This window comes from Vibrio sp. 1180_3 (assembly GCF_029478545.1).
GTDB classification, from domain to species: Bacteria; Pseudomonadota; Gammaproteobacteria; order Enterobacterales; family Vibrionaceae; genus Vibrio; species Vibrio aestuarianus.
Window position 1 is genome coordinate 1 of sequence record NZ_SJFM01000007.1, and the last position, 57671, is coordinate 57671.

A 57671-nucleotide genomic window follows, 5' to 3' on the forward strand; every position below is an offset into this window, starting at 1 on the left:
AGAATTTGCTTGGCGACCATAGCGTTGCGGACCCACCTGATTCCATGCCGAACTCAGAAGTGAAACGCAATAGCGCCAATGGTAGTGTGGGGCTTCCCCATGTGAGAGTAGGACATCGCCAGGCTTTGAATATTGTCTAACCAGACACGCAGCGGAGCGGTAGTTCAGTTGGTTAGAATACCGGCCTGTCACGCCGGGGGTCGCGGGTTCGAGTCCCGTCCGCTCCGCCACTTTATTAGAAACCTCAGCAGCAATGCTGGGGTTTTTTGCGTTTAGGGCATTAAGCTATACTCGTCACTTATTTTCCTTCCACCAGCCTCTCTTTTCTTCCCATGTATTATTGCTATCGTTGCAGATACCGTCTCTCAGAAGTGACCACAAAATTAATTTAAGGTTAACTCAGACTTAGTAAACAATTGGTCATCCTAGCTTGTTAAAATACTCGATACCGACATTAGAATTGTTAATTGTAGAGTAACTACTTATCGAAAAATTCCGCCTTGCCATTAAGCATTTTTCCTACGCTATTTCTGATTACTTACTTACTTACTTACTTACTTACTTACTTACTTACTTACTGTGATTAGTGCGATTTTAGCTTCACCTATCTGCACGTTAATATTGAGTGTATGTAGCCTTATTTCTTATATAGTTGCCGAATGATTGACTTTATGGTGGTATACGGTTTTAAAAAGCAAGTTGATACAGGTTGATATGACATCATCGAAAAGTGGGTTGAAAGTTGTCGCGACATTAGAGGCTTTCAAGGGGCTATGTTCTCTTTTGGTGGCTTTTGGTCTTCATACGCTGGCTGGCCGCAACTTACAACAAGTTGCTGAGTCCATTGTTAGTCATGCACATTTAAATCCTGCAAGTCATTTGCCTAGTGTTTTTATTCATGCGGCGAGTACATTCTCAGATAGTAGTGTGGGCTTAGCTGCGATAGGAGCTTTTGCTTACTCATTGATCCGCTTCGTTGAGGCGTATGGTTTGTGGAAAGGATTGGTTTGGGTTGAATGGTTTGCGTTGGTTAGCGGAGCAATCTATATACCGTTTGAAATATATGAAATAATTATCCATACCAGTATGTTAGGTATCAGTATTTTTATCTTAAATATCATTGTTGTTTGGTATATGGCGGGAATCCTTCTGAGTAAGCGCAAGGAGTTTACTTATTTAAACTAGTTAAACCAAACTTGGCTTATATCCATCTTCACAAAAGCTAAAAGAGTCAAACACAGCTAACCACATTTGACTCTTTGTTTTGCATACTAGTTGTCAGTTAACTAACGGCGGAATTGGCGTCCACGAGAAGAACGCTCTTTATGAGCCGATGCCGCTTTGGCTTGCGACTTCAAAATTGAATCAACAGTGAGTTCCATTGGCTCTTTTGGCTTAAGCCCATGTGCAAAGGTGCGAGCTCGAGGTGGTAAATCATACTCTTCGCTAGATGCACGAGGCATACGCTTAAAACGGTATAGGTAAAAATTCTCTAATTTTTCTCTTGCCCAATCTGTTTTATTTAAATACTTAACACTGCTCGCAACCGATGGGTTAGTGTGAAAACAGTTAAAACGCATCGCGGTATCTAGAATATCCCAACCGTAAAAATCGACTAGCTCTTGTATTAACGTTTCTAACTTAAGACCGTGTAATGGGTTGTTCTTTTGTAATTCAATTCTTTCTTCATCAGTCATCATAACGAGTTCCTAAGTATCTAACTAAGCAAAGCTGGCTGGATTTGCGTACAAATCTTCAATTACACCTTGATACGTTTATTAAGCCGTTGTATCAAGGTTTGAGGGCGGGCAATTCTAACAGAGTTAGCTTAGCATCCCTATTATTATCGTTATGAATAACTGCTTGCTTGAGACAACCTCGCCCACCATCTATCTTCCTGCTATGATAGTTTCACTTAACGATAAGGGAAACTCACTATGCCGCATTTTAGATTTCGAGCTGTTGAACCTCAAACTGTCCAAGCTTTATCAAAGCCCTTAATTGATGAGTTGGAGTCAGTGATGGGATCACCACGTGAAGATTTTACGTTTGAATATATTTACACCACGTTTTTTCATGAAGGTGAAGTGAGTCCAGCTTATCCTTTTGTTGAGGTATTTTGGTTTGAACGTGGCCAAGAGGTTAGAGATACGGTTGCTCAAGTGGTCACGAAACAAGTAAAAGAAATTGTTGGTGAAGACAATAATGTAGCGGTTATTTTTACGGCTTTGGAGCCGAGCGCTTACTACGACAATGCGAAACACTATTGAGAGGGAAATCTGAATGAATTCTGTTGTTGAAACTATTCTTTCTCATCGTTCTATTCGCTCATTTACCGAACAGCCGATTTCTCAAGAACAAATGGATGCGATTATTTCATCTGGCATTGCCGCGTCTTCATCGAGCTTGTTGCAAGTGAATTCTGTTATTCGAGTGACGGATAAGTCGAAGCGTGAGCAATTAGCTAAGCTGGCTGGTAATCAAGCCTATGTGGCTACCGCAGCAGAATTTTTAGTTTTTTGTATTGATTATCAACGTCACTATGCAATGAATCCGGAAGTTAAACCTGAGTTTATGGAGTTGACACTTATCGGAGCTGTTGATGCAGGGATCATGGCGCAAAATTGTTTACTCGCCGCAGAATCGATGGGGTTGGGTGGTGTTTATATTGGTGGATTAAGAAACTCACCTAAAGAAGTTGATGAGTTGTTAGAACTTCCTAAGTATTGTGCCGTTCTGTTTGGTATGTGCTTAGGTCATCCAGCTCAAGATCCTCAGCTAAAACCTCGCTTAAGTCCTACTGTGATTGTCCACCAAGATGGTTACCAAAAACTCGATCAGAATGCGATTAAACAATACGATCAAACCATGCTTGAGTATTATCAATCACGTGTAACCAATGCTAAGCAAGAAATGTGGTCACAACAAATCACGGCTAAATTATCTCAAGAGTCTCGCCCTTTTATGTTGGATTATTTAAAAAGCAAAGGACTGGCTAGTAAATAAAAAAAGCCCAATCGTTCGATTGGGCTTTTTTATCAGGCTAAACCTTGAATGATGACAAACTTTTCGAGTAGTTCACTCTCAGTTTCGATGTGCTTAGGATCGGTGATGATGCAGTTAGTGATAGGACATACAGATTGACAAGTTGGTTTGTCGTAATGTCCCTTACATTCTGTGCATAAATTTGGATCAATTTCGTAGATACTGCTACCCATTGAGATGGCACCATTCGGGCACTCAGGATCACACATATCACAATTAATGCATTTCTTTGTGATCAGTAATGCCATGTTACTTACCTACAGGGTTACGGGTATCCTGACCAGCATTTAAGTTACGCATTAACAAGCCAAAGTTTAAATCCAATTCTTCAGGAACAGGAATATAAACAAAGTGCCCATTTCCTTTTGCATCGTCTACGGTTTCACCTTTACGATTTTCCATTGCTTCTAACGTGAACACCACGTTACCTTTTGGTGTCATCAGCTCTAAACTATCGCCTAAGATAAACTTGTTCTTTACTTCAACTTCAGCCATTTCACCGCGGCGTTTGCCTGTAAATTCACCGACAAATTGCTGTGAATCAGATACGGAATAACCGTAATCGTAGTTTTGGTAAGTATCATGAGTATGACGACGTAGGAAGCCTTCGGTGTAACCACGGTGAGCTAGGCTTTCTAAAGTACCCATTAAATTTTCATCAAACGGCTTACCTGCAACCGCATCGTCAATGGCTTTGCGGTAAACTTGAGCAGTACGAGCACAGTAATAGAAAGACTTGGTACGACCTTCGATTTTGAGAGAGTGGACACCCATTTGAGTGAGGCGCTCTACGTGTTGTACCGCACGCAAATCTTTTGAGTTCATGATGTAAGTACCATGCTCATCTTCGAACGCAGCCATTTTTTCTTCTGGACGATGGCTTTCTGACAGCAATACCACATCATCAATCGGTTTACCTAAGCCAAGCGTATTATCAGGGCGCTCTTCTTGTACTTCGATTGTTTGAATCGCTGCTGGATCAAATTTTTCAACAATTTGGCCAGATTCATCTTCTTTAGCTGTCTCGACTTTATATTCCCAACGGCAAGCATTAGTGCAAGTGCCTTGGTTTGGATCGCGCTTATTGATATAACCAGACAATAGACAACGGCCTGAATACGCCATGCAAAGCGCGCCATGCACGAAAATCTCTAGCTCAGTATCAGGGCATTGTTGGCGAATTTCTTCAATTTCTTCTAGCGAAAGCTCACGGGAAAGAATGACACGTTCCACCCCTTGAGATGCCCAAAACTTAACGGTTGCCCAGTTAACAGCATTAGCCTGTACTGAAAGGTGAATCGGCATTTCTGGAAATGCTTCACGAACCATCATGATAAGACCAGGGTCTGACATGATCAGTGCATCTGGACCCATATCAACAACCGGTTTTAGATCGCGAATGAACGTTTTTAGTTTCGAGTTATGAGGTTGGATATTACAAACCACATACAGTTTCTTGCCTAAAGCGTGTGCTTCATCGATACCAATTTGCAGATTTTCATGATTGAATTCGTTGTTACGTACACGAAGACTGTAGCGCGGCTGTCCAGCGTAAACCGCATCAGCACCATAGGCGAATGCATAACGCATATTTTTTAAACTGCCTGCTGGTGATAGTAGTTCAGGTACGAAAGGTTTATTTGTGCTCATTGCTATTCTCTAATTCTGATCTCAAGTCAGGCCAATACCACCTAATGGTATTGGAGGGGCGCAAATTTTACGCCAAAAAAAGAGATGTGCCTAGGGCGATAGTTAGGGATAGGAAAAAAAGCCTGATTTACTGTATGGATATCAGGCTTTAACTCTTTGATTCTTGCAAATGGATGAGGAAACTATGCCTCTGGGTGAGGTAAACCACCCAGAGCTTCAAACAGGTTAGGTAAGAAGGCTGATATTTCGCCACACATCAGAGAAAAGTCTGCATCAAAGCGTGCAGTAGGATCTTCGCGTGGAATGTCATCATTCTGATCTTTAAGATCATCACTAAATGCTAAACGTTTTATGCTGCAATCTTCAGCCAAAATGAAGCTGATGCGATCTTGCCAATTTAAAGAGAGTTTTGTGACGACTTTATTGGCTTCGATATGACTTAAAATCTCATCACTGGTCAATTCTTGCTTCTTACAACGAATAACAGCACCGTCTTCTAATAGCGATTTGAGTTCTGCTTCTTCAAGTAAAGTAAAGCCTTGAGGTAAATCACCACTTTTCACCCATGCCGTCAACGTGGTTTCAACCGCTTGTTCTGGAATCGCTGGTACAACGGGTAAGCTGCCCATGGTTTTACGCAGAAGTGCTAATACGTCTTCTGCTTTTTTATAGCTTGCTGCATCAACAAGAATAAGCCCTTGCTTTGGTAGGATCAGAACGAAAGTGAGATTACTACGGCTGAAAGCTCGTGGTAGAAGATCAATCACAATGTCTTCTTTCAGGTTGTCTTTTTCTTTCTTTTTGAGAGGACGACCTTCTTCAGCTTCTATCGCTTCTACTTTGGCATTTAAAGATTCTTTAATAACCGATGCAGGAAGCATTTTTTCTTCTTTTTTCGCGCAGATCAGAATACGGTCTTCAGAGACATGAGTCATCATGTCACCGTGTCTTCCCATCGCATGAACCCAGCCAAATTTCTGCTTATCTTGACTCCCGCATGGCGTAAAACGAAATTCAGCCAGTTGTTCTTCAAGTTTGTCAGCATTAAATTCAACATCGCGATTAACACGATAAACCATACAGTTTTTAAACCACATATTCTTTCTCTTACCTTATTAGAAGACGCAACATGATAGGGGATTTAAGTGTTAAAGTCTTAAACCAATTTCAAAATATAAACATGAACTTGATAAGAAAGTTATATGAAAAATTGTTTTCAAAGGTCACAAAAGTGTCATAATTGTTTCTCATAATGCATAGCGTTGATTACATAGAAAGGTTGTTCAATTATGTCTAGAAGGATTCTGGTTGTTGAAGACGAAGCCCCAATTCGTGAAATGCTATGCTTCGTACTTGAGCAAAAAGGTTACCAAGCGGTAGAGGCCGAAGACTACGATACTGCGGTAAACAAACTCGCTGAACCCTTCCCTGATCTCGTGTTATTAGATTGGATGTTACCTGGTGGCAGTGGTATTAACTTTATCAAACACATGAAACGTGAAGAACTGACCCGCAATATTCCAGTGGTAATGCTCACTGCTCGTGGTGAAGAAGAAGATAAGGTACGTGGCCTCGAAGTTGGGGCTGATGACTATATAACAAAGCCTTTTTCTCCCAAAGAGCTGGTGGCTCGCCTTAAAGCCGTTATTCGTCGCGTTACTCCTACCGCTCTTGAAGATGTGATTGATGTACAAGGTCTAAAGTTAGACCCAGTCTCTCACCGCGTTACCGCCAACGAGCAGCCATTAGATATGGGGCCGACTGAATTCAAAATGCTCCACTTCTTCATGACGCACCAAGAGCGAGTATATAGCCGCGAACAGCTGCTCAATAATGTATGGGGCACTAATGTTTATGTAGAAGATCGTACGGTTGATGTTCATATTCGTCGCTTAAGAAAAGCTTTAGAGGAAGCGGGGCATGACAAGCTGATTCAAACCGTACGTGGTGCCGGTTATCGCTTCTCGATCAAAGCTTAAAGACGGAATTGAGGAACTGAATGGTTGAACGACTTACGTGGAAAAGGCTAGCTTGGGAGCTGGCTTTTTTTTACTCCCCTTGGATCGTGATCGGGTGGATCTTCGGCTACATGCCCTGGCTGCTGCTTGCGGCAACAGTGTTGCAATTGGTGTGGCATTTGCACAACCAAATGCGCCTTTCTGCCTGGTTGTGGGATGAAAAACGTTTAACACCGCCTTCTGGTTCTGGCAACTGGGAATCCTTGTTTAATGGGATTTATCGTCTTCAACAGCGGCAGCGAAAAAAGCGCAAAGAGCTGACCAATTTAATCCGCCGTTTTCGTAATGGTGCAGAATCACTTCCTGATGCGGTGGTGGTATTTCGCGACGAAGGCAACATTGTTTGGTGTAACCGTCTTGCGCAGCATTTACTCGGTTTTCGCTGGCCAGATGACGCAGGACAACCTATCTCGAATTTGTTACGCGCTCCAGATTTTATCAAATATCTGCAAAAAAATGATTTCAGCGAGCCACTTGAAATGCGCTCACCGCTCAATGTAGAACGTATGCTTGAACTGCGTATTGTGCCGTATACAGACGGTGAGCATTTGATGGTAGTGCGTGATGTGACTCAGTTAAAACAGCTTGAAGGTATGCGCCGTAACTTTTTTGCTAACGTCTCTCATGAGCTTCGAACACCAATGACTGTACTACAAGGTTATCTTGAGATGACCGAAGATCCTGACATGCTTGTGGGGCCGATGTGGCCAAAAGCGCATGGAGTCATGACAGAGCAGCTGAACCGAATGAACAGTTTAGTTAATCAGCTCTTAACGCTCTCCAAAATTGAAGCAGCGCCAATGCATGAATTGGAAGATGTAGTTAATGTACCAGCCATGCTCGAAATTCTTGAAAAAGAAGCACTGAGTCTGAGTGGAGATCATCATCACAAACTGTATTTTAGTGTCGATAAGCAGTTAAAGGTGCTAGCGGATGAAGATCAACTACGTAGTGCGATTTCAAATCTTGTCTATAACGCGGTGAAATATACCCCGCCCGGTGCGGAAATTAATGTGCGTTGGTATCAAAATACGCAAGGTGCTTGTCTTGAGGTTACTGATAAGGGCGATGGTATTGAACCGCAACATTTACATCGTTTAACCGAACGTTTTTACCGGGTGGATAAAGCACGCTCTCGTGATACAGGCGGCAGTGGTTTAGGTTTAGCGATTGTAAAACATGCACTTTCTCACCACGATTCACATTTAGAGATACGCAGTGAAGTTGGCGTCGGTAGTCAGTTTTCATTTGTACTGCCAAAGCGTTTGGTTGTGAGATCATGATGAAAAAGGTATTGAAACCATTCGTGATATTTTCTTGCTTGATGTTTTCGCATCTTGTTACTGCGTCTCTACCTGATTATAAAAAAACGTCGGGTGTGGCGGGGAGTTTGTTGTCGGTTGGTTCAGATACGCTCGCGGGGATGACTACCTTGTGGGTGGAAGAGTTTAAAAACGTTTATCCGAATATTGATGCGCAAGTCCAAGCTTCTGGTTCATCAACCGCGCCACCGGCATTAACGGAGGGAACGGCACAATTTGGACCGATGAGCCGCCCGATGCGTAGCCGAGAAATTGAAGCTTTTGAGCGGATGCATGGCTATAAGCCTACAGCTCTGCGAGTGGCGATTGACGCTATTGGTATTTTTGTTCACAAAGATAACCCTGTTCAAGGGTTGAACTTTGTGCAGCTCGACAGCGTTTTCTCATCCACATTGCGTTGTGGGGCTAATCAGCCGATCAATACTTGGTCTGAGCTAGGTGTGGATTACGCTTGGGCCAAACGGGGTATTCAGCTGTTTGGTCGTAATTCTGTATCAGGAACTTATGGTTACTTTAAATTGAATGCGCTGTGTGGTGGTGATTTCAAAAAAAACGTCAATGAGCAGCCAGGTTCAGCTTCGGTAGTGCAGTCGGTTGCTTCATCAATCAATACCATTGGTTATTCCGGTGTTGGCTATCAAGTTTCCGGTGTTAAGTTAATTCCAATAGCTAAGCAAGGCCGTGAGTATGTTGAAGCTAGTCAAGAGAACATTTTGTCGGGGAAATATCCGTTATCTCGTTATCTTTACGTCTATGTGAATAAACACCCAACACGAGACTTTTCACCTATTCAGCGCGAGTTTATCCGCTTTATTTTTTCTCGTCAGGGACAAGCGTTAGTTGAAAAGGACGGGTATGTTCCCATTAGTGCTGAATTTGCAAAACAAGAGCTCGCTAAGGTCGGTATTGAATAGCGAACATTAATACTCGCTTTGTTTAATACCGACTGATCTATCTTGGGAGTGATTCTATTGAACTCATAGGTACAATTTAGAACTCTACTACTTGAATTCAACCAATTATCTGTTTTTTCTTTGATGTGGCATCTTTGTTTCAAGGGAGCAAGCCTAATATAGTTGTTTTCTTTTCAGTTATTTATTGCGAGCTGTAATATAATTGTCATGCAAATTACATATTGTATGCTCAGAAAAGTATAGGTAGAGACAGCGATGGCACCAGCCGAATTTTCATTGAAGGAACGAGACCAAAAACGACTGATTAAAGATCGTTTGTTTCGACTTGCAGTGAACATCGGCGGCATTAGTGTATTAGGCGCGCTAGTGCTGATTTTTGTCTATCTGGCTATGGTAGTTTTCCCGTTGTTTGGTAGCCCCAAAATTGAGAGTAATGTTGCACAATCTGCTGTGACGGCTGTTGATCCTCAGTTATTGTCGATTGATGAGTATGGTGAAAATGCCTTTATTTTTGACCATGATGGGCGAATGACGTTTTGGTCTCTCGATTCGAGTGATAACCGCGCTAAGTGGTCGCAGAGATTAGCGATTAAACCCGCTCTATTTTCTTCATCAACGGTCAATGATGGTTGGTTTGCAGTCGCTGATGCTAGCAATCGGGTTGTGGTAGCCCGTCCTCAATTTAACTCCCTACCAAGTAAGCAAGGCCGGCAGTTGACTCCTGATGTGGAATACTTGCCTTTGCCTGCCGAGCTGCTTCTCGCGAGTGACGATCAAGTCCTTGAGCGGTTTACGTTTGCCGTCGGAAGTGATGATGTATTTTTTGCTGCGTATACTGATACTGGACAAGTCACCATTCAATGGGGGGCAAGGCATTCAGCTCAGCTTTGGCAGCGTTTTACGTTCCCGGCTCAGTTTTCTAAGGTTGATCAGATGCTCTTTACGCCGGATGGAAAAACGCTTTATCTGCGTATGGGGTCAGACCTAGTAGTGGTGACTCAGTCCGAGGGGAGTTATTTCGTACGAGAGATTGTCGATTTAAGTCAAGGCAATGAACAACATCAGGTTGTTCAACTAAACTTACTCTCAGGAGCCTATTCTCTTTTGGCTACTCACCATGATGGCCGAGTATCACAGTGGTTTGATGTGTTACAAAATGGCGAGCGTAAGTTAACCCATATTAGGGAGTTTAAACTGGCTCCTCAGGTGCAATTTTTATTACCAGATAGTTATCGTAAAGGTTTTTATAGTTTTTACCCCAATGGCACCGTACAAAGCCACTATACGACGAGCGAAAAATTGGTGCTATTTGAGCGAGTGTATAACAAAGCGCCCCAATTAGCGGCGATGTCGAATAACGAGCTGTATTTGGTTACATTGAATGACCAACAGCTAAATGTGGCAAAAATTGACAACGATTATCCAGAAATATCGTTTTCTTCGTTATGGCAAAAAGTCTGGTACGAGGGTTACCCACAACCTGAATACGTATGGCAATCGACATCAGCAAATGATGAGTTTGAGGCCAAGTTTAGCCTAGTGCCGATTGCTTTTGGCACACTTAAAGCCGCAGCTTATGCGATGTTGTTTGCCGTTCCTATCGCGGTACTGGGCGCGATCTATACTGCCTATTTTATGGCACCAAAAATGCGCCGCGTCGTTAAACCATCAATTGAATTGATGGAAGCGTTGCCAACGGTGATTATTGGCTTTTTAGCGGGTCTTTGGTTTGCACCGCTTGTTGAGAGCCATTTAGCTGCGGTAGGGGCGTTAATGTTGGGTTTACCAATAGTTATGTTGCTCGTTGGTATCATCTGGTACTTGTTACCCAAAAGGTGGATTCGTCATTTCGCCAATGGTTGGCATGCGCTGATTTTAATTCCGGTGCTGGTGCTCAGTGCTGCACTTATTTTTTCTCACAGTAGTCAAATAGAAATGTGGTTGTTCGATGGCGACATTCGAATTTACTTAGCGCAACATGGAATAGACTTTGATCAACGTAATGCTTTGGTTGTCGGATTCGCTATGGGCTTTGCGGTTATTCCTACGATTTTCACCATTGCAGAAGACGCTATTTTTTCTGTTCCCAAACATCTTTCTGATGGTTCATTGGCGTTAGGGGCGACCTCTTGGCAGACTTTAATCCATGTGGTGTTGCTAACGGCCAGCCCTGGCATTTTTTCTGCGATTATGATGGGACTAGGGCGTGCCGTGGGTGAAACAATGATTGTCTTAATGGCAACAGGAAATACACCTATTTTAGATTGGAATATCTTGGAAGGAATGAGAACACTTTCAGCAACGATAGCGGTTGAATTGCCAGAATCTGAAGTGGGTAATAGCCACTATCGCTTACTATTTTTGGCGGCCTTATTATTATTTATCTTCACCTTTTTTGTGAATTCAGTAGCTGAATGGGTTAGACAGCGGTTGCGAGAAAAATATCGTGCCTTGTAATCAATTAGGAATAACAATCCCGAATGTTTAAGTGGATTAAATCAGGAGCACCTTGGATATGGTTAACGGGCGGAGCTGTCAGTCTCAGCCTGATTTCTGTTTTAGGGTTACTACTATTGATTGGTTGGAAAGGGTTGACCTATTTCTGGCCTACACCACTTTATCAGTGGCAAACCAGTGACGGCAAGAAACTTGTTGGGCAACTCTATTCTCAAGAACAGGTGCCGTTGACTCACCTGCGAGAGGTTAACATTGATTGGCCGCCAGAGGCATTAGTGTCTGGTGAGGTTAATCGTCTTAGTATTAAAGTGGCAAACCGAGAGTTAACTCATGCTGATTTTGTCTCTATTTTGGATGTCAAATTATCGGATAAGCAAAAGCCTAGCGGCTGGGCTGTGATCGAGCGTGTGCGTGATGGCCAGTTTTACGGCAAACCGATCGCCTATTTGCAAGCGAATGGCCAAGAAAGTTTAGATGCTCAAGCGCAGCTCGAGCAAGGAATGCGTGATGCGTCTTTGTTGCGAGAAAAAATCGATAATGTGATTACCGAGGAAATCCGTGTCATTGGTAATGCTGCTGAAAAATTGCGTTTAGAGAAGCGTCGTAAAGAGTTGAATGGGCAGTTAGATGAAACTTATCTTGCGCAATATAGGCAAAGAAAAGAGGATTTAGATAGCCAGTTGGTGCTCTCTGAGCAAAAGCTTGATGCATTGCGTGCTCAATTAAATCAACAATCATTGATTGTCGAAGATATGACCGGTAGCCGAGTCTATATTCCGTTGAGTCAGATCCTCGATATTTGGTATCCCAACGACATGAACTTGGGGCAAAAAGTCACTCAATGGGGAAAACAAGTTTGGGTGTTTTTATCGCAAAGTCCGCGTGAATCTAACTCGGAAGGTGGTGTATTTCCTGCCATATTTGGTACGGTGTTTTTAGTGTTGATTATGTCAATCATTGTGATGCCACTCGGAGTAGTAGCTGCCATTTATCTGCATGAATACGCCAAAGATAATGCGTTCACTCGAGTTATTCGAGTAGCTGTCATAAACTTGGCTGGGGTTCCGTCCATTGTGTATGGGGTGTTTGGTCTTGGTTTTTTTGTCTACACGATAGGTTCATCGATTGATGCACTGTTTTATGCCGAGCGTCTGCCCGCCCCAACTTTTGGCACGCCGGGTTTATTGTGGTCGGCGTTAACCTTAGCCGTACTGACTTTACCGGTCGTGATAGTGACCACTGAAGAAGGTTTAACAAGAATTCCAAGCTCTGTAAGACATGGTTCCTTAGCTTTGGGCGCAACACAATTTGAAACCATTTGGCGGATTGTTTTACCGATGGCAAGTCCAGCCATCATTACCGGCTTGATCCTTGCTATTGCAAGGGCTGCGGGTGAAGTGGCTCCATTGATGTTGGTTGGTGTGGTTAAATTGGCTTCTAGCTTACCCGTTGATGGCGAATTTCCATTTGTTCATCTAGAACGCAAGTTCATGCATTTAGGCTTTCATATTTATGATGTCGGTTTTCAAACTACCAATATTGAGACTGCGCGGCCATTGGTTTACGCGACCTCCTTTTTACTCGTCACTGTTATTGTCGCGTTGAATTTAACTGCCATTAGTATTCGCAATAATTTGCGTGAGAAATACCGAACGTTGGGGCAAGATTAAGCATGTTTTCCATCAATCAAACTTTGGGTTATCACCCCCCGTTAGATGTAAACAATTTGAGCGATAAGCAAACCGCGATAGCGATAGAAGGGCTCAACCTGTTTTACAAACAAACTCAAGCGTTGAGCAATATTTCAATGCGAATTCCTAAGGGGCAGGTGACTGCTTTCATTGGACCTTCTGGCTGTGGAAAGTCGACACTATTGCGTTGCATTAATCGTATGAACGATTTAGTCGAAGGGTGCCGAGTGGAAGGGCAAGTCAAGCTGCATGGTAAAAATGTGTATCATCCAGAAGTGGATGTGGCAACTTTACGTCGTCGTGTTGGGATGGTGTTCCAAAGACCTAACCCATTTCCTAAGTCGATTTATGAAAATGTGGTTTATGGGTTGCGCCTGCAAGGGGTTAAAAATAGCCGCACCTTAGACGACGCGGTTGAACGAGCCTTACGTTCAGCTGCGTTATGGGATGAAGTAAAACATCGATTGCATGAAAATGCCTTTGGGTTATCGGGTGGACAGCAGCAGCGTTTGGTCATTGCACGAGCGATAGCTATTGAACCAGAAGTGCTATTATTAGATGAACCAACATCGGCACTTGATCCTATCTCAACCTTGACTATCGAAGAGCTGATTAACGATCTGAAAACCAAATACACGGTCGTCATTGTTACCCACAACATGCAACAAGCGGCAAGGGTGAGCGATCATACGGCTTTTATCCATATGGGAAAATTGATTGAGTATGCGGATACGGACTCGATTTTTACATCACCATTGAAAAAACAGACCGAAGACTATATTACTGGTAGGTATGGTTAATATTTTAATCAATAACGTATTTTAAAAGGAAGCATAATGCAGCTAGGTCGCCACATTTCAGGAAAATTTAATGTTGAACTTGAGTCAATCCGTACTCATGTTTTAACCATGGGCGGGCTGGTGGAGCAACAACTTTCTTTTGCGATGCAGGCATTACATAAAGATGATGCTGACCTAGCTCGCAAGGTGGTTCGGGATGATCATAAAGTCAATGCATTAGAAGTTTCTATCGATGAAGCCTGCACGCGGATTATAGCTAAACGTCAACCGACAGCGAAAGATTTACGTTTAATTATGGCGATCATCAAAACCATTACTGATCTTGAGCGAATTGGTGATGTTGCGACTAAAATCGCCTACGTTGCGATTGAAAGCCCTTCAGTAAAAGAGAGCAAATTTCACGTTTCCCTGGAACCTTTATGTCGTCAAGCTATTGCGATGTTACATCAAGTGTTAGATGCATTTGCTCGAATGGATATTGAGTCAGCGGCAGAAGTGTACAAACTGGATGATAAATTAGACGCTGAATATGAAGCGGTCATTCGACAATTGATGACCTACATGATGGAAGACCCGAAAAATATCCCACATATTTTGCAAGTGATGTGGTCGGCTCGCGCTATTGAGCGGGTTGGAGACCGTTGTCAAAATATCTGCGAATACATTATTTACTTTGTGAAAGGTAAAGATGTGCGGCATTTAGACAAGCAATCTATTGATGACTTACTTAAACCTTAAAAGGTGAAGACTTTTCCTTCACCTTTTATGTAAGACTTTACTCTGTTGCTAGTTGCTAGTTGCTAGTTGCTAACTGAGCTGACGTACGACTTCTTGGAGTAACTCTACATCGGTGACTGGAATCAAGGTCTCATCGATAGAATCGTGTCCCATTTTTATCGCATTGGCGATCATGTCCATTTTACTGGCTCGGGTTGATTTACTCGATAGGTGAATTTCAGTAATGCCTGTTTCTTTGATCACCTCGCCAATATTACTCGCATTTAGCCCTGCGCCCGCCATGATAGAAAAGCGATCACCTGCAAGCTTCACCATTTCTGCAATTACAGATCTTCCACTATAAGCATTGGGTGCTAAACCTGAAGTAAGTATTCGCTCACATCCGAGAGAAGCAACATCTTCAATTGCTTGTTTATAGCTATGGCATTGGTCAATAGCGCGGTGAAAAGTACTACCTAAACCTTGCGCTGCTTTCATCATTTGTTGGCTAGCGTCAATATTAATGGTTCGATTTGGGTTCAAAATTCCAAAGACAATACCATTCAGCCCTGCTTGTTTCGCCATTTCAATATCGATTAACATTGAGTCGATATCGTCTTGATCGTAAAGGAAATCACCTTGGCGTGGGCGGATCATCGCATAAACGGGAATAGTTGAAATCTCAGCGGCCTTTTTCATCAAACCAAAACTCGGTGTTAAGCCGCCTAAGGCCAGTGATGAACAGAGCTCAATACGGGTTGCACCACCTGCAATGGCATTGTGCAGTGATTCAATATTATCAATGCAGACTTCAATTTGAGTATTCATAGCAAAGCTCTATTTGTAAAATTTATCCAATATTAGCAAGTAATTATACTGGAGTCTGTGTGAAGCAAGTGGGAAATAGGGGTAAAGTTTGCCAAGTAAACATACCTCATTTCGTATAACAATTTCCGTGCAGCATTACTCTACACATGAAAAAAGCCCAAAGCAGTGCTTTGGGCTTGGATAAGGACTTTACTTCTTAACTGATTGGCGATGCGTTTTACGCTTTATTATATGTCCAACCATTGACCCGAGTTGAGCGCGGGCTAAGGAGTAATTATTTCTTGCCTAGGTCGTCTGAGTGCTCAGATAGGAATGCTGCAACACCTTTTGGAGATGCATCCATACCTGCTTTACCTTCTTCCCATTGTGCTGGGCACACTTCACCGTTCTTTTGGTGGAAGTTTAGCGCGTCAACCATACGTAGCATTTCGTCGATGTTACGGCCTAGTGGTAGGTCATTAACAACTTGGTGGCGTACTAGGCCATCTTCGTCGATTAGGAAAGAACCACGGAAAGCAACGCCTGCTTCTGGGTGCTCTACATCGTATGCTTTACAAACTTCATGCTTAACGTCAGCAACTAGAGGGTATTTAACTTGACCAATACCGCCGTTCTCAACAGCAGTGTTACGCCATGCGTTGTGAGAGAACTGAGAATCGATAGAAACGCCGATTACTTCAACGCCTTTAGCTTGGAAGTCTTCGAAACGCTTGTCAAAAGCGATTAGCTCTGATGGGCAAACGAAAGTGAAGTCTAGTGGGTAGAAGAAAACTACCGCTTTCTTACCTTTAGTAAATTCTGCGAAGTTGAAGCTATCAACGATTTCACCGTTACCAAGAACAGCTGCTGCAGTAAAATCAGGGGCTTTACGACCAACTAGTACCATTTTTTTGCTCCTAAGAATTATGTTTAGTTCCGAACCGATAAGTTTGTTTCGGTTCAGTCCGTGTTTGAACGAGACAAACTATAGTACAGATTGTAGTATTGAAAAAAGCGAAATAAATAGATTAAGTTAATCGAAAAAAGCGATAAGCCTAGAATCGTTATCTATTAGACAGTAATGATATAAGATACTAATACAATTATGAATAAATGGCCGAGTTTAAAGCAATTACATTATTTAGTGACACTTCATGAAACCCGACACTTTAGTGATGCGGCTGATAGATGCTTTGTTAGCCAATCGACCCTTAGTAAAGGTATTCAAAACTTAGAAGAGCTAATTGGTTGTCCTTTATATGAAAAGAAAGACAAAAAAAGCCCTTTAGTATTTACTCATGCGGGTGAATTGGTGGTGAGCCAAGGGCGTGAGTTATTGGCCAAAGGCCAGGACTTGGTTGAGCTTGGTAAACTATGCCAAGGTGATGATATGCAAGGACAGCTTAAGTTGGGGTGTATTCCGACGATTGCTCCTTTTCTATTGTGCGATTTAGTGCAAGAGATAAACACGCATTTTCCAAAACTCAACTTATTGTTGCGAGAAGATACCACGGCTAATTTATTAACCGCATTGCGCCATGGGGAATTGGATGTGTTGATTTTGGCGCTGCCGATTGAGATAGGCAACATGGCCAGTCGAGTCGTTGGAAAAGATCCATTTCGAATGGTTATCAGTCGTCATCAGGCTGACCGTATTCGGGTACCTATCAAATACGATGATCTACCTGATGAGTCAGTATTTTTACTTGAGAATGAACACTGTCTTACCGAGCATGCCGTTTCAGCTTGTAAGCTAACAGACAAAGAGAAAATTAACCCTTTTACCGCAACCAGCTTGCATACCTTGGTACAGATGGTCGCCAATGGCTTAGGCACTACCTTTATTCCGCAAATGGCCATCGACCATGGGTTGTTAGACAACCAAAACTTAGTGGTCGTTGATCCTCCTGGCCAGCAGGCATACCGTGAAATTGGCTTAGTATGGCGGCCAAGTTCATCTCGAACTACGACTTTTAATCAATTAGCGGATGTGGTTTCAGCTCTGCTCTAGCACTTAGTCTTAGCCCATGAAATGCGATAAATGACTTTAAGCTCACTGTTTTTAGTGGGCTTTTTAGTTTTTTATTCTGTTGGTGTTTTTTGACTTGTAAAATTTTACAAGTAATTCTTGTTGAAGATTTCATAAATTAAGAAAACTTCACAACCTCAATTTCACAGCTTTTGTCCGACGTGTTGTTTAAATAAACGTCGAGTTAGGTTCTCCACTATTAATTAACACAACTGCTTATCCGCTTATCATTAATTCGAACGCCTGTTTAAAACGAATTCCATTTAAAAATTATCTTGTAATTAAATAACGTAATTAATTACAAAAATGCAGCCAAAATCAATCAGTTGTTTCAAACGGAATAAAACTTCAAATTTAACCATTTGTTAACTTTTGATCTTTTACTCTAATTGCTGTTGGTGTAAGGTTTATTAAGGCTTTGTAAGACTTATGTCTAGTTTGGTTAGCCTTGAAATGTAACGTCATCTAAGACAAGGTATAAACAAAGAAAAGTTAAAGATGAACCCAAGAAAGCATTTGAATTTGTGGTTTTAAAGTTACAAATGTGGTCGACTAATTTTTAAGGAAGAAAGTTATGCTTGCACAGACCCCAGAGACAGATTTAGCACAGAATGAAGAACACAATAGCGAAGCCAAGATTGAGCTTCGTGGTTCAATTGACCCACAACATCAAGCCATTTTCCCTGTTGAAGCCCAAACCTTCTTATCGAGCTTGTGTGCTAAATTTGCTGGCCGAGTTGATGAACTGCTTGCCACTCGAGAAGAGCGACAGGCTCAGATCGATGCTGGTGTACTTCCTGACTTCCTAAAAGATACCCAAGATATTCGAGAGGGAAGCTGGAAAATTCTGGGGATCCCACAAGACTTACAAGATCGCCGTGTTGAAATCACCGGACCAACAGACCGCAAAATGGTGATTAACGCACTGAACGCTAATGTCAAAGTTTTCATGGCTGATTTTGAAGACTCAATGTCACCGGCATGGGGGAAAGTATTGGATGGGCAAGTTAACCTTCGCGATGCGGTGAACGGAACTATTAGTTATACCAACCCCGACAATGGCAAGTGTTATCAGTTAGCAGAAAATCCAGCGGTACTGATTTGTCGTGTTAGAGGTTTGCACCTCAAAGAAAAACATGTTCAGTTTGAGGGACAGAGTATCCCAGGTTCACTGCTTGATTTTGCTCTGTATTTTTACAATAACTACAAAACGTTATTGAAAAAAGGCAGTGGTCCATATTTTTATTTGCCTAAATTACAAGCGCATCAAGAAGCGAAGTGGTGGAGTGATGTTTTCCACTTTACGGAAGAGTATTTCGGTCTAGAAACGGGAACCATAAAAGCCACGGTATTGATTGAAACGCTACCTGCTGTATTTGAAATGGATGAAATATTGTTCTCTCTCAAAGAGCATATTGTTGGTTTGAACTGCGGACGTTGGGATTACATCTTTAGCTACATTAAAACATTGAAAAACCACCCTGACCGAGTGTTGCCTGATCGCCAAGTGGTGACAATGGAAAAACCATTCCTCAATGCCTATTCAAGATTGCTGGTTTACACCTGCCATAAACGTGGCGCGTTCGCGATGGGAGGTATGGCTGCCTTTATTCCGGCCAAAGATCCACAAGTGAATCAGCAAGTCCTAGATAAAATTCATCACGACAAATTACTAGAAGCAAACAATGGTCATGACGGCACATGGGTGGCTCATCCAGGGCTTGCGGATACGGCAAAAGCGGTTTTCGACCAAGTGCTTGGCGAACGCAGTAATCAACTTGATGTGACGCGACTTTCTGATTCGCCTATCCACGCTCATGATCTTCTCGAGCCTTGTGAAGGGGAGCGTACAGAGCAAGGTATGAGACACAATATTCGTGTTGCGCTGCAATATATTGAAGCTTGGATCTCCGGTAACGGCTGTGTGCCAATTTACGGATTGATGGAAGATGCCGCTACGGCAGAGATCTCGCGAGCATCTATATGGCAGTGGATTAAGCACGGCAAAACGCTAGATAACGGTCAAGTCGTCACTAAGGAGCTGTTTGAGCTGTATCTCGAACAAGAAATTGAGGTCGTTAAGTATGAGATTGGTGTTGAACGTTTTGCAGCGGGTCGATTTACCGAAGCCGCTCAACTCATGTCGCGTTTGACGACGAGTGATGAGCTAACCAACTTTCTCACCGTTCCAGGTTATGACTACTTGGATTGATTAGACTTAAAACAATAAAAGCCTAATACATTAATAAACAAAACAATACACCAATAACGTGAACAGTTTTCAAAAGCAGATCAGGATGTACTGCTGAGAAAAGGATGACAATGCGCTTGCGCATCAAATAAGAGGGATAGAACATGACATTAACTCGCCGCCAACAAATTGAAGCTCTTGAAAAAGATTGGGCAACCAATCCGCGCTGGAAAAATGTAAAGCGTACTTATACTGCTGCTGAAGTAGTCGACCTACGTGGGTCTATTACACCAGCTAACACTATTGCCCAGCGTGGTGCTGATAAATTGTGGTCATTGGTCAACGGTAGCGCTAAAAAAGGTTATGTTAACTGTTTAGGTGCACTAACGGGTGGTCAAGCTGTACAGCAAGCGAAAGCGGGTATCGAAGCCATTTATCTTTCAGGTTGGCAAGTTGCTGCGGATAATAATACCGCTTCAACCATGTACCCTGATCAATCACTTTACCCCGTTGACTCTGTGCCATCAGTGGTAAAACGCATCAATAATTCATTTCGTCGCGCAGACCAAATTCAATGGGCTGGTGGCAAATCACCTGAAGATGAAGGTGGTATCGATTACTTCCTACCGATTGTTGCCGATGCGGAAGCGGGTTTTGGCGGTGTATTGAATGCTTATGAATTGATGAAATCGATGATTGAAGCGGGCGCTGCGGGTGTCCATTTTGAAGACCAACTCGCCTCGGTTAAAAAATGTGGTCATATGGGCGGTAAAGTTCTAGTGCCGACCCAAGAAGCGGTGCAAAAACTGGTGGCAGCACGATTGGCCGCTGACGTGTCGGGTACTACAACGCTAGTGATTGCACGTACTGATGCAAACGCCGCTGATTTGCTGACTTCTGATTGTGACCCTTATGATCGTGATTTCATTCAAGGTGAGCGCACTCAAGAAGGTTTCTACCGAGTGAAAGCCGGGATCGACCAAGCAATCTCGCGCGGTTTGGCTTATGCGCCTTACGCTGATTTAGTTTGGTGTGAAACAGCAAAACCAGATTTGGAAGAAGCTCGTCAATTTGCAGAAGCAATTCTTGCTGAATACCCAGACCAATTGCTTGCGTATAACTGCTCGCCTTCGTTTAACTGGGAGAAAAATCTAGATGCCGAGACGATCGCTCGTTTCCAACAAGAACTGTCAGATATGGGTTACAAGTACCAATTCATCACTTTAGCGGGCATCCACAACATGTGGTACAACATGTTTGAGTTAGCACATGCTTACGCGCAAGGTGAAGGTATGCGTCACTATGTTGAAAAAGTTCAGCGTCCTGAATTTGAAGCAGCCTCTAAAGGTTACACTTTCGTTGCACACCAACAAGAAGTGGGTACAGGATACTTCGACCGCATGACAAACACCATTCAAGGTGGCAATTCTTCAGTGACCGCATTGACAGGTTCAACAGAAGAAGAGCAATTTTAAGTCAACCACTCCAAAGCCCAAGAATTGGAGTCTTTCCCTTATCGCCAGTCGGGGAAACCAGTAGAACAATAATCTGTGCAACACGTTTGAGCGGCGAAAGCCGCTCTTTTTTCTTTTTAGATCTTATTTTTTCGCGCTTACAAATCATTATCCACGTCTATCTCTTCGGGTTCACTTTCTTCTTGAAGCTCTAAGAGTGTTACTGCAACACCAATAAAATCTGTGTCGGTGATGATGCCGACCAACTGCCCTTTATCAACCACAGGTAGGCAACCGACTTTATGCTTTTGCATATAAATAGCGCTTTCCTTTAGCCCCGCTTGTGGGTCAACGGACATAATTTCAGTATTCATCACTTCATACAACGGAGTGTTGAACGTATAAGACTGATCGCTAGGTATTTTCTGTAGGCTAGATTCTTGGGCGGCAAGAATGTCACGGTGGGTGACAATCCCAAGTAGCTTTTTATGAGCATCTACAATAGGTACATGGCGAATGTCTAGCGCTTCCATTGTATGTTTAGCATCGGCGAGAGTGTGAGAGCGCAACAAGGTATGGGGGTTGCGAGTCATCATGTCTTCGATTTTGATCATAACCAACTCCTTCTTATTATTTGTCTCCTTCAACTATAGGTTTTTTTTGGCGGAATGTTTGAGAGTTGAATCTGTTTTTGCTTTGATGAGTGGTTAAAAGTAACCCACCATTTTCATTTTTAATTACATTAATTTCGTATCTTGGTCTGACGGTTGAACAACTTTCCGTATATACTAGCGCGCTTAAAAAAATTACGTTGTCCACCCAAAAGCGAACAAGACTAGAACTATGCAAGTTTCCGATTTTCACTTTGAACTCCCAGATGAGCTTATCGCTCGTTATCCAAAAGCGGAGCGTACAGCCAGCCGACTACTTCAATTAGACGGCAACAGTGGTGAGCTTATTGATGGCTCATTTAAAGATGTTGTTGACCGAGTTCAAGCTGGTGATCTGTTGGTGTTCAATAACACACGAGTAATTCCTGCTCGCATGTTTGGCCGTAAAGCGTCTGGCGGCAAATTAGAAGTGCTCGTTGAACGTATGTTAGATGAACATACCATTTTGGCGCATGTTCGCTCATCTAAACCGCCAAAGCCTGGCAGTGAGCTTTATTTGGGTGAGAATGATGAATACCACGCACAAATGGTCGCTCGTCATGATGCGTTATTTGAACTTCGTTTTACGGCACAAACGGCAGTACTCGACATTTTAAATCAAATTGGTCACATGCCGTTGCCACCGTATATTGACCGACCTGATGAAGATACCGATAAAGAACGCTATCAAACGGTGTATAACCAGAAACCTGGCGCTGTTGCAGCCCCGACCGCTGGCTTGCACTTTGATGAAGCGTTACTGGAACAAATTAAGGCTAAAGGTGTCGAATTTGCTTACGTCACCTTGCATGTCGGCGCTGGAACATTCCAACCAGTGCGAGTTGATAATATTAACGATCACCACATGCATGCTGAATACGTTGAAGTTCCTCAAGAGGTTGTTGATGCAATTGCAGCAACGAAAGCACGCGGTGGTCGCGTGATTGCGGTTGGTACGACATCAGTTCGCTCATTAGAAAGTGCCGCGCAAGATGCCTTGAAAAATGGCACCGAACTAGTGCCATTTTTTGGTGATACTGAAATATTCATCTTCCCAGGGTATAAATATCAGTTAGTTGATTGCTTAATTACTAACTTCCACTTGCCAGAATCGACACTGATCATGTTGGTGAGTGCCTTTGCAAGTTACGAATATACTATGGCGGCTTATTCGCATGCTGTGGAGAATAAATATCGCTTCTTTAGCTATGGTGATGCGATGTTTATTACCAAGAAAACCAATTAACGAGTGCTAGCAGTAGGCTAGGGAGGGAAGTATGACTTCATTCTTCGCAAGGAATTGGCGACCGCTCTCGTAGGGTGCTCGCACCCAGTAATGAAACGTCAGACTGTTTCTCTGACATTTGGAGGCTTCGTGAAATTAAAATACGAACTTAAAAAGAAAAATGGTAATGCCCGTCGTGGTCAATTAACGTTTGAACGCGGCACAGTACAAACACCAGCATTTATGCCTGTTGGTACATACGGCACCGTAAAAGGTATGACACCTGAAGAAGTCAAAGAGACTGGCGCAGAAATCTTGTTAGGCAACACTTTCCATCTGTGGTTACGTCCAGGTCAAGAAGTGATGAAAATGCACGGTGACTTGCATGATTTTATGAATTGGCAAGGTCCGATCTTAACTGATTCAGGCGGTTTCCAAGTATTCAGCCTAGGTGATATTCGTAAAATCACCGAAGAAGGTGTTCATTTCCGTAGCCCGGTAAATGGCGATAAAATTTTCATGGACGCAGAAAAGTCGATGGAAATTCAAAAAGATCTCGGTTCTGATATCGTGATGATCTTCGATGAGTGTACGCCATACCCGGCGACACATGACGAAGCGAAAAAATCGATGGAAATGTCACTGCGTTGGGCTCAACGTTCACGAGACCATTTCGACAAGTTAGAAAACACTAACTCTCTATTTGGTATTGTCCAAGGTGGTGTTTACGAAGACTTGCGCGATGTTTCTGTGAAGGGACTGACTGATATCGGTTTTGACGGTTACGCAGTAGGTGGCCTCGCGGTTGGTGAACCTAAAGAAGACATGCACCGTGTGCTAGAACATACTTGTCCACAGTTGCCAGAAGATAAGCCACGTTACCTAATGGGCGTTGGCAAACCTGAAGATTTAGTGGAAGGCGTACGTCGTGGTATTGATATGTTTGACTGCGTTATGCCTACGCGAAATGCACGTAATGGCCACCTATTTGTAACTGGCGGTGTGATCAAGATCCGTAATGCAGTACATAAAACCGATACAAGCGCTCTTGATCCGCATTGTGACTGTTACACTTGCAAAAATTATTCGAAATCATATTTGCACCATCTAGATCGTTGTAACGAAATTTTAGGTGCGCGCTTAAATACGATTCATAACTTACGTTATTACCAACGCTTAATGGCAAGTATCCGTTTAGCCATTGAAGAAGATCGTTTCGATGCGTTTGTGGAAGAGTTTTACGCTCGCCGCAATCGTGACGTTCCGCCTCTTGGTCAGTAATAGCTAAATCAACATTACCAGGCTGTATTATTTATGATTTGTGAAGTTGTAAACTTGAAATCGAGATGATGCAGCCCAATAGATTCAACATCAACAATAATTTAGAGGACGTTTCTCAATGAGTTTAATTTCTGTAGCACACGCAGCAGGTGAAGGTGCACCACAAGGTGGCGGTTTTGAAATGCTAATCATGCTTGGCATGTTCGCGGTTATCTTTTACTTCATGATCTACCGCCCACAAGCAAAGCGTGTAAAAGAGCACAAAAGCTTAATGGCTGCGATGGGTAAAGGCGATGAAGTGCTAACTAGCGGTGGTCTAGTTGGTAAAATCACTAAAATCGCAGAAGATAGCGATTACATCACTATCGAGCTAAACGCGAACAATGAAATTGTGATCAAAAAAGATTTCGTCACTGCAGTGTTACCAAAAGGTACGCTTAAGTCTCTATAAAACAGCTAGAGGATCCTCGCTGTGCTAAACCGTTATCCGTTATGGAAGTATTTATTGGTAGTGTTTGCCATTGCCATTTCCGCTTTGTATGCACTTCCAAATATCTACGGTGAAGATCCGGCTATTCAAGTTACAGGGGCGCGTGGCGCCTCTGTAGATATGTCAACGCTGGATGCTGTCACCAATGCTCTTGATAAAGAGAGCCTTTCTCATAAATCCATTGCTTTAGAAAATGGATCAATTCTTGTTCGATTTAACGATACTGATACACAAATTAGTGCTCGTGACATCATTAGTGAAGCGTTAGGCAAAGATACTATCGTTGCACTGAACCTTGCTCCTTCTACACCTAGCTGGCTGGAATCTATTGGTGCTGCGCCAATGAAGCTTGGCCTTGATTTGCGTGGTGGTGTTCACTTCTTAATGGAAGTGGATATGGACGCGGCAATGGAAAAATTGTCAGGCCAACAAGAAGAAGCCTTTCGTAGTGAACTTCGTGATGAAAAAATCCGTTACCGCGCTATTCGTACGGTAGGTAACGATACCGTTGAAGTGACTTTGCGTGATGCAGAGCAACTTGAACAATCAAAAGCGGCACTGGCTTCAAAACACCCTGACATGACTTTTGTTGAGTCTGATGCTAACGGACGATTTATCTTAACGGCTAAATTTACCGAGCAACGCTTACAAGAAATTCGTAATTATGCGGTTGAACAGAACATTACGATTCTACGTAACCGTGTTAATGAACTTGGGGTCGCAGAGCCTTTGGTTCAACGCCAAGGTGCAAGCCGCATCGTGGTTGAACTTCCAGGTGTTCAAGACACGGCTCGTGCGAAAGAAATTTTAGGGGCAACAGCAACACTTGAGTTCCGTGAAGTTGATGATAAAGCGGATTTAGCTGCAGCGGTCTCTGGTCGTGTTCCTCCTGGTAGCGAAATTAAGTTCGACCGTAATCAACGTCCTGTAGTTTTGAAAAAACGTGTGATTCTAGGCGGTGCGAGCATTACTGATGCAAGCTCAAGCACGGATGAATACGGACGCCCGCAAGTAAACATCTCACTAGACAGTGAAGGTGGTAACAAAATGTCAGCGTTCTCTAAAAAGAACATTGGCAAGCTGATGGCGACCGTGTTTGCAGAATACAAAGACAGTGGTCGCAAAACTCCGGAAGGTAAAGTGATTCTTGCTAAGCAAGAAGAAGTGATCAACCAAGCGACGATTCAGTCGGCGTTAGGTCGTAACTTCCGTATCACTGGCATTGATTCTGTGGCTGAAGCACACAACTTAGCGTTGCTATTGCGTGCTGGTGCTCTGATTGCGCCGATCTCTATTGTTGAAGAACGTACGATTGGTCCATCAATGGGTCAACAAAACATCGATATGGGTGTTCAAGCGTGTATCTGGGGTATGGTCGCGGTTATGTTGTTTACGCTGCTTTATTACCGTGGATTTGGTCTTATTGCCAACATCGCGCTAATGGCTAACCTAGTACTGATTATCGGTGTCATGTCGATGATTCCGGGGGCCACTATGACGCTACCAGGTATCGCAGGTATTGTATTAACAGTTGGTATGGCGGTTGATGCGAACGTACTGATCTTTGAGCGTATTCGGGAAGAGCTTCGTGATGGGCGCAACCCGCAACAAGCGATCCACCAAGGTTATGCGAATGCATTTAGTACCATTGCCGATGCCAACATTACCACATTGATTACCGCTATCATCTTGTTCGCAGTGGGTACAGGGGCAATTAAAGGCTTCGCCGTGACACTTTCTATCGGTATTTTAACTTCTATGTTCACCGCTATTATCGGGACTCGCTGTATTGTGAACCTGTTATACGGTGGTAAACGTATCAAAAAACTGTCGATCTAAGGCTAGGAATTATTATGTTTCAGATTCTAAAAGCAGATAAAACGATCGACTTTATGCGTTGGTCGAAGTTAGCGTTTATTTTCTCAATTTTGATGATAGGTGCTTCACTCTTTACGCTTTCAACTAAATGGTTGAATTGGGGTTTAGATTTTACCGGCGGAACTTTAATTGAAGTTGGCTTTGAACAGCCAGCTAACCTTGAAGATATCCGTGGGGCACTTGAAGCAAAAGGGTTTGGTGATGCAACAGTGCAGAACTTTGGCTCTGCGCGTGAAGTAATGGTTCGCTTGCGTCCTCGTGACAATGTCGCGGGTGAAACACTCGGCAACCAGATCCTTTCAGCTATCAAAGAAGGAACCGGTAGCAGTGTTGAGATGCGCCGTATTGAGTTTGTTGGGCCAAACGTGGGGGATGAGTTGGCTGAAGCGGGTGGTTTAGCCATTCTAGCTTCACTAATTTGTATCCTGCTTTACGTGTCTATGCGTTTTGAATGGCGTTTAGCAGCAGGGGCGGTTTTGGCCTTGGCGCACGACGTTATCATTACTCTTGGCATATTTTCTATCATGCAAATTGAGGTTGACCTAACGATTGTGGCAGCACTGCTGACGGTTGTTGGTTACTCGCTCAACGATACCATTGTTGTATTTGACCGTATCCGTGAAAACTTCCGCAAATTGCGTAAAGGCGATTCCGCGGAAATCATGAACAGCTCAATCACCCAAACGTTAAGCCGTACATTAATTACATCCGGTACGACTTTGCTAGTGGTTATTGCACTGTTTGTGCAGGGCGGTGCCAACATTCATGGTTTTGCAACAGCATTGTTATTGGGCATCACTGTCGGTACTTATTCTTCAATCTATGTTGCGTCTGCACTGGCATTGAAATTGGGTATCACACGTGAGCACTTACTTCCGCCTCAAGTGGAAAAAGAAGGTGCTGAGTTTGACGAACTCCCTTAGAGTTATACCTGCAACTTCAAGTTATTTGGGTATGTCTTGATTACTAAAAATCATTTAAACGCCAAAAGCCGCAGAAAATTCTGCGGCTTTTTTCTAATGTGAAATTGGTATGATACTTAAGGTAAAGAAAAAGCCTCGTATATTGCTATACGAGGCTTGAATCAGCTGTGACGGAGCTTGATATTGTTCAGTGCAATCTATTTAAGGATAGCGCTGTTACCGTTTTCGCGGATGTGTTTAAGAATTGATTTTACGCCGCGAGCACTTGAGCCAACGATATTACCAGACTTCATGTAGTCAGTACCGCCAGCAAAGTCAGTCAGGATAACACCAGCTTCACGAGCGATTAGCTCACCAGCAGCCATATCCCAAGGTTTCAAGCCCAATTCGAAGTAACCATCAACACGGTTCGCTGCTAGGTAACATAAATCTAGAGCTGGGGAACCTGTACGACGGAAATCCGCACATTCAACAAAAAGAGCAGACATAATCTTCATGAAAGATTCAGAGTGTTGTTTTTGTTTGAATGGGAAGCCTGTAGCCAGTACCGCACCTTGAAGATCTTTCAATTGCTTAACACGGATACGAGAGTTGTTTAGTTGTGCACCAGAACCACGTTGAGCGGTAAATAGCTCGTTACGCATTGGGTCATAAACACAAGCAACTTCTGTTTTTCCTTTGATACGAACAGCGATAGAAACCGCGAAGTGAGGTAAACCTTTTACAAAGTTTGTGTTGCCATCCAGTGGGTCGATGATCCATTGAACGTCCTTATCTTTACCGTCGATAAGACCGTTTTCTTCAGCAACGATACAGTGTTCTGGGTAAGAACTCTTGATTGTATCGATGATCATAGCTTCTGCTTCTTTGTCTACGTTAGTAACAAAGTCATTAGTGCCTTTCTGAGTGGTTTCGATTTTCTCAGCGTTTTCTAGCGATTTAGCAATATGATTGCCAGCTTTTCGCGCAGCGCGAATAGCTATGTTTAGCATTGGATGCATACAGTTTTCCCAACGGATGTTAAAGAACGAAAAAGCGGGCGGCAGTATACCAAATTTTTATTAAAAAGGAAGTGGTTATTTTTTGCTCGTTCGGTCTTGTATCACACAAGGACCTGACTATTTTGGTCAGGTTTATGTTAATATCTCGGCGTTTTAATTTTATTGGTGTTATGTGCAATGTTAGACAATGTAAAAGTCGTTTTGGTGGGCACTTCTCATTCTGGAAATATTGGCTCTGCGGCCCGTGCAATGAAAGTGATGGGGCTGAGCAAAATGGTTTTGGTTGCGCCGCAATGCGAAGTTGACGCTCAAGCGATTGCTTTAGCTGCGGGCGCTAGCGACATCGCGCTAAATGCAGAAATTGTTGAAACATTAGACCAAGCCGTTGAAAACTGTGGTTTGGTGGTGGGTTCAAGTGCTCGCTCTCGCACCTTAGAATGGCCAATGCTTGAGCCGCGAGAATGCGGTGAGAAATTTGCAATTGAGGGTCAACAGCATCCTGTCGCGTTGGTGTTTGGTCGCGAACGAACGGGCTTAACTAACGAAGAGCTGCAAAAGTGTCATTTCCACGTCTGTATTCCTGCTAACCCAGAATACAGTTCCTTGAACTTAGCAATGGCAGTGCAAACCTTGAGCTACGAGATTCGTATTGCGCATTTGGATTACGAGAAAAAGGGTTATCCATCGCAGCCTCAAGAAGTTTACTCACGTCACAATGAGCTAGAAATGTTTTATGAGCACCTTGAAAAGGTGATTACTCAAACCCAATTTATCTCTAAAGAACAGCCCGGTCAGGTAATGAATAAACTTCGTCGTCTATTCAGTCGTGCGCGTCCTGAAGCTCAAGAAATCAATATCTTACGCGGTGTTCTAACGTCAATTGAAAAGCACAGCATTACTAAGTAATTAACCTCTTTTATTAAATGGTTAAATACCCGACTAATTTAGTCAAATAAATACTTGACCAAATTAGTCGGGTATGGAAAAATACTAACCACATAATCAATGTGGATACGGTATGATATGAGACTTACATCTAAAGGAAGATATGCGGTAACAGCCATGTTAGATGTGGCTCTGCATTCGCAGCAAACCCCAGTGCCACTGGCGGATATTTCAGAGCGCCAAGGTATTTCGCTCTCTTATCTAGAGCAGCTTTTTTCTAAATTGCGCAAAGCTGGCTTAGTGGCGAGTGTGCGTGGCCCTGGTGGTGGTTACCGCTTAGGTGCTGATGCATGCACAATTTCGATTGGTACTGTAATTGCGGCTGTGGATGAATCCGTAGACGCAACCAAATGTAATGGTAAAGGTGACTGCCAAGGTGGTACTCGCTGTCTAACCCATACATTATGGCGTGATCTAAGCTCACGCATCAGTGACTTTCTCAATAACATCTCTCTTGGTGAGTTGATGGTTGATAATGAAGTCCTACAAATTTCTGATCGCCAAGACATAGGTCTTACGATAAACCACGGGTTAACCAAGAAAAATACTAATGCCGTTACAATCGGCTCGGCACCCGTAGGTCTTAATGCTCGCTCATAGCGGCGATGTTTACATTGGAGTAGAAAATGAAACTGCCTATTTATTTTGACTATTCAGCTACCTGTCCTGTTGATCCTCGTGTGGCTGAAAAGATGGTTCAGTGCATGACGATGGACGGTAATTTCGGTAACCCGGCTTCTCGTTCTCACCGTTATGGCTGGCAGGCAGAAGAAGCGGTAGACACGGCGCGTGAGCAAATTGCAGATCTAATCAATGCAGATCCACGTGAAATCGTATTTACTTCTGGCGCTACAGAATCAGATAACCTCGCAATTAAAGGTGCTGCGCACTTTTATGCTAAGCAAGGTAAGCATATCATTACATGTAAAACCGAGCACAAAGCCGTGCTTGATCCTTGTCGCCAACTTGAGCGTGAAGGTTATGAAGTGACTTATCTTGAGCCTGAATCTAATGGTTTAATTGATCTTAAAAAGTTAGAAGCAGCACTACGTGATGATACGGTTCTTGTTTCGATCATGCACGTGAACAACGAAATTGGTGTTATCCAAGATATTTCTGCAATCGGCGAATTGTGTCGTGAGCGCAAAGTTATTTTCCACGTTGATGCCGCACAATCGGCAGGTAAGGTGCCTCTTGATGTGCAAGAAATGAAAGTTGATCTGATCTCTTTCTCTGCACATAAGATATATGGCCCGAAAGGTATTGGTGCACTTTACGTTCGTCGTAAACCTCGTATTCGTCTTGAGGCGCAAATGCACGGTGGCGGTCATGAACGAGGTTTCCGTTCAGGTACACTTCCGACTCACCAAATTGTCGGTATGGGTGAAGCGTTCCGCATTGCAAAACTAGAGATGCAAAACGATTTCGCACACGCCAAAGCACTGCGTGACCGTTTACTTGCTGGAGTCCAAGATATGGAAGCCGTTACAGTAAATGGTGATCTAGAGCAACGAGTTCCGCACAACCTAAACGTGAGTTTTGCTTTCGTTGAAGGTGAATCGTTGCTGATGTCTTTAAAAGACCTTGCCGTATCATCGGGCAGTGCTTGTACATCAGCAAGCTTGGAGCCTTCGTATGTACTGCGTGCTCTGGGGCTCAACGATGAATTAGCACATAGCTCAGTGCGTTTCTCGTTTGGTCGTTTCACGACAGAAGAAGAAATTGACTACGCGGTTGAGCAAATCCGTGTAGCCGTTAGTAAATTACGCGACATGTCTCCTCTATGGGATATGTATAAAGAGGGAGTTGATCTGAACACCGTTGAGTGGGCACATCACTAGTTATTCATAAAGAACTAGTTATTCCCAAGGAAATAGAGGATTAGAGGAAACTATCATGGCATACAGCGAAAAAGTAATTGATCACTACGAAAACCCACGCAATGTAGGTTCTTTTGATAAAGAAGATCCATCAATTGGTAGTGGTATGGTTGGCGCACCCGCTTGTGGTGACGTAATGAAACTGCAAATTAAAGTCACACCAGAAGGCATCATTGAAGATGCGAAGTTTAAAACTTATGGTTGTGGTAGCGCTATTGCTTCAAGCTCATTAGTAACAGAATGGGTAAAAGGTAAAAGCATTGATGAAGCAGCTGCAATTAAGAACTCTGAAATTGCTGAAGAACTTGAACTTCCACCTGTTAAAGTTCACTGCTCAATTTTGGCAGAAGATGCTATCAAAGCAGCCGTTGCTGACTATAAAAAGAAACACCAACAATAATTTATCAGGGAGTGAACGTTCACTCCCACAATTTCAAACCAAGAATCTAGGGTTGTAGTATGGCCATTACCTTAACTGAAGCAGCAGCAAATCGCGTTAGAGCATTTCTGGATAACCGAGGCAAAGGCGTTGGATTACGTCTTGGAGTGAAAACGACCGGTTGCTCGGGTATGGCTTATGTACTGGAATTTGTTGATGAACTCAACGATGAAGATCAAGTGTTTGAAGATCATGGTGTAAAAGTCATTATCGATGCAAAAAGCCTCGTTTACCTCAGCGGCACGCAGCTAGACTACGTAAAAGAAGGGTTAAACGAAGGTTTTGAATTCAACAACCCAAACGCGAAAAGTGAATGTGGTTGTGGTGAAAGCTTCAACGTGTAATGGTTAGCTTTCGGATAGCTAGGCTCATCATTGATAACGAGCCTAGTACCGAGCACTAGGAGCGATGTGTTAATGAACTACTTTGAATTATTTGGGCTACCAAGTCAGTTTGCGCTGGATGGTAGCCTTCTTTCTTCCCAGTTTCTGGCTTTGCAAAAGCGCTTCCATCCGGATAACTTTGCAACTGCTTCAGAACGAGACCGCTTACTTGCTGTGCAAAAAGCCTCTCAAATCAATGATGCTTATCAAGTATTAAAAGCTCCCATAACTCGCGCGGAATATCTGCTGGCAGAAAATGGTATCGAGCTACGTGGTGAGCACCAAACCCTGCAAGATCCGATGTTCTTAATGGAACAAATGGAATTGCGTGAAGAGTTGGAAGATATCGCTTCGCATCCTGAAGCAGAAAGTGCTTTATTCGATTTTGAAAGCAAAGTAAGCAAGATGTATAAACAACATCTTACTTTAGTTGAGCAACAGCTGAATGAAAACCAGTGGAGCACTGCTGCTGATACGGTTCGTAAGCTGAAATTTATTGCCAAACTAAAACATGAAATAGAACGAGTCGAAGAACGTTTACTCGGCTAATTCCGTAATAAGGACCAATCAATGGCATTACTTCAAATTGCAGAACCGGGTCAAAGCTCCGCGCCGCATCAGCATAAACTTGCGGCAGGTATTGACCTTGGTACGACCAATTCATTAGTCGCTTCCGTTCGAAGCGGTGATGCGACAACGCTTGTTGATGAGCAAGGCCGTAGTATTCTGCCTTCAGTTGTGCATTACACGGCAGAAACAAGCTTGGTTGGCGATGCTGCCAGAGAAAAAGCACAACGTGATCCTGCTAACACCATTATTTCTGTGAAGCGTTTGATTGGACGCTCATTGACTGATATTCAAGCGCGCTACCCAACCTTACCTTATCACTTTAAAGCCAGTGACAATGGCTTACCTATTTTGCAAACGGCGCAGGGTGATAAAAATCCGATTCAAGTATCGGCTGATATTCTAAAGTCATTGGCTAAACGTGCTGAACAATCATTAGGTGGTGAGCTGGCTGGCGTAGTCATCACTGTACCGGCTTATTTTGATGATGCCCAGCGTGCAGGAACCAAAGATGCGGCTAATCTTGCTGGTCTGCATGTGCTTCGTTTGCTCAATGAGCCGACGGCAGCTGCCATTGCTTACGGTCTAGACTCCGCTCAAGAAGGCGTTATCGCTGTTTACGATTTAGGTGGTGGCACATTTGACATCTCTATTTTACGACTGTCTAAAGGCGTATTTGAGGTACTGGCAACTGGCGGAGATTCTGCATTAGGTGGTGATGATTTTGACCATTTAATTGCAGAGCATTTACAAGCACAAATCGGCTTGTCTTCACCATTAAGTGCAGAGCAAAATCGCACGTTACTGGATGCGGCTACCGCGGCCAAAATAGCGTTGTCGGATACAACCAGTGTTGATGTTTCGGTATTAGGCTGGGACGGGCATTTTACGCGTGAAGAGTTTAATCAACTGATTACACCACTGGTTAAGAAAACATTATTGTCGTGCCGTCGTACTTTGAAAGATGCTGAAATTGATGCCGATGAAGTGCTAGAAGTGGTGATGGTCGGTGGATCAACTCGTACGCCTTTAGTTCGTGATTTAGTCGGTGAATTTTTTGGTCGTACACCACTGACCAGCATTAACCCTGATGAAGTCGTGGCGATTGGTGCGGCTATTCAAGCGGATATTTTGGTAGGTAACAAGCCTGACTCTGAAATGCTGTTGCTTGATGTTATCCCGCTTTCACTGGGTATCGAAACCATGGGTGGATTGGTCGAGAAAATCATTCCACGCAATACTACGATTCCAGTCGCAAGAGCTCAAGAATTCACTACTTTTAAAGATGGCCAAACGGCGATGACTATTCATACCGTGCAAGGTGAGCGTGAGATGGTCGATGACTGCCGTTCATTAGCGCGTTTTTCTTTAAAAGGTATTCCACCGATGACCGCGGGTGCTGCTCATATTCGTGTCACTTATCAAGTGGATGCTGATGGTTTGCTATCCGTCACAGCAATGGAAAAGAGCACTGGTGTTCAGTCTGAAATTCAAGTTAAGCCTTCTTATGGTTTGAGTGATAACGAAGTGGCAGACATGCTTAAAGACTCAATGGCGTTTGCTGAAAAAGACATGCAAGCTCGTGTACTAGCAGAGCAAAGAGTTGAAGCTGACCGCGTCATTGAAGGGCTTATTTCAGCGATGCATGCTGATGGCGATGAGCTTCTTACAGAAAGTGAAAAACAGCAATTACTTGGTGCGATTGAAGCGTTAATTGCACTACGCAATGGTGAAAGTGCCGATGCCATTGAGCAAGGTATTAAAGATACAGACAAAGCTAGCCAAGATTTTGCTGCACGTCGAATGGATAAGTCGATTCGCGCGGCATTGGCTGGCCAGTCTGTGGACGATATTTAAAGAGAAAAATTATGCCTAAGATTATTGTTTTACCTCATGAAGATCTTTGCCCTGAAGGTGCCGTACTTGAAGCAAAAACAGGCGAAACCGTACTTGATGTCGCTTTGAAAAATGGAATCGCTATTGAGCACGCCTGTGAAAAGTCATGCGCTTGTACAACTTGTCACGTCATCATCCGTGAAGGGTTTGATTCACTGAATGAAAGTGATGAACTGGAAGATGACATGCTTGATAAAGCATGGGGTCTAGAGCCAGAATCTCGCCTTGGATGCCAAGCTCGAGTCTGTAGTGAAGATTTAGTGGTCGAAATTCCCAAGTACACGCTAAACCTTGCTTCTGAAGATCACTAGTAAGCGCGGCGTGGGCAATCCGCTTACGCCAGTGCTTGATTAAATAAGGGCAATAAGATGAAATGGACAGATTCTCGCGATATTGCGATTGAGCTATGTGATTTGTATCCAGATGTCGATCCTAAAAATGTACGTTTTACCGACTTACATCAATGGGTAATGGAACTGGATGAATTTGATGATGAACCGAACCGTTCTAACGAAAAAATCTTAGAAGCCATCATCTTATGTTGGATGGAAGAAATCGACTAATGTTTGTTTAATCCCATCGCTAACGCTATGGTAATTTGGTAAAACATCACCGAGTTAACAATTCTTGCTAAAAAAAGCGGACCTTATGGTCCGTTTTTTTATCAACTTGACATTTTAACCCTACAAAATGCTAACATCCTCTCGTTATTTAATCGTAATGGCACAGGTAAGGCCATATCCAGGCAAGGAGAAACCATGTCTACAAAGATGTCTGTATTTATTAGCCAAGAAGCTGCCCAGCCTCAGTGGGGAGACAAGGCGATTTTGTCATTTTCAGAAAATGGCGTAACGATTCATGTAATCGAAGGTTTGCACGATGTCGCAACTGTTCAGCGTGCAGCACGTAAGTTGGATTCGCAAGGCATCAGAGCCATCAGTTTACAAGGTGAGGGCTGGGATCTCGAAAGCATTTGGGCATTCCATCAAGGCTACCGTGAAGCGAAAAAACTTAACACATTAGAGTGGCAACCACTGGCTGAGCAAGAGCAAGCAGAGCTAGAGTATCGCATCAAAGCGACTGAATGGACGCGTGATATCATCAACAAAAGTGCTGAAGAAGTAGCACCTCGTCAGTTAGCGACGATGGCCGCTGAATTTATCAAGTCACTGGCACCGGACCATGTCACCTACCGTATTGTGAAAGATAAAGATCTTCTTACTGAAGGGTGGGAAGGGATTTATGCTGTCGGGCGCGGCTCTGAGCGTACTTCGGCAATGCTGCAGTTGGATTACAACCCAACGGGTAAGGAAGATGCTCCTGTATTTGCTTGTCTAGTGGGCAAAGGAATTACTTTTGATTCTGGCGGCTATAGCCTCAAGCCATCAAATTTCATGACATCCATGAAGGCGGATATGGGCGGGGCTGGTACTATTACCGGCGGCCTAGGTCTGGCGATCATGCGTGGTTTCAATAAGCGAGTGAAGTTGATCCTTTGCTGTGCGGAAAACATGGTGTCAGGTCGTGCACTAAAACTGGGTGATATTATCACTTATAAAAATGGTACTAGCGTTGAAATTATGAACACAGACGCGGAAGGCCGTTTAGTGCTTGCTGATGGCTTGATGTTCGCCGATGCACAAAAACCAGAACTGATTATCGATTGTGCGACACTAACGGGCGCAGCGAAAAATGCGTTGGGTAATGATTACCACGCGCTACTGAGCTTTGATGACGAGTTAGCACATCAAGCACTTACTGCGGCAAGTCAGGAAAAAGAGGGGCTATGGCCACTACCTTTGGCTGATTTCCACCGCAGCATGCTACCTTCCAGTTTTGCCGATCTTTCTAATATCAGCTCTGGTGATTATTCACCAGGCGCAAGTACAGCGGCCGCTTTCCTTTCTTACTTTGTTGAAGATTATAAGAAAGGCTGGTTGCACTTTGATTGTGCGGGTACTTACCGCAAATCATCAAGTGACAAGTGGGCGGCAGGCGCTACGGGAATGGGCGTGCGCACGCTAGCTCGTATCTTAACTGACCAAGCCAAATAATTTTGAGGCGGTCAAGTATGTTGGCCGCTAATTATAACTAAAAAAACAAAAGTAGAAGGACAACCTTATGGCTCTAGAAAGAACCTTTTCTATCATTAAGCCCGATGCAGTAGAACGTAATTTGATTGGTGAAATTTATCACCGTATTGAGAAAGCGGATTTGCGTATTGTTGCCGCAAAAATGTTGCATTTGAATCAAGAGCAAGCCGGTGGCTTTTATGCTGAACATGAAGGCAAAGCCTTCTTCGCTGATCTGACCAAATTCATGACTTCAGGACCGATTATGGTTCAAGTTCTTGAAGGAGAGAATGCCATCGCTCGTTACCGTGAACTGATGGGTAAAACTAACCCAGAAGAGGCTGCTTGCGGCACTATTCGTGCTGATTACGCATTAAGTATGCGTTATAACTCGGTACACGGAAGTGATAGCCCTGAGTCAGCAGCGCGCGAAATTGCTTTTTTCTTCCCTGAATCAGAAATCTGCCCTCGCTAATCTTGCTTGTCATGCATTTAAATAGAACATCATCCGCAGTATCCCTACGTACTGCGGATTTTTTGTTTTTACAGCGTTGGCATTGAGTCGATAAAATTCATCCCTCAATTTTACTGGTGAGATATTATGGCCTTAAGAAACTCGTGGTTTTAGTCCCCTTGTTGTAGATGTCTAAAGGCTGTACAATTCGCGCCCTTAATTATTGTTTCCATCTCTGTGAGGCTACATGGCTACTGAAAAAGTCAATCTACTCGATTTTGATCGCAAGGGGCTGCGTCATTTTTTTGCTGAGGAACTTGGTGAAAAAGCATTCCGTGCTGATCAAGTAATGAAGTGGATCTACCATTTTGGTTGTGATGACTTCGAGAGCATGACAAACATCAATAAGAAGTTGCGTGAAAAGCTACAGCAAAAATGTGAAATTCGCGCTCCTATCGTATCTGAAGCACAGCACTCTTCTGATGGCACTATCAAGTGGGCAATGCGTGTTGGCGATCAAGATGTTGAAACGGTATATATTCCCGATGAAGATCGCGCGACACTGTGCGTTTCATCTCAGGTGGGCTGCGCATTAGAATGTAAATTCTGCTCAACCGCTCAACAAGGTTTCAATCGTAATTTAAAAGTGTCAGAGATCATTGGCCAAGTTTGGCGTGCTGCACGTGAAATCGGTTTGGAAAAAGAAACTGGCCGTCGTCCTATCACTAACGTTGTCATGATGGGAATGGGTGAGCCATTACTCAACATGAAAAACTTGATCCCAGCGTTAGAAATTATGTTGGATGATCTCGGTTTTGGGTTATCAAAACGCCGCGTAACGGTATCGACGTCTGGTGTGGTTTCTGGCTTAGATCAAATGACGGGGCAAATTGATGTCGCCTTAGCCATTTCTTTGCATGCGCCAAATGATAAGCTGCGTAGTGAAATTATGCCGATCAATGATCGTTGGGATATTCAAGATTTCTTAGCATCGGTACGCCGTTATATTGCCTCTTCCAATGCAAACCGTGGAAAAGTGACCGTAGAATACGTTTTACTCGATCATGTCAACGACGACATGGATCACGCCCATGAACTGGCTCAATTAATGAAAGGCACGCCGTGCAAGATTAACCTGATCCCGTTTAATCCATACCCTGGCTCACCATATAAAAAACCAAGCAACTCACGCATTGACCGCTTCCAAAAAACATTAATGCAGTACGAGCATACGGTAACAATACGTAAGACTCGCGGTGATGATATTGATGCAGCATGCGGGCAGCTAGTGGGAGACGTGATTGACCGTACTAAGCGAACAAAAATTAAGCAAATGCACGGTGATGTGATTGCTGTCAAAGCGCTTTAAATAACACCCTAAGCAAAGCTAGAGATTTCTCTGGCTTTGTTCATTTTTACCATTTGAAATGATTTAACCTCATTTTGAGGTCAATTTAATGAAAAATCTTGACCTGTCAGTAATTTCTTTCCCAAAGCGATGTTGTTTAACATCAAATATCCATTAGAATTGTTCATCAAGCTAAAGCTATTTCTAAAATCGCCTGCATAAATTAATGCAAAGTTTTTACACCGCTGGAATGCGCCTAATTCGTTGCTACTAAAAAACAAGTAAAAAAGTGATGATTGTGCCGTTCAAGCCATAACATAATGAGATGTAAAAAGCGGATGAGTACTGAACAAGAACAAGTTACCGTAGAGAATCACACCGTAAAACCAGGCACTTTATTGAAGGCAAAACGCGAAGCGTTGGGCTTAACTCAAAAACAAGTGGCTGATCGATTACGTTTACGTCTTTCGATTATTCAAAATTTAGAAGAAAACCATTTTCCAGATGGTCAGGTTGCGACCTTTACTCGCGGTTATTTGCGCTCGTACGCTAAAGCAGTTGGAATCAAAGAGTCAGAAATATTGGCTGCTTTCGAAGATAGTTATCCAGCCATTCCTCGCGAACAACCAATGCAAAGTTTCTCAAAGAAGACTAAGCGAGAGAAACACGATAGCCGTATCATGACCCTCACTTGGGGGATTTTTGCAATTTTGATCGGCATATCATCACTATGGTGGTGGCAAAACCAACAACAGGAAACGGAACTTTTAGAACACAATGAGCCTATTGTTTCTGTTCTTGATCAAGATATGGCATCTGTTCCTGTCGAGCGTGTCACTGATGATCAGTTTACTACAGCTTCTGAATTAGTGTCAGAAACTGACAGCAATGAAGAGGTGGCGTCAGATCCGCAAGTGGACATTCAAACTGCTGAGCTGATCCCGTCATCTGAAGAAGATATTGTTGAACCAGAGCCTAATGTAGTGGAAGCGCAAGCAGAGCCAATTTCAGCCAGCAACCCAGAAAATACCAGTCAAGTGGATACTGGCTTTTCTCCTCTTTCTTTATCATTTAATGCTGATTGCTGGATTCAAATAAAAGACGCATCCGGTAAAACCTTGTCGACCGGCATTAAAAAAGCAGGACAGACAGTAACATTAACGGGCGAAGCACCACTACAGATTATTTTGGGTGCCCCTGAGAGCGTTTCAATGACATTTGCGAGTGAACCTGTCGACCTTTCTGGGTATACTTCCGGCAAAGTCGCTAGATTCACCTTACCTTAGAAAATACTATGCAATACGAGTCTCCAATTAAGCGTCGTGCTTCGACGCGCATTTATGTCGGTAATGTGCCTATCGGTGATGGCGCACCTATTGCCGTACAATCGATGACCAATACCCGCACCACAGACGTGACGGCGACGGTCGCGCAAATTAAAGCGTTAGAAAATGTAGGCGCTGATATCGTAAGAGTATCTGTGCCAACGATGGATGCTGCTGAAGCATTTAAATTGATCAAACAGCAAGTGAATGTGCCATTAGTAGCAGACATTCACTTTGACTATCGTATCGCTTTGAAAGTGGCGGAATACGGTGTTGATTGTTTGCGTATCAACCCAGGTAATATTGGCAACGAAGAGCGTATTCGCTCGGTTGTCGATTGTGCTCGTGATTATGATATTCCGATCCGTATTGGTGTGAATGGTGGCTCTTTAGAAAAAGATATCCAGATGAAATACGGTGAACCAACGCCGGCGGCGTTGGTTGAATCAGCCATGCGCCACGTCGACATCTTAGATCGCCTCAATTTTGACCAGTTTAAGGTTAGTGTAAAAGCATCTGACGTCTTTTTAGCCGTTGATTCTTATCGATTGTTAGCACAAAAAATTGATCAACCACTGCACTTAGGTATTACCGAGGCCGGTGGCGCGCGAGCCGGTTCGGTAAAATCGGCGGTTGGTTTAGGTATGCTGCTTGCGGAAGGTATCGGTGATACGCTGCGTATTTCTCTGGCAGCAAATCCGGTTGAAGAGATCAAAGTCGGTTTCGATATTTTGAAATCGCTGCGTATCCGTTCTCGTGGCATTAACTTTATTGCTTGTCCTAGCTGCTCTCGTCAAGAATTTGATGTGATTTCCACCGTGAACGCACTTGAGCAACGTTTAGAAGATATTATTACACCAATGGATGTTTCTATTATCGGTTGCGTTGTGAATGGACCTGGTGAGGCGGAAGTTTCCCATTTAGGTTTGGCGGGAAGTAATAAGAAAAGCGCCTTCTATGAAGATGGTGTACGCCAGAAAGAACGTTTTGATAATGACGATCTCGTTAATCAATTAGAAGCTAAGATTCGTGCTAAAGCGTCCATTCTTGATGAAAAGAATCGAATCGACGTAACTCAAATCGAACAAAATTAATCTCACGACATTTCGGTAAGTATTGTGGCAAAAACTATTCAAGCAATTCGAGGCATGAACGACTGCCTCCCAACGCAATCTCCACTGTGGCAAAAAGTGGAAGGTACAGTAAAAAATGTGATCAGTGCGTACGGTTACAATGAAGTCCGTATGCCAATCGTTGAGATGACACATCTATTTAGCCGCGCTATTGGTGAAGTCACCGATGTGGTTGAGAAAGAGATGTACACGTTCGAAGACCGCAATGGCGACAGTTTATCGTTGCGTCCTGAAGGTACCGCTGGCTGTGTGCGTTCTGGTATCGAAAATGGCTTACTGTACAACCAAGAACAACGTCTATGGTACATGGGACCAATGTTCCGTCATGAACGTCCTCAAAAAGGACGTTACCGTCAATTCCATCAATGTGGTGTGGAAGTGTTTGGGCTAAATGGCCCAGATGTTGACGCTGAATTGATTATGATGACAGCGCGTCTATGGCGTGAGCTGGGCATTGACAAACACGTGCGTTTGGAACTGAACTCTATTGGATCTTTACAGGCTCGTGCTAATTATCGCACGGCGTTGATTGCGTATTTAGAGCAACATCAAGAAGTATTGGATGAAGAAGCTAAACGCCGCATGTATACCAATCCGTTGCGTGTTCTTGATACCAAAAACCCAGACATTCAAGCTATTTTAGGTGATGCACCAAAGTTATCTGAATATCTAGATGCGGAATCTGCACAACATTTTGCAGGTTTGTGTGAACTTCTTGATGCCGCAGGCATCGAATACCAAGTTAATGAACGTTTGGTTCGTGGTTTAGACTACTACAACCGCACCGTATTTGAGTGGATCACCGAAAGTTTAGGTGCTCAAGGTACGGTTTGTGGTGGTGGTCGTTACGATGGCCTTGTGGAACAACTGGGTGGCAAAGAGACACCAGCCGTTGGATTTGCAATGGGCTTAGAACGTTTAGTACTGATGATGGAAACACTAGAGCTGACAGAAGTTCGTCGTAGCGTTGACGTTTACATGGTGAGTGCTGGTGATGGCACTATGATGGCGGGAATGAAGCTTGCGGAGCAATTACGTGGTCAAATTCCGGGGCTACGTGTCATGACCCACTTCGGTGGTGGTAATTTCAAAAAACAATTTAAGCGTGCTGACAAAGTCGGTGCGGCTGTTGCGCTTGTTCTCGGCGAGAACGAAGTGGCAGAAAACACGGTAGTTCTGAAAGATCTAACCGGTGGCGAACAAATTACGATTTCTCAAACTGAAGTCGCGAGCAAACTAGAACACCTTGTATAAGCAAGCGTATTTGAGACATCTTTTAAAGAGGACAGGAAGTGGAACTCTACGATACTGAAGAACAACAAGTTGAAGCGATAAAAGATTGGTGGAAAGAGAACGGTAAAGCGGTGATCTTTGGGGCTGTTATTGGTTTAGGTGGCCTATTCGGTTGGCGTTATTACCAAGACAGCGTAACCGCTGCGCAAGAAGCCGCTTCAGAAAGTTACACCAAAATGGTTACGGCATTGAGCGCTAGTGGCGTTGATGCTGAAAGCAATGTTCAAAGTTTTATTGATAACAATAAAGGCAAAGAATATTCAGTTTTAGCCGCTTTGCAATTGGCTAAAGTTCAAGTTGAAGCAGGACAGATAGATGAAGCACTTGCACAGCTTGAGTGGGCAAAAGCAAATACTAAAGACGCTGCGATTCTTCCACTTGCAACTTACCGTGTTGCGCGTATTAAATCTGAGCAAGGCAACTATGATGCTGCTCTTGCTGAGTTAACAACGATTAGCGATGAAAATTGGTCTGGGCGTATTGCTGAGCTTCGAGGTGATATCTCATTGCGTAAAGGTGATGTCGATGCAGCTTATGCAGCTTATACCGAGGCTCAACAAGCTAATGATGCAAGTCAAACATTGCAAATGAAACTTGATGATTTAGCCAAATAAGGGCACAAGTTGATGAAAAAGTTGTTCAACAAAGTGCTCGTTGCTGCTGTGGTGCTAGGGGCACTAGCAGGATGTGCTAGCGAAGAAGATACCGTGATCATGGCCCCCGTGCCAGTGGTATCGAGTGAATTTACACCGACGACTCAATGGAGTGCTTCTATTGGTGATGGTGTTGGTCACTACTTCTCAAAGTTGTCTCCAGAATATGCATATGGCAAAGTTTTTGTTGCAAGTCGCGATGGTTTAGTTAAAGCGCTCGATCCTGAAAGCGGCAAAGAGCTTTGGAAAACCGACCTAAAACAAGATCGCAGCATGCGTTTGTCTGGTGGTATCACTGCCGCTTATAGCCAAATTTACATTGGCAGTGAAAATGGTGTAGTGATTGCTCTTGATGAAGAAACGGGTGAGCTTGCATGGCAAGTTGAAGTGGATGGTGAGGTACTCGCTGCGCCAGCCGCTGATAACAACATTGTTATTGTCAATACCAGCCGTGGCACTCTGATCGGTTTAGATCAAGAATCCGGTGAGCAGAAGTGGGCAATCAGTACTGAAGTACCTAATTTAACTCTGCGTGGAGATAGCAAACCGGTTACGGTTTCTGGTGGTGTATTCTGGGGCACGGCAAGTGGTCGATTAGCGGCCGCCATTGTAGAGCGTGGTCAATTGATTTGGCAGCAGCCTGTTGGTATGCCTAAAGGCGCGACCGAAATTGACCGGTTGGTTGATGTCGATGCGTCACCCATTGTGATCGGCGGTATGCTTTACACTGTAGGTTTCAATGGCCAGTTAATTGCGATCGATCTTCGTTCAGGCAAGCCAGCTTGGAAGCGTAACTACTCTTCATCAACTGATATGGCAAGTGATGGTGGACGTCTATTCGTAGTGACTGATAAAGATCACCTTGCTGCTGTTGATGCCCGTAGTGGAACCGAGTTATGGAGCAATGACAAGCTAGAAAACCGCTTGTTAACAGCACCGTCTATTATTAATGGCTACATTGTTGTGGGCGATAATGAAGGTTACTTGCACTGGATTGATCGTAGCAGTGGTGAATTTGTTGCTCAGCAATTAGTCGATAGCAGTGGATTTGCTGTTGGTCCTTTAGCGGTAACCGATGGTTACGTGATCATTACCCGCAGTGGCAATGTAAAGAAACTGACGATTAAAAAATAAATCGTGATATAATTCACATTCGGCTCCTGGCTGGTAACAGTTAGGGGCCGTTTTGTTGAGATAAATGAAATAAAGTGATGTGGTTATAGGTAAAAATTTCGCGCTTGCTAGCAAGTGTTTACCTATAACTACATAAGTGAATATATTTGTAGAGGTTGTTATGGTTCCTGTTGTTGCTCTTGTTGGGCGTCCGAATGTCGGTAAATCTACGCTGTTTAACCGATTAACTCGCACTCGTGATGCGTTAGTAGCGGATTTCCCTGGTTTAACGCGTGACCGTAAATATGGCCAAGCGAAATTAGGTGAACACGAATTTATCGTTATTGATACCGGTGGTATTGATGGCAGTGAAGAAGGTGTTGAGACCAAAATGGCACAGCAATCATTAGCTGCCATTGACGAAGCCGATGTCGTGCTATTTATGGTTGATGGCCGCGCAGGTCTGACAGCGTCTGATGAAGTTATTGCACAACATCTGCGTAAAATTGAGAAACGTGCCATCCTTGTCGTGAACAAAGTAGATGGTATTGATGCTGATGCTGCATGTGCTGAATTCTGGAAATTGGGCGTTGATCAGATGTATCAGATCGCCGCTGCACATGGGCGTGGGGTTGGTATTTTGATTGATCGTGCGTTGAATCCTTTCGCAGAAGAGATGATTGAATTGGCGAAAGGTGATATCGAAGATCTCACTGACTTTGAAGATGTTGAAGAAAAGCTTGATTACACGGAAGAAGAAGCGGAAGAAGAGTTTAAACGTCTTCAAGATCAACCGATTAAGCTTGCGATCATTGGTCGTCCTAATGTCGGTAAATCAACATTGATTAACCGTATTCTTGGTGAAGAGCGTGTCGTGGTTTACGATATGCCAGGAACCACTCGCGATTCAATCTACATCCCAATGATGCGTGATGAGCGTGAATATGTATTGATTGATACCGCAGGTGTTCGTCGCCGTACTCGCATTAATGAAACGGTAGAAAAATTCTCGGTAGTTAAAACACTGAAAGCTGTCGAAGATGCAAACGTTGTTCTATTGGTTATCGATGCACGTGAAAATATCTCAGACCAAGACTTAAGTTTACTTGGTTTTGCACTGAATGCGGGGCGTTCAATTGTTCTTGCTGTCAATAAGTGGGATGGCCTTGATAACGACGTAAAAGAGCGTGTAAAGAAAGAGTTGGATCGTCGTCTAGGTTTCGTCGATTTTGCTCGTATCCACTTTATTTCCGCGCTGCATGGCACTGGTGTGGGTCACTTATTTGAATCAGTGCAAGAAGCGTACAAATCTGCGACAACTCGTGTTGGCACTTCTGTACTGACGCGGATATTGAAAATGGCAACGGATGATCACCAACCGCCAATGATACGTAGTCGCCGCGTAAAACTGAAATATGCACATGCTGGCGGCTATAACCCGCCAATCGTTGTGGTACATGGTAACTTGGTTAACGAACTACCAGATTCATACAAACGTTACTTAATGAATTATTACCGTAAATCGTTGGAAATTATGGGTACGCCAATTCGTATTCACTTCCAAAGCAGCGACAACCCATTTGAGGGTAAGACTAATAAGTTAACCTTGTCTCAAGAGCGCAAGCGCAAACGCCTTATGACGATGATGAAAGGTCGTACTAAGTAACCCTTTATTAGATAAAAAAATACCCAAGCCAAGGCTTGGGTATTTTTTTATCTGTAGTAGAACGAATACACTTCACTTAAATGAAAAGCGTCCAGAGAATAGTACTGAGAGTAATTTTTAAGCAGTGCTTACTGAGTCGTGTAGAGTGAAAGATCATTTTCATTAGTTCTTTACATGGTGAGTATAAAAACAAATAACGATATTTTATATCGCTAAAAATCCAAATGCAGGATATGTAACTTATGCTTTCGGTGTGTGGTTATATAAATGTTCTTTTGAGGGGAGATCGCTGATCAGAGTAGATAAAGCAAATGATCAGGCTGAGATCTTTTAGTGATCATAGTGCCATTCGAAAGAGGATATACACATTGATTAAAGTATTGTGATGAGGATCAATGTCGACAATGACGCTATCTTGGAGCATAGTTTACGAATACATTATTTAAGTGGATTTTGATATGAATGAGAACCTGTGCCCTTGCTGCACAAAGCCCTTAGAATGGGATGGTCGTTATCACTGTAGTGAGTGTGAAAAACATTTCAATAAAGTAGGTTTTTGCCCTAGCTGTGAATCAGAGTTAGAAAAGCTACAAGCGTGTGGGGCGGCTAATTATTTCTGTAATCAGTGCAATGAACTCAAATCGAAATCGAAAATTCGATTTGAGTTCAAGCCACAAGATTAGGTGGTTTGTACTGTTTCGGACATCAGTTCACAATAGAATGAATTTCGCCATCGGCAAGACGGGTGATCAGTTGATCGCCCGTTTTTACATCTGAAGGTTGGCTGATAACCTTACCGTGCTGATCTTGAGTAATGGAGTAACCACGTTTTAAGGTGGCTAATGGGCTAACCGTATCTAATTTTTCAGCGGCTAGCACAAGCTTATGGCGAGTGGTTAACAGCTTTCTATCCATCACATCAAGCAGCTTTTGTTCAGTTTTCGCCAATCTATGTTGCTGTTGAGCAAGCTTTTGAATAGGAGAGTGCAATTGCAGTTGATGAAATTGCTCATTTACATGTTGTCGCTTACGAGTGATAAAAGAGCTCATAGCACGTTGAAGGCGCATTTGTGTTTCATCAAGCAGCTGTGTTTGACGTTGTAAGCGGTAATTAGGGTGCTGCTTTTGTAATGCGTAATTAAGAGCATTTACTTGTTGCTGTTGCTGGCTTATGTAGTGGCGTATTGCACTACGTAGCTTGTGCTGATAGCTAGTAAATGTTTGTTGCTTATGGCTATTATCACGGCTGACCAATTCTGCTGCCGCAGAAGGAGTTGGTGCTCGAACATCAGCAACGAAATCGGCAATTGTAATATCAATTTCATGGCCTATAGCACTAATAATCGGAATCTCACTAGCAGCGATAGTGCGTGCTACGATCTCATGGTTAAAACACCATAAGTCTTCCAATGAACCGCCGCCTCTTCCCACAATCAATACATCACATTCTGCTCTCGCATTAGCTCTGCCGATGGCTTGTGCAATCTGTATCGCGGCTTGTTCACCTTGCACCATGGTGGGGTAGACAATCACTGGTAAGCTGGGATCGCGACGCTTGAGTACATCAAGAATATCGAATAAAGCCGCCCCAGTTTTAGATGTGATGACGCCTACGCATTTTGGATTTTCCGGTAACGGACGTTTATTGGATTGAGCAAACAGACCTTCGGCGGCCAATTGCATTTTCAGTTTTTCAAATTCTTGCTGAAGACGACCGTCTCCTTCTGGCTGCATACTTTCGATGATGATCTGGTAGTCACCTCTAGGTTCATACAGGGAAAGGCGTGCTTTAACTAAAACTTGCTGACCATTTTTAGGCTTGAAAGAGACAAAGCGATTGCTGCCCTTAAACATGGCACATTTAACTTGGGCGCGGGAGTCTTTGAGTGATAAATACCAGTGGCCAGAAACTGGAGAGGAGAAGTTAGATATTTCACCAACCAGCCACACAATTCCCATTTCATTTTCAAGAAGTAGTCTAACTTCAGCATTTAGACGAGAGACAGTGTAGATATTTTCGTTGGCCAGAGAAGACAAGGCTAATCCCCTAGACGAAGGTATGGAAATTAGCGGAAAGATAATACATATCAAGATGTGAAATGCAAATAAAAAATAAAAAAATGAGTGGTCAAGCGATTGCCTCGGGCGTATAATCCGTCCGCAATATCAAATCCAAATCACTTTTCCTTTTTAATGATTAATTAGGTTGAATGAAACAACTTGGATTGACCTTTTATTCACTCCTCTTAATTGTGAGATATTGCAAATGCTAAGAATTGCCAAAGAAGCGCTGACATTCGACGACGTACTTCTCGTGCCAGCACACTCCACCGTTCTCCCAAACACAGCCGATCTTCGTACTCAGCTGACCAAAAACATTGCACTGAACATCCCAATGATTTCTGCATCAATGGATACAGTGACGGAAGCTCGTCTAGCGATCGCTCTTGCACAAGAGGGTGGTATTGGTTTTATCCATAAAAACATGTCTATCGAACAACAAGCAGAGCAAGTTCGTCTTGTTAAGATCTTCGAAGCGGGTGTGGTGACAGCTCCTGTAACAGTTCGCCCAGATGCTACGATTCAAGATGTTATGGATTTAACTGAGAAACACGGTTTTGCTGGTTTCCCTGTAGTGAGTGATAACAATGAACTGGTTGGTATCATTACTGGCCGTGACGTTCGTTTCGTTACTGATTTAACGAAAAAAGTTGAAGCTGTGATGACGCCAAAAGAGCGCTTAGCGACGGTAAAAGAAGGGGCGTCACGCCAAGAAGTACAAGAACGTATGCATAAAGCGCGTGTTGAAAAAGTACTGGTGGTGAATGATCAATTCAAATTGACTGGTATGATCACAGCAAAAGATTTCCACAAAGCTGAACGTAAACCTCATGCATGTAAAGACGAGCAAGGCCGCCTGCGTGTTGGTGCCGCTGTTGGTGCAGGTGCGGGTAATGAAGAGCGCGTAAAAGCATTGGTTGAAGCGGGCGTGGATGTACTTCTTATTGATTCATCTCATGGTCATTCTGAAGGTGTATTGAACCGTATTCGTGAAACTCGCGCAGCTTATCCTGAACTTGATATTATCGGTGGTAACGTGGCAACAGGTGCAGGTGCTAAAGCGCTTATCGAAGCGGGTGTCAGCGCGGTGAAAGTCGGTATTGGTCCTGGTTCTATTTGTACCACTCGTATCGTTACTGGCGTTGGTGTTCCTCAAATTACCGCTATTTCAGATGCAGCCGAAGTTGCAAATGCGTATGGTATTCCTGTGATTGCTGATGGCGGCATCCGTTTCTCTGGCGATATCTGTAAAGCGATTGCTGCTGGTGCATCTTGTGTCATGGTTGGCTCAATGTTTGCTGGTACTGAAGAAGCGCCGGGCGAAGTGATTCTATATAACGGCCGTTCATACAAAGCATACCGTGGAATGGGTTCTCTTGGTGCGATGTCTCAAGGTTCATCAGATCGTTATTTCCAATCAGATAATGCAGCAGACAAGCTAGTACCTGAAGGTATTGAAGGTCGCATCGCTTACAAAGGTCGCTTAAAAGAAATCGTTCATCAGCAAATGGGTGGTTTACGTTCAAGCATGGGGCTAACTGGCTCTGCGACAATCGAAGAAATGCGCACTAAAGCTGAATTTGTACGTATCTCTGGTGCGGGCATGGCTGAATCTCACGTACACGACGTTCAAATTACTAAGGAAGCACCAAACTACCGCCGTGGTTAATCTCTGATTAAAGAGTAATTAACCATACGTAAACGTTTGCTTTTTCCTTGAAGCATTGATGAGAGGCGGGTACACTCGCCTCGTTTTCATAACCTATAACCACAGCTCAGGGTAAGAAAATCAACAAGTTTTAGATTTTCACGCTGATTGTAGCATCGAAAGTCGGCGTGAATGACTTAGATTATCCTTAGCTGAGGTGAACGATAAGACTGCCCAAAATGACTAAAAATATTCATGACCAACGTATTCTGATCTTGGACTTCGGTTCTCAATATACTCAACTAGTGGCTCGCCGTGTTCGTGAAATCGGTGTTTACTGTGAACTGTGGAGTTGGGATGTAGAAGAAGCGGATATTCGTGAATTCAACCCAGACGGTATCATTCTTTCTGGTGGCCCTGAAAGTGTAACTGAAGCTAATTCTCCGCGTGCGCCTCAATACGTATTTGACTCCGGCGTTCCTGTCTTTGGCGTGTGTTATGGCATGCAGACTATGGCTGAGCAATTAGGCGGTAAAGTCGCGAGCTCTGATGAACGTGAATTTGGTTATGCTGCCGTTCAAGTCACCGGTGACTCTGCACTGTTTGCTGGCCTTGAAGCCACTCAAGATGTTTGGATGAGTCACGGCGATAAAGTGGTAGAGATCCCTGCCGACTTTACCAAAATTGCCCAAACGGATACTTGTCCTTATGCGGCGATGGCAAATGAAGAGAAAAAATACTACGGCGTGCAATTTCACCCAGAAGTAACGCACACCAAAAATGGTCTGAAAATGCTAGAAAACTTCGTACTGAACGTATGTGGTTGTGAGCGTTTATGGACTGCTGAATCTATCATCGAAGATGCGGTTGCTCGTATTAAAGAGCAAGTAGGTGACGATGAAGTGATTCTTGGCCTGTCTGGTGGTGTGGATTCTTCGGTTGTTGCGATGCTTGCGCACCGCGCAATTGGCGACAAACTAACGTGTGTATTTGTTGATAATGGCTTGTTACGTTTAAACGAAGCTGAGCAAGTGATGGATATGTTTGGCAACAAATTTGGCCTAAACATTATTCATGTTAATGCGGAACAACGCTTCCTTGACGCGCTAAAAGGTGAGTCTGATCCTGAAGCGAAGCGCAAAATTATTGGTCACGTTTTTGTTGATATCTTTGATGAAGAATCGAAAAAGCTGAAAAATGCAAAATGGCTAGCGCAAGGCACGATTTACCCTGATGTAATTGAATCTGCAGCGTCGAAAACCGGTAAAGCACATGTAATCAAATCTCACCATAACGTAGGCGGTTTGCCGGATGATATGGAAATGGGCTTGGTTGAGCCACTACGTGAGCTATTTAAAGATGAAGTCCGTAAGATCGGCTTAGAACTAGGTCTTCCTTATAATATGCTTTACCGTCACCCATTCCCAGGTCCTGGCCTTGGTGTTCGCGTTCTTGGCGAAATTAAAAAAGAGTACTGTGATCTACTGCGCCGCGCAGACGCTATCTTCATTGAAGAACTACACGCTGCTGACCTATACAACAAAGTATCTCAAGCGTTCACTGTTTTCCTACCAGTTCGTTCTGTAGGTGTAATGGGCGATGGACGTAAATACGATTGGGTTGTATCGCTGCGCGCGGTAGAAACGATTGATTTCATGACAGCGCATTGGGCACATTTACCTTACGATTTCTTAGGTAAAGTTTCTAACCGCATTATTAATGAAGTGAATGGTATTTCTCGCGTGGTTTATGATATTTCAGGTAAACCACCAGCAACTATCGAGTGGGAATAATCCCCCGAAGTTGCATCATTGTTTACTTAACCTGATGAAAGGTTGATTGATCTCTAAAAGCCTCAAATTTTTTTGAGGCTTTTTTTCGTTTGTCGACAAGCATTCCAATGTCAATGTCTTCTCAAGGTAACGGTTGTTCCTCGCAACGAAATCAGTCGCAGTTTGACACTGTGCTTTTAACTTTTACTACCGTAGTTCATCTGTCTATCTCTATTGTAAGTGTCATATCTACTGGTAACACAAAGGATGTTATATGTTGAAAATAAAGCACTTAGCGACGTTCGTTTGCTGTACTTTGGCGGCAAACAGTTATGCGCTCACCATCTTACCTGACCCTGAAAATTCAGCGGGCTACATCGTTTCTAAAACGGATCTTCAAACTGCCGAGCAAGCGAAAACCGCTGATCCTATGTATCAGATTTGGGCTCAGGCCTTAAAAACGCGCTCTAATACAATAGTTGAAGCAATCATCCCTGGGCTTGATGCTAACCCGGAAAACGTAAAACGAGTCGAGCGAGTATTTCCTCAATATGAATGGGATTTCCTTACGCAAATGGCTGCTCCTGAATATACGTACACTCGCTTTTTGCGGGCTATCGGTAAGTTTCCTGCCTTTTGTGGCGAGTACACCGATGGGCGAGATTCCGACGCCATCTGTAAAAAATCGATTGTGACGGCTTTCGCTCATTTCTCTCAAGAGACGGGTGGGCATATCGCGAAAGACAATGTTTCCGATAACCCACTAGCACTGGAAGAGTGGCAACAGGCGTTAGTTCACGTGCGTGAAATGGGCTGGTCTGAAGGTCAAAGTGGTTATACAACCGGATGTGGTCAAAACGACTGGCAAAATGCACGTTGGCCATGTGCAACAGGTCAAGGGTATTTTGGCCGTGGGGCCAAACAACTTTCTTATCACTTCAACTATGGTGCGTTTTCTGAAGTGATGTTTGACGGTGACGCAACAGTATTACTCAATAATCCAGGCTTAGTTGCCGATTCTTGGTTGAACCTGGCGTCGGCAATTTGGTTCTTTTTAACTCCTCAAGCACCAAAGCCAGCCATGTTACATGTGATTGACCGAACCTGGACACCTTCACAACGTGAATCAGACGCTGGTATTGGATACGGTTTTGGCACCACCATCAATGTGATCAATGGTGGTATTGAATGTGGTGAACAGAATAAAGATAAAGGTCAGCCTGTTAACCGAATTCGTTACTGGGAAGGCTTAGCCAATCATTATCAAATTCCTGTGGAGTCAGACGAAAAAAATACCTGCTGGCAACAAACACCGTATGGAAGTCTTAACCTTAATGGCGCGACGGATGTGCTCTATACCAACTGGGATGGCAATTGGAAATATTATTCAGACCGCCCAGGTGGCTACTCCTTTGAATGTGAGCTGGTGGGCTTTCAAACCGCATATTCTGCGCTAGTCGCGGGAGATTACGAGAAATGTGTCACTAATTTCTATGGCTCGCACGCTAATTGGCCACAAGTACGAGTGGTTGACAGTATTGATCCAGAAATACCAACTGAACCTCCAGTAGGTGGTGTCGCGGCTTGGGACTCTGCAAAAGTCTATAATACTGGGGATAAAGTCAGTTACAAAGGGGCGATCTATGAAGCTAAATGGTGGTCACAAGGCAATGAGCCAACTCAAGGTGATCCTTGGAAATTGGTATCCGGTGAAGCTACAGTGCCCACAAATCCAGATCCGCTTCCTTCTACGCCAGTTGAATCACCAGTTGTGACAGAACCTGAGCCTACACCGCCAAGTTCAGATTTCTCTATATGGCAAGCGGGAGTAACCCAAGCGAAAACTGGAGATAAGGTTACGCACAATGGAAAGTGCTTTGTCGCGAAAAATAATCCAGGAGTGTGGGAAACACCAACGCAAAGTAATTGGTTTTGGGATGAAGTGAACTGCCAGTAACTTTTCATTTATCTCTTTTCTATTTGAAGCAGCTACGGTGTTGGCTTACCTCAAATATATAGTTTATGTGTTAAATCAACAGCATGATCTTCCAAGGTCGTGCTGTTTGCTTTTTAAACAATTTGATCGCTAAAAATGGAATCTTAATTTCCGTTAATGTTCTTTCCATTTTTGTGTTGCCTCCACTAAAATCCGCGCGTAATTTTTATCAACTTTTTTTAAGGTACTCGCGAATGTCTACTAAATTGGCCAATCCAGCGCCGCTAGGCCTAATGGGTTTTGGCATGACGACTATCCTGCTTAATATCCATAATGCAGGCTTTTTCCCTATAGATTCTATGATTCTAGCAATGGGTATTTTTTACGGCGGTTTAAGCCAAGTTATCGTGGGTATCATGTGCTTTAAACGTGGTGATACGTTTGGTACCACGGCATTCACTTCGTATGGTTTGTTCTGGCTAACGCTTGTTGGCTTGATCGTAATGCCATATATGGGCTTACCTGCAAGTCCTGCAAACTTTATGGGTTGGTACCTAGCTCTTTGGGGGATCTTCACTGGTTTCATGTTCATTGGTTCACTGTGTTACCCACGCGCTAAGCAAGTTGTATTTGGTTCACTAACCATTTTGTTTGCTCTATTAGCTGCTCGTGATTTCACGGGTAGTGAACTGATTGGTACGATTGCTGGTTTTGAAGGTATCTTCTGCGGTGCTAGTGCTATCTATTTCGCTATGGCACAAGTGTTAAACAACGAATATGGTCGTGTTATTTTGCCAATCGGTGAGAAGAAAGCGTCTGAGCCTGTTGTTGCTACACAAGAAATTGCAGCGTAATTAAAATACAAAATAAAAAAAGGGGTTAGCTTCGGCTAACCCCTTTTAGTTTCCACTGCCTTTCTTATTTTTTATTTACGCTGAAGGTTGTTCAAGAACGGTTGAACTCTCTTCTTCTTCTGCTGTGGGTGCTTTACCTGTCTTACGCTTGTATTTTCCTTCCCAGTATGTCGCCCCTTTGATGCCTAACTTCACTGGGTTGAAAATGAATTCCTCTACACCTTGTTTTTGTTGTTCTTCATAATCTCTTAGTGCTGCCATCGCCGGTTTAGCCATAAAGAAGATAATGAGGATTCCGACGATATTCAGCCACGCCATTACGCCAACACCGACATCACCCATTGCCCAAGCTAAGTTTGCGGTTTTAACCGTGCCGTAGAATACCGTAGCGATGATCACGACTTTGAGTACAAACATCAAACCGTTAACTTTGAAGGTACGACGAATGTAAGCAATGTTCGTTTCTGCGATGTAGTAGTAAGCCAAGATAGTTGTGAAAGCAAAGAAGAACAATGCAAATGCCACAAACGGTTTACCAACACCAGGAAGTGCACTTTCAATCGCCATTTGAGTAAATACCGGACCGTTGGCACTGATATCGGCTGCTAGGTTTTGAATTAAAAATACGCCTTCTGCACCACCATGAACGTTGTAAGCACCAGTGATAAGAATCATAAATGCGGTAGCAGAACAGACCAATAAGGTATCGATGTAAATAGAGAATGCTTGAACTAAGCCTTGTTGAGCTGGGTGATCAACACTGGCTGCCGCAGCTGCGTGAGGGCCAGTACCTTGGCCAGCTTCGTTTGAATAAACACCACGTTTTACACCCCAGCCAATTGCCGCGCCTACGCCTGCCATTGGTGTGAACGCATCACCAACGATCATTGCGAAGATTCTTGGCACTTCACCAATATTAAGCAAGATGATAACAAATGCTGTGATGATGTAAGCCAATGCCATAAATGGCACCACAAACTGGGTAAAGCTTGCAATACGTTTTACGCCGCCGAAAATGATAAATGCCAAAATGATTGAAACAACGGTGCCAGTAAAGATTTTAGCAAAAGTGAAAGTACCGATTGCCGTTTCAATAATAGGGCCTGGTCCAAATGCGGCTTCTACTGCATTACCAATACTGTTTGATTGCACACCTGGAAGCAGTACACCACAGGCGAAAATGGTTGAGATAGCGAAAATCCATGCATACCATTTTTGCCCCATTGCTTTTTCGATGTAGTAAGCTGGTCCACCACGGAACTCGCCTTCATCTTCTTCTTTGTAGATCTGCGCAAGTGTTGATTCTGCATAAGCCGTTGCCGCGCCAAAAAATGCGACCACCCACATCCAGAACACGGCACCAGGGCCACCAAAACCGATAGCGGCAGCGACACCGGCGATATTACCAGTACCTACACGACCTGAAAGGGAAACGGCTAACGCTTGGAAAGACGAAATGCCTTTAGTCGAACTTTTACCGGAAAGAAGTAGACGCCACATTTCAAAAAAGTGACGAACCTGAACAAATCGGGTCACAATCGAGTAGAACAAACCTGCGCCAAGACATAAATAAATTAATGCCGGACTCCAGATTATCCCATTCAAAAAATCAACAAATGACTGCATAAGCATTTCCCTGTTATTAGTAGTTTTAGTGATGTTGTGTTTGTTTTTGTGAACGACATATTAATCTTTTTGTAACTCAATTGTTAATTTATTTATCTGTAAATAATCAGTAGCGTGACAATGAACACAAAACGCTATTAATGGGATGAAAATTAGATAGGTTTATTAGAGTTAGCTAAAATTTCAGCGTATTGAGGCTTTTCACCCTAAAGGATGAGAAGTAAATCCTTTAGGGTGAATAATTATATGGGTGGGCTCTTTGGCTGGTATTTAATGAAAGGTTGGAGTTTTATGCTGTTAATGTTGAGTGTAGCGCGACATGTTCAGATCAATGGTCTCTAAATGACATTCTTTGTTGCTCATAATGTCAGCCAATAATTGTCCGGAGCCACACGCCATGGTCCAACCGAGCGTTCCATGGCCAGTATTGGTGTAGAGATTATCAAACGGTGTTTTGCCAATGATTGGCGTACCATCCGGAGTCATGGGTCTAAATCCGGTCCAGAATTCAGCACGAGCGAGATCACCGCCTTGAGGGAAAATATCACGAATGACCATTTCAATTGTCGCTTTGCGAGCTGCGGGAAGCGCAGGGTCAAACCCAGCCAATTCTGCGGTACCAGCGACACGTATACGGTCATCAAAACGTGTCATCGCCACTTTATAGGTCTCGTCCATCACTGTTGAGCGCGGTGAAAGCGCTTCATTAATGATGGGAACAGTCAATGAATAGCCTTTGACCGGATAAACCGGAAGATGAATGCCTAACGGTGAGAGTAACTCAGTCGAGTAGCTGCCCATTGCTACAACATAACGATCAGCTTTTAGTTCGCCTTTATCGGTTTGGACACCAGTGATCTTTTTGCCTTCTATATTGAGTCGTTCAATATGGGTATCAAACTGGAATTGCACGCCATTATTTTTCGCAAGCTCGGTGAGTTGTTGGCAAAACAGATAACAGTCTCCTGTTTCGTCATCTGGCAGGTATAACCCACCACGCAGTTTATTGCTTATCGGAGCCAATCCCGGCTCTTGTTTGATACAACCGTTTACATCTAATAACTGGTAGCGAATGCCACTTTCTTCGAGCAACTTGATGTCTTTCGTGATTGCTTGTAACTGTTTATTGGTTCTAAAGACTTGCAAAGTACCTTGCTGGCGACCTTGATATTGAATGTGGTGATTTTTATTGAGTTCGGCCAAGCAAAGGCGACTGTAATTTGCGATAGCGAGCATACGTGCTTTATTGGTGTTGTAGCGATCCAACTGGCAGTTTAAAAGCATCTTACCCATCCAGGATAATAATTTAGGGTCTACGGATGGCTTTATTTTTAATGGAGCGTGTTCTTCAAACAACCATTTCAACGCTTTTTGAGGAATACCCGGTGCAGCCCAAGGTGAGGAGTAGCCATAAGATATTTGTCCTGCATTGGCAAAGCTGGTTTCCTCTGCACTTTTTGCTTGGCGATCAATGACAGTGACCTGATGACCTGCTTGAGATAGATACCATGCACTGGTGAGCCCTACCACACCACTGCCTAATACGATCACATCCATTGCTTGCTCCTAAGATAGTTGTTGCACGTAGTTTTATTGCTTTACCTTTTATTAACAATCGATATAAATTATCACCAGTGTTTAGAATATCTATAAGCAAGGGCGATGAAAGGTAATACCTTATCCATGCTGTCAACATTTGTGAAAGTGGCGCAATACAGCAGTTTTAGTGAAGCAGCAAAAAGTTTACATTTAACGACAGGGGCTATCAGCCAACAGCTTCTTCAATTAGAACAGCAGATAGGTTTTAAACTATTTGAACGGCATTCTCGTGGCATTCGCTTAACTGACGAAGGACGAACTCTTGCTAGAGTGGTGGAGCAGAATATTCAAGATATTGAAAGTACTATTGCCTCTCTTAATCAAAGTCGAAATATTAACGAAATCAAACTGAAGTCAACCCCATCATTTGCATTTAAATGGCTTGTACCTCGTCTAGAAAACTTCCATAGAAAACATCCAGAGATCCAAATTCAAATATTCGCTGAGGGAGCGCTGGTAGACAGT

53 protein-coding genes, 1 tRNA gene and 1 rRNA gene (1 of these 55 running past the window's edge) are annotated in these 57671 nt (G+C 43.4%); 44 read left to right on the top strand and 11 right to left on the bottom strand.

Annotated elements, in window-relative coordinates; translation table 11 throughout:
* Positions 1-8: 8 nt before the first annotated feature.
* The 3 genes from rrf to EYW48_RS05980 all read left to right on the top strand — a co-directional run bounded on the left by rrf (position 9) and on the right by EYW48_RS05980 (position 1185).
* A 5S ribosomal RNA gene (gene rrf, locus EYW48_RS05970) occupies positions 9-124 on the top strand.
* A 29-nt stretch (positions 125-153) separates the two neighbouring features.
* Positions 154-230, top strand: a tRNA-Asp gene (locus EYW48_RS05975).
* Positions 231-714: 484 nt separating this feature from the next.
* Positions 715-1185, top strand: coding sequence for a DUF2127 domain-containing protein (locus EYW48_RS05980; RefSeq protein WP_053310435.1), 471 nt, complete (start codon positions 715-717; stop codon positions 1183-1185).
* Between the two features lie 101 nt (positions 1186-1286).
* Here EYW48_RS05980 and EYW48_RS05985 read toward each other — a convergent pair whose 3' ends face one another.
* Positions 1287-1700, bottom strand: coding sequence for a VF530 family DNA-binding protein (locus tag EYW48_RS05985; protein ID WP_053310434.1), 414 nt, complete (start codon positions 1698-1700; stop codon positions 1287-1289).
* A 237-nt stretch (positions 1701-1937) separates the two neighbouring features.
* Between EYW48_RS05985 and EYW48_RS05990 the strand changes: the two genes are divergently transcribed.
* Complete coding sequence (locus EYW48_RS05990; protein WP_053310433.1) at positions 1938-2270, top strand: DUF1904 domain-containing protein; 333 nt, start codon at positions 1938-1940, stop codon at positions 2268-2270.
* 13 nt (positions 2271-2283) lie between these two features.
* The gene (gene nfsA, locus EYW48_RS05995; protein WP_171980378.1) at positions 2284-3006 is read left to right on the top strand and encodes an oxygen-insensitive NADPH nitroreductase; all 723 of its coding nucleotides are present in this window, start codon (positions 2284-2286) and stop codon (positions 3004-3006) included.
* A 32-nt stretch (positions 3007-3038) separates the two neighbouring features.
* Here nfsA and EYW48_RS06000 read toward each other — a convergent pair whose 3' ends face one another.
* The 3 genes from EYW48_RS06000 to rdgC form a co-directional block, all read right to left on the bottom strand.
* The gene (locus EYW48_RS06000; RefSeq protein WP_171980377.1) at positions 3039-3293 is read right to left on the bottom strand and encodes a YfhL family 4Fe-4S dicluster ferredoxin; all 255 of its coding nucleotides are present in this window, start codon (positions 3291-3293) and stop codon (positions 3039-3041) included.
* A 1-nt stretch (position 3294) separates the two neighbouring features.
* Positions 3295-4695 carry a tRNA 5-hydroxyuridine modification protein YegQ gene (yegQ, locus tag EYW48_RS06005; protein WP_171980376.1) on the bottom strand — a complete coding sequence of 467 codons (1401 nt, stop codon included), beginning with the start codon at positions 4693-4695 and terminating at the stop codon, positions 3295-3297.
* 182 nt (positions 4696-4877) lie between these two features.
* A complete protein-coding gene (gene rdgC / locus EYW48_RS06010; protein WP_171980375.1) occupies positions 4878-5792 on the bottom strand; it encodes a recombination-associated protein RdgC in 915 nt (304 codons plus the stop codon).
* A 192-nt stretch (positions 5793-5984) separates the two neighbouring features.
* Here rdgC and phoB point away from each other — a divergent pair, with 192 nt between their 5' ends.
* The 7 genes from phoB to phoU all read left to right on the top strand — a co-directional run bounded on the left by phoB (position 5985) and on the right by phoU (position 14635).
* Positions 5985-6674 (top strand): phosphate regulon transcriptional regulator PhoB, encoded by a 690-nt coding sequence (gene phoB, locus EYW48_RS06015; protein WP_053310428.1) that lies wholly within the window; start codon positions 5985-5987, stop codon positions 6672-6674.
* A gap of 20 nt (positions 6675-6694) precedes the next feature.
* Complete coding sequence (gene phoR / locus EYW48_RS06020; RefSeq protein ID WP_053310427.1) at positions 6695-7996, top strand: phosphate regulon sensor histidine kinase PhoR; 1302 nt, start codon at positions 6695-6697, stop codon at positions 7994-7996.
* Positions 7997-8037: 41 nt separating this feature from the next.
* The gene (locus EYW48_RS06025) at positions 8038-8949 is read left to right on the top strand and encodes a phosphate ABC transporter substrate-binding protein (RefSeq protein ID WP_241772860.1); all 912 of its coding nucleotides are present in this window, start codon (positions 8038-8040) and stop codon (positions 8947-8949) included.
* 255 nt (positions 8950-9204) lie between these two features.
* Entirely contained in the window at positions 9205-11406 is a 2202-nt protein-coding gene (locus tag EYW48_RS06030) for an ABC transporter permease subunit (RefSeq protein ID WP_277432006.1), read from the top strand.
* A 23-nt stretch (positions 11407-11429) separates the two neighbouring features.
* On the top strand, positions 11430-13076 hold the full coding sequence (pstA, locus tag EYW48_RS06035; RefSeq protein WP_171980373.1) for a phosphate ABC transporter permease PstA: 1647 nt from the start codon (positions 11430-11432) through the stop codon (positions 13074-13076).
* Positions 13077-13078: 2 nt separating this feature from the next.
* Positions 13079-13897, top strand: coding sequence for a phosphate ABC transporter ATP-binding protein PstB (pstB, locus tag EYW48_RS06040; protein ID WP_277432007.1), 819 nt, complete (start codon positions 13079-13081; stop codon positions 13895-13897).
* A gap of 36 nt (positions 13898-13933) precedes the next feature.
* Entirely contained in the window at positions 13934-14635 is a 702-nt protein-coding gene (gene phoU / locus EYW48_RS06045; protein ID WP_168523110.1) for a phosphate signaling complex protein PhoU, read from the top strand.
* A 69-nt stretch (positions 14636-14704) separates the two neighbouring features.
* On the opposite strand, the gene EYW48_RS06050 is transcribed toward phoU, so the two are convergent.
* Positions 14705-15442 (bottom strand): copper homeostasis protein CutC, encoded by a 738-nt coding sequence (locus tag EYW48_RS06050; protein WP_053310421.1) that lies wholly within the window; start codon positions 15440-15442, stop codon positions 14705-14707.
* Positions 15443-15716: 274 nt separating this feature from the next.
* Positions 15717-16328 (bottom strand): peroxiredoxin C, encoded by a 612-nt coding sequence (locus EYW48_RS06055; protein WP_053310420.1) that lies wholly within the window; start codon positions 16326-16328, stop codon positions 15717-15719.
* A 198-nt stretch (positions 16329-16526) separates the two neighbouring features.
* On the opposite strand from EYW48_RS06055, the gene EYW48_RS06060 reads away from it, so the two are divergent.
* From EYW48_RS06060 to aceA, 3 genes are all read left to right on the top strand, one after another.
* Entirely contained in the window at positions 16527-17432 is a 906-nt protein-coding gene (locus EYW48_RS06060; protein WP_053310419.1) for a hydrogen peroxide-inducible genes activator, read from the top strand.
* A gap of 592 nt (positions 17433-18024) precedes the next feature.
* Positions 18025-19662: a malate synthase A gene (aceB, locus tag EYW48_RS06065; protein ID WP_277432008.1), complete on the top strand. Its 1638-nt coding sequence runs from the start codon at positions 18025-18027 to the stop codon at positions 19660-19662.
* A gap of 143 nt (positions 19663-19805) precedes the next feature.
* The gene (aceA, locus tag EYW48_RS06070) at positions 19806-21116 is read left to right on the top strand and encodes an isocitrate lyase (RefSeq protein WP_053310417.1); all 1311 of its coding nucleotides are present in this window, start codon (positions 19806-19808) and stop codon (positions 21114-21116) included.
* A 137-nt stretch (positions 21117-21253) separates the two neighbouring features.
* Here the strand turns inward: aceA and EYW48_RS06075 are convergent, their stop codons facing one another.
* Complete coding sequence (locus tag EYW48_RS06075; RefSeq protein ID WP_053310416.1) at positions 21254-21709, bottom strand: CBS domain-containing protein; 456 nt, start codon at positions 21707-21709, stop codon at positions 21254-21256.
* A 229-nt stretch (positions 21710-21938) separates the two neighbouring features.
* On the opposite strand from EYW48_RS06075, the gene queA reads away from it, so the two are divergent.
* The 5 genes from queA (at position 21939) to secF (ending at position 27542) form a co-directional block, all read left to right on the top strand.
* The gene (gene queA, locus EYW48_RS06080; RefSeq protein ID WP_171980370.1) at positions 21939-22991 is read left to right on the top strand and encodes a tRNA preQ1(34) S-adenosylmethionine ribosyltransferase-isomerase QueA; all 1053 of its coding nucleotides are present in this window, start codon (positions 21939-21941) and stop codon (positions 22989-22991) included.
* A gap of 129 nt (positions 22992-23120) precedes the next feature.
* Positions 23121-24251 (top strand): tRNA guanosine(34) transglycosylase Tgt, encoded by a 1131-nt coding sequence (gene tgt / locus EYW48_RS06085; protein ID WP_053310414.1) that lies wholly within the window; start codon positions 23121-23123, stop codon positions 24249-24251.
* Positions 24252-24369: 118 nt separating this feature from the next.
* Positions 24370-24702 (top strand): preprotein translocase subunit YajC, encoded by a 333-nt coding sequence (gene yajC / locus EYW48_RS06090; RefSeq protein ID WP_053310413.1) that lies wholly within the window; start codon positions 24370-24372, stop codon positions 24700-24702.
* Positions 24703-24723: 21 nt separating this feature from the next.
* The gene (gene secD, locus EYW48_RS06095; RefSeq protein ID WP_277432009.1) at positions 24724-26580 is read left to right on the top strand and encodes a protein translocase subunit SecD; all 1857 of its coding nucleotides are present in this window, start codon (positions 24724-24726) and stop codon (positions 26578-26580) included.
* A 14-nt stretch (positions 26581-26594) separates the two neighbouring features.
* The gene (gene secF / locus EYW48_RS06100) at positions 26595-27542 is read left to right on the top strand and encodes a protein translocase subunit SecF (protein WP_053310411.1); all 948 of its coding nucleotides are present in this window, start codon (positions 26595-26597) and stop codon (positions 27540-27542) included.
* A gap of 197 nt (positions 27543-27739) precedes the next feature.
* Here the strand turns inward: secF and suhB are convergent, their stop codons facing one another.
* A complete protein-coding gene (gene suhB, locus EYW48_RS06105; RefSeq protein WP_053310410.1) occupies positions 27740-28543 on the bottom strand; it encodes an inositol-1-monophosphatase in 804 nt (267 codons plus the stop codon).
* Positions 28544-28720: 177 nt separating this feature from the next.
* Here suhB and trmJ point away from each other — a divergent pair, with 177 nt between their 5' ends.
* The 19 genes from trmJ (at position 28721) to EYW48_RS06200 (ending at position 46393) form a co-directional block, all read left to right on the top strand.
* Positions 28721-29449, top strand: coding sequence for a tRNA (cytosine(32)/uridine(32)-2'-O)-methyltransferase TrmJ (trmJ, locus tag EYW48_RS06110; RefSeq protein WP_274672856.1), 729 nt, complete (start codon positions 28721-28723; stop codon positions 29447-29449).
* A gap of 117 nt (positions 29450-29566) precedes the next feature.
* Positions 29567-30088, top strand: a complete 522-nt coding sequence (gene iscR / locus EYW48_RS06115) for a Fe-S cluster assembly transcriptional regulator IscR (RefSeq protein WP_071233038.1) — start codon at positions 29567-29569, stop codon at positions 30086-30088.
* A 26-nt stretch (positions 30089-30114) separates the two neighbouring features.
* Positions 30115-31329, top strand: coding sequence for an IscS subfamily cysteine desulfurase (locus EYW48_RS06120; RefSeq protein WP_053310407.1), 1215 nt, complete (start codon positions 30115-30117; stop codon positions 31327-31329).
* Positions 31330-31384: 55 nt separating this feature from the next.
* Positions 31385-31768 (top strand): Fe-S cluster assembly scaffold IscU, encoded by a 384-nt coding sequence (iscU, locus tag EYW48_RS06125; RefSeq protein ID WP_053310406.1) that lies wholly within the window; start codon positions 31385-31387, stop codon positions 31766-31768.
* A gap of 59 nt (positions 31769-31827) precedes the next feature.
* Positions 31828-32151, top strand: coding sequence for an iron-sulfur cluster assembly protein IscA (gene iscA / locus EYW48_RS06130; protein WP_053310405.1), 324 nt, complete (start codon positions 31828-31830; stop codon positions 32149-32151).
* A gap of 72 nt (positions 32152-32223) precedes the next feature.
* Positions 32224-32739 carry a co-chaperone HscB gene (gene hscB / locus EYW48_RS06135; RefSeq protein WP_171980368.1) on the top strand — a complete coding sequence of 172 codons (516 nt, stop codon included), beginning with the start codon at positions 32224-32226 and terminating at the stop codon, positions 32737-32739.
* 21 nt (positions 32740-32760) lie between these two features.
* On the top strand, positions 32761-34614 hold the full coding sequence (hscA, locus tag EYW48_RS06140; protein ID WP_171980367.1) for a Fe-S protein assembly chaperone HscA: 1854 nt from the start codon (positions 32761-32763) through the stop codon (positions 34612-34614).
* An 11-nt stretch (positions 34615-34625) separates the two neighbouring features.
* Positions 34626-34964 carry an ISC system 2Fe-2S type ferredoxin gene (gene fdx, locus EYW48_RS06145; protein ID WP_053310402.1) on the top strand — a complete coding sequence of 113 codons (339 nt, stop codon included), beginning with the start codon at positions 34626-34628 and terminating at the stop codon, positions 34962-34964.
* A 57-nt stretch (positions 34965-35021) separates the two neighbouring features.
* The gene (gene iscX, locus EYW48_RS06150) at positions 35022-35216 is read left to right on the top strand and encodes a Fe-S cluster assembly protein IscX (RefSeq protein WP_053310401.1); all 195 of its coding nucleotides are present in this window, start codon (positions 35022-35024) and stop codon (positions 35214-35216) included.
* A gap of 195 nt (positions 35217-35411) precedes the next feature.
* The gene (gene pepB, locus EYW48_RS06155) at positions 35412-36707 is read left to right on the top strand and encodes an aminopeptidase PepB (protein WP_176313477.1); all 1296 of its coding nucleotides are present in this window, start codon (positions 35412-35414) and stop codon (positions 36705-36707) included.
* A 67-nt stretch (positions 36708-36774) separates the two neighbouring features.
* Positions 36775-37200, top strand: coding sequence for a nucleoside-diphosphate kinase (ndk, locus tag EYW48_RS06160; protein WP_053310399.1), 426 nt, complete (start codon positions 36775-36777; stop codon positions 37198-37200).
* A gap of 226 nt (positions 37201-37426) precedes the next feature.
* On the top strand, positions 37427-38548 hold the full coding sequence (locus EYW48_RS06165) for a bifunctional tRNA (adenosine(37)-C2)-methyltransferase TrmG/ribosomal RNA large subunit methyltransferase RlmN (RefSeq protein WP_053310398.1): 1122 nt from the start codon (positions 37427-37429) through the stop codon (positions 38546-38548).
* Between the two features lie 299 nt (positions 38549-38847).
* Entirely contained in the window at positions 38848-39813 is a 966-nt protein-coding gene (gene rodZ / locus EYW48_RS06170; protein ID WP_176313478.1) for a cytoskeleton protein RodZ, read from the top strand.
* A gap of 8 nt (positions 39814-39821) precedes the next feature.
* Positions 39822-40946 carry a flavodoxin-dependent (E)-4-hydroxy-3-methylbut-2-enyl-diphosphate synthase gene (gene ispG, locus EYW48_RS06175; protein ID WP_274694931.1) on the top strand — a complete coding sequence of 375 codons (1125 nt, stop codon included), beginning with the start codon at positions 39822-39824 and terminating at the stop codon, positions 40944-40946.
* A gap of 24 nt (positions 40947-40970) precedes the next feature.
* Complete coding sequence (hisS, locus tag EYW48_RS06180; protein ID WP_053310395.1) at positions 40971-42239, top strand: histidine--tRNA ligase; 1269 nt, start codon at positions 40971-40973, stop codon at positions 42237-42239.
* A gap of 38 nt (positions 42240-42277) precedes the next feature.
* On the top strand, positions 42278-42892 hold the full coding sequence (locus tag EYW48_RS06185; RefSeq protein WP_168786801.1) for a YfgM family protein: 615 nt from the start codon (positions 42278-42280) through the stop codon (positions 42890-42892).
* Positions 42893-42904: 12 nt separating this feature from the next.
* Positions 42905-44065 carry an outer membrane protein assembly factor BamB gene (gene bamB / locus EYW48_RS06190; protein WP_171980362.1) on the top strand — a complete coding sequence of 387 codons (1161 nt, stop codon included), beginning with the start codon at positions 42905-42907 and terminating at the stop codon, positions 44063-44065.
* A 160-nt stretch (positions 44066-44225) separates the two neighbouring features.
* Positions 44226-45710, top strand: coding sequence for a ribosome biogenesis GTPase Der (der, locus tag EYW48_RS06195; protein WP_053310392.1), 1485 nt, complete (start codon positions 44226-44228; stop codon positions 45708-45710).
* Between the two features lie 458 nt (positions 45711-46168).
* Positions 46169-46393: a zinc ribbon domain-containing protein gene (locus EYW48_RS06200; protein WP_171980361.1), complete on the top strand. Its 225-nt coding sequence runs from the start codon at positions 46169-46171 to the stop codon at positions 46391-46393.
* A gap of 22 nt (positions 46394-46415) precedes the next feature.
* Here EYW48_RS06200 and xseA read toward each other — a convergent pair whose 3' ends face one another.
* A complete protein-coding gene (gene xseA / locus EYW48_RS06205) occupies positions 46416-47747 on the bottom strand; it encodes an exodeoxyribonuclease VII large subunit (RefSeq protein WP_274681600.1) in 1332 nt (443 codons plus the stop codon).
* Positions 47748-47976: 229 nt separating this feature from the next.
* Between xseA and guaB the strand changes: the two genes are divergently transcribed.
* From guaB to EYW48_RS06225, 4 genes are all read left to right on the top strand, one after another.
* Positions 47977-49440 carry an IMP dehydrogenase gene (gene guaB / locus EYW48_RS06210; RefSeq protein ID WP_053310464.1) on the top strand — a complete coding sequence of 488 codons (1464 nt, stop codon included), beginning with the start codon at positions 47977-47979 and terminating at the stop codon, positions 49438-49440.
* Between the two features lie 218 nt (positions 49441-49658).
* Entirely contained in the window at positions 49659-51212 is a 1554-nt protein-coding gene (guaA, locus tag EYW48_RS06215) for a glutamine-hydrolyzing GMP synthase (protein ID WP_053310390.1), read from the top strand.
* 253 nt (positions 51213-51465) lie between these two features.
* Positions 51466-53148, top strand: coding sequence for a glycoside hydrolase family 19 protein (locus tag EYW48_RS06220; RefSeq protein ID WP_277432010.1), 1683 nt, complete (start codon positions 51466-51468; stop codon positions 53146-53148).
* A gap of 233 nt (positions 53149-53381) precedes the next feature.
* Entirely contained in the window at positions 53382-53981 is a 600-nt protein-coding gene (locus tag EYW48_RS06225) for a GPR1/FUN34/YaaH family transporter (RefSeq protein WP_053310388.1), read from the top strand.
* 75 nt (positions 53982-54056) lie between these two features.
* Here EYW48_RS06225 and EYW48_RS06230 read toward each other — a convergent pair whose 3' ends face one another.
* Positions 54057-55607, bottom strand: a complete 1551-nt coding sequence (locus EYW48_RS06230) for an alanine/glycine:cation symporter family protein (RefSeq protein WP_053310387.1) — start codon at positions 55605-55607, stop codon at positions 54057-54059.
* 297 nt (positions 55608-55904) lie between these two features.
* Positions 55905-57164: a D-amino acid dehydrogenase gene (locus EYW48_RS06235; RefSeq protein WP_277432011.1), complete on the bottom strand. Its 1260-nt coding sequence runs from the start codon at positions 57162-57164 to the stop codon at positions 55905-55907.
* A 105-nt stretch (positions 57165-57269) separates the two neighbouring features.
* Here EYW48_RS06235 and EYW48_RS06240 point away from each other — a divergent pair, with 105 nt between their 5' ends.
* Positions 57270-57671, top strand: the 5' portion of a protein-coding gene (locus tag EYW48_RS06240) for a LysR substrate-binding domain-containing protein (protein ID WP_277432012.1). The gene runs 507 nt beyond the window's last position; only the first 402 of its 909 coding nucleotides appear in the window; it begins with the start codon at positions 57270-57272; its stop codon lies off the right edge, out of view.

Excerpts from the sequence above, each read along its gene's own strand:
- EYW48_RS05980 (WP_053310435.1), top strand. The coding sequence starts at position 715 with ATGACATCATCGAAAAGTGGGTTGAAAGTTGTCGCGACATTAGAGGCT.
- EYW48_RS05985 (WP_053310434.1), bottom strand. The coding sequence starts at position 1,700 with ATGATGACTGATGAAGAAAGAATTGAATTACAAAAGAACAACCCATTA.
- EYW48_RS05990 (WP_053310433.1), top strand. The coding sequence starts at position 1,938 with ATGCCGCATTTTAGATTTCGAGCTGTTGAACCTCAAACTGTCCAAGCT.
- nfsA (WP_171980378.1), top strand. The coding sequence starts at position 2,284 with ATGAATTCTGTTGTTGAAACTATTCTTTCTCATCGTTCTATTCGCTCA.
- EYW48_RS06000 (WP_171980377.1), bottom strand. The coding sequence starts at position 3,293 with ATGGCATTACTGATCACAAAGAAATGCATTAATTGTGATATGTGTGAT.
- yegQ (WP_171980376.1), bottom strand. The coding sequence starts at position 4,695 with ATGAGCACAAATAAACCTTTCGTACCTGAACTACTATCACCAGCAGGC.
- rdgC (WP_171980375.1), bottom strand. The coding sequence starts at position 5,792 with ATGTGGTTTAAAAACTGTATGGTTTATCGTGTTAATCGCGATGTTGAA.
- phoB (WP_053310428.1), top strand. The coding sequence starts at position 5,985 with ATGTCTAGAAGGATTCTGGTTGTTGAAGACGAAGCCCCAATTCGTGAA.
- phoR (WP_053310427.1), top strand. The coding sequence starts at position 6,695 with ATGGTTGAACGACTTACGTGGAAAAGGCTAGCTTGGGAGCTGGCTTTT.
- EYW48_RS06025 (WP_241772860.1), top strand. The coding sequence starts at position 8,038 with ATGTTTTCGCATCTTGTTACTGCGTCTCTACCTGATTATAAAAAAACG.
- EYW48_RS06030 (WP_277432006.1), top strand. The coding sequence starts at position 9,205 with ATGGCACCAGCCGAATTTTCATTGAAGGAACGAGACCAAAAACGACTG.
- pstA (WP_171980373.1), top strand. The coding sequence starts at position 11,430 with ATGTTTAAGTGGATTAAATCAGGAGCACCTTGGATATGGTTAACGGGC.
- pstB (WP_277432007.1), top strand. The coding sequence starts at position 13,079 with ATGTTTTCCATCAATCAAACTTTGGGTTATCACCCCCCGTTAGATGTA.
- phoU (WP_168523110.1), top strand. The coding sequence starts at position 13,934 with ATGCAGCTAGGTCGCCACATTTCAGGAAAATTTAATGTTGAACTTGAG.
- EYW48_RS06050 (WP_053310421.1), bottom strand. The coding sequence starts at position 15,442 with ATGAATACTCAAATTGAAGTCTGCATTGATAATATTGAATCACTGCAC.
- EYW48_RS06055 (WP_053310420.1), bottom strand. The coding sequence starts at position 16,328 with ATGGTACTAGTTGGTCGTAAAGCCCCTGATTTTACTGCAGCAGCTGTT.
- EYW48_RS06060 (WP_053310419.1), top strand. The coding sequence starts at position 16,527 with ATGAATAAATGGCCGAGTTTAAAGCAATTACATTATTTAGTGACACTT.
- aceB (WP_277432008.1), top strand. The coding sequence starts at position 18,025 with ATGCTTGCACAGACCCCAGAGACAGATTTAGCACAGAATGAAGAACAC.
- aceA (WP_053310417.1), top strand. The coding sequence starts at position 19,806 with ATGACATTAACTCGCCGCCAACAAATTGAAGCTCTTGAAAAAGATTGG.
- EYW48_RS06075 (WP_053310416.1), bottom strand. The coding sequence starts at position 21,709 with ATGATCAAAATCGAAGACATGATGACTCGCAACCCCCATACCTTGTTG.
- queA (WP_171980370.1), top strand. The coding sequence starts at position 21,939 with ATGCAAGTTTCCGATTTTCACTTTGAACTCCCAGATGAGCTTATCGCT.
- yajC (WP_053310413.1), top strand. The coding sequence starts at position 24,370 with ATGAGTTTAATTTCTGTAGCACACGCAGCAGGTGAAGGTGCACCACAA.
- secF (WP_053310411.1), top strand. The coding sequence starts at position 26,595 with ATGTTTCAGATTCTAAAAGCAGATAAAACGATCGACTTTATGCGTTGG.
- suhB (WP_053310410.1), bottom strand. The coding sequence starts at position 28,543 with ATGCATCCAATGCTAAACATAGCTATTCGCGCTGCGCGAAAAGCTGGC.
- trmJ (WP_274672856.1), top strand. The coding sequence starts at position 28,721 with ATGTTAGACAATGTAAAAGTCGTTTTGGTGGGCACTTCTCATTCTGGA.
- iscR (WP_071233038.1), top strand. The coding sequence starts at position 29,567 with ATGAGACTTACATCTAAAGGAAGATATGCGGTAACAGCCATGTTAGAT.
- EYW48_RS06120 (WP_053310407.1), top strand. The coding sequence starts at position 30,115 with ATGAAACTGCCTATTTATTTTGACTATTCAGCTACCTGTCCTGTTGAT.
- iscU (WP_053310406.1), top strand. The coding sequence starts at position 31,385 with ATGGCATACAGCGAAAAAGTAATTGATCACTACGAAAACCCACGCAAT.
- iscA (WP_053310405.1), top strand. The coding sequence starts at position 31,828 with ATGGCCATTACCTTAACTGAAGCAGCAGCAAATCGCGTTAGAGCATTT.
- hscB (WP_171980368.1), top strand. The coding sequence starts at position 32,224 with ATGAACTACTTTGAATTATTTGGGCTACCAAGTCAGTTTGCGCTGGAT.
- hscA (WP_171980367.1), top strand. The coding sequence starts at position 32,761 with ATGGCATTACTTCAAATTGCAGAACCGGGTCAAAGCTCCGCGCCGCAT.
- fdx (WP_053310402.1), top strand. The coding sequence starts at position 34,626 with ATGCCTAAGATTATTGTTTTACCTCATGAAGATCTTTGCCCTGAAGGT.
- iscX (WP_053310401.1), top strand. The coding sequence starts at position 35,022 with ATGAAATGGACAGATTCTCGCGATATTGCGATTGAGCTATGTGATTTG.
- pepB (WP_176313477.1), top strand. The coding sequence starts at position 35,412 with ATGTCTACAAAGATGTCTGTATTTATTAGCCAAGAAGCTGCCCAGCCT.
- ndk (WP_053310399.1), top strand. The coding sequence starts at position 36,775 with ATGGCTCTAGAAAGAACCTTTTCTATCATTAAGCCCGATGCAGTAGAA.
- EYW48_RS06165 (WP_053310398.1), top strand. The coding sequence starts at position 37,427 with ATGGCTACTGAAAAAGTCAATCTACTCGATTTTGATCGCAAGGGGCTG.
- rodZ (WP_176313478.1), top strand. The coding sequence starts at position 38,848 with ATGAGATGTAAAAAGCGGATGAGTACTGAACAAGAACAAGTTACCGTA.
- ispG (WP_274694931.1), top strand. The coding sequence starts at position 39,822 with ATGCAATACGAGTCTCCAATTAAGCGTCGTGCTTCGACGCGCATTTAT.
- bamB (WP_171980362.1), top strand. The coding sequence starts at position 42,905 with ATGAAAAAGTTGTTCAACAAAGTGCTCGTTGCTGCTGTGGTGCTAGGG.
- der (WP_053310392.1), top strand. The coding sequence starts at position 44,226 with ATGGTTCCTGTTGTTGCTCTTGTTGGGCGTCCGAATGTCGGTAAATCT.
- EYW48_RS06200 (WP_171980361.1), top strand. The coding sequence starts at position 46,169 with ATGAATGAGAACCTGTGCCCTTGCTGCACAAAGCCCTTAGAATGGGAT.
- guaB (WP_053310464.1), top strand. The coding sequence starts at position 47,977 with ATGCTAAGAATTGCCAAAGAAGCGCTGACATTCGACGACGTACTTCTC.
- guaA (WP_053310390.1), top strand. The coding sequence starts at position 49,659 with ATGACTAAAAATATTCATGACCAACGTATTCTGATCTTGGACTTCGGT.
- EYW48_RS06220 (WP_277432010.1), top strand. The coding sequence starts at position 51,466 with ATGTTGAAAATAAAGCACTTAGCGACGTTCGTTTGCTGTACTTTGGCG.
- EYW48_RS06225 (WP_053310388.1), top strand. The coding sequence starts at position 53,382 with ATGTCTACTAAATTGGCCAATCCAGCGCCGCTAGGCCTAATGGGTTTT.
- EYW48_RS06230 (WP_053310387.1), bottom strand. The coding sequence starts at position 55,607 with ATGCAGTCATTTGTTGATTTTTTGAATGGGATAATCTGGAGTCCGGCA.
- EYW48_RS06235 (WP_277432011.1), bottom strand. The coding sequence starts at position 57,164 with ATGGATGTGATCGTATTAGGCAGTGGTGTGGTAGGGCTCACCAGTGCA.